Origin of the sequence: Acidovorax sp. (assembly GCF_046294525.1) — a bacterium.
In the GTDB taxonomy this organism is placed as follows: Bacteria; Pseudomonadota; Gammaproteobacteria; order Burkholderiales; family Burkholderiaceae_C; genus Acidovorax.
This window is the reverse complement of the sequence record NZ_JBKBKQ010000008.1, coordinates 1-55856: the sequence shown is the minus strand read 5'-3', so window position 1 is coordinate 55856 and position 55856 is coordinate 1. Positions and strand designations below refer to the sequence as shown.

At 64.4% G+C, this 55856-nt stretch carries 48 protein-coding genes, 3 tRNA genes and 3 pseudogenes (1 of these 54 running past the window's edge); 32 read left to right on the top strand and 22 right to left on the bottom strand.

All coding sequences use genetic code 11. From position 1 onward, the window contains the following. From ACK4HJ_RS10065 to ACK4HJ_RS10025, 9 genes are all read left to right on the top strand, one after another. Positions 1 to 960: the 3' portion of a Bug family tripartite tricarboxylate transporter substrate binding protein gene (locus ACK4HJ_RS10065; RefSeq protein WP_409830656.1), read on the top strand. It extends 21 nt beyond the left edge of the window; the window shows 960 of its 981 coding nt (coding positions 22–981); its start codon lies off the left edge, out of view; its stop codon occupies positions 958 to 960. 97 nt (positions 961 to 1057) lie between these two features. Next, positions 1058 to 3061 carry an excinuclease ABC subunit UvrC gene (gene uvrC / locus ACK4HJ_RS10060; protein ID WP_409830653.1) on the top strand — a complete coding sequence of 668 codons (2004 nt, stop codon included), beginning with the start codon at positions 1058 to 1060 and terminating at the stop codon, positions 3059 to 3061. A gap of 54 nt (positions 3062 to 3115) precedes the next feature. Beyond that, positions 3116 to 3682, top strand: coding sequence for a CDP-diacylglycerol--glycerol-3-phosphate 3-phosphatidyltransferase (pgsA, locus tag ACK4HJ_RS10055; protein WP_409830651.1), 567 nt, complete (start codon positions 3116 to 3118; stop codon positions 3680 to 3682). A 74-nt stretch (positions 3683 to 3756) separates the two neighbouring features. Then, positions 3757 to 4842, top strand: coding sequence for a tartrate dehydrogenase (locus ACK4HJ_RS10050; RefSeq protein WP_409830648.1), 1086 nt, complete (start codon positions 3757 to 3759; stop codon positions 4840 to 4842). 326 nt (positions 4843 to 5168) lie between these two features. Further along, complete coding sequence (locus ACK4HJ_RS10045; protein ID WP_007858657.1) at positions 5169 to 5441, top strand: HU family DNA-binding protein; 273 nt, start codon at positions 5169 to 5171, stop codon at positions 5439 to 5441. A 15-nt stretch (positions 5442 to 5456) separates the two neighbouring features. Continuing rightward, positions 5457 to 5532 (top strand) — tRNA-Val (locus ACK4HJ_RS10040). A gap of 60 nt (positions 5533 to 5592) precedes the next feature. Then, a complete protein-coding gene (locus ACK4HJ_RS10035) occupies positions 5593 to 7521 on the top strand; it encodes a SurA N-terminal domain-containing protein (RefSeq protein WP_409830643.1) in 1929 nt (642 codons plus the stop codon). 48 nt (positions 7522 to 7569) lie between these two features. After that, positions 7570 to 7645, top strand: a tRNA-His gene (locus ACK4HJ_RS10030). A gap of 118 nt (positions 7646 to 7763) precedes the next feature. Then, positions 7764 to 7967, top strand: coding sequence for a hypothetical protein (locus ACK4HJ_RS10025; RefSeq protein ID WP_409830640.1), 204 nt, complete (start codon positions 7764 to 7766; stop codon positions 7965 to 7967). A gap of 102 nt (positions 7968 to 8069) precedes the next feature. On the opposite strand, the gene ACK4HJ_RS10020 is transcribed toward ACK4HJ_RS10025, so the two are convergent. Next, positions 8070 to 8146, bottom strand: a tRNA-Arg gene (locus ACK4HJ_RS10020). A 191-nt stretch (positions 8147 to 8337) separates the two neighbouring features. On the opposite strand from ACK4HJ_RS10020, the gene ACK4HJ_RS10015 reads away from it, so the two are divergent. Further along, positions 8338 to 10071 (top strand): cation:proton antiporter, encoded by a 1734-nt coding sequence (locus tag ACK4HJ_RS10015; RefSeq protein ID WP_409830637.1) that lies wholly within the window; start codon positions 8338 to 8340, stop codon positions 10069 to 10071. Positions 10072 to 10231: 160 nt separating this feature from the next. Here the strand turns inward: ACK4HJ_RS10015 and ACK4HJ_RS10010 are convergent, their stop codons facing one another. The 3 genes from ACK4HJ_RS10010 to ACK4HJ_RS10000 all read right to left on the bottom strand — a co-directional run bounded on the left by ACK4HJ_RS10010 (position 10232) and on the right by ACK4HJ_RS10000 (position 14666). Continuing rightward, complete coding sequence (locus tag ACK4HJ_RS10010) at positions 10232 to 12103, bottom strand: M14 family metallocarboxypeptidase (protein WP_409830852.1); 1872 nt, start codon at positions 12101 to 12103, stop codon at positions 10232 to 10234. A gap of 162 nt (positions 12104 to 12265) precedes the next feature. Further along, on the bottom strand, positions 12266 to 12829 hold the full coding sequence (locus ACK4HJ_RS10005) for a nucleoside-diphosphate sugar epimerase (protein WP_409830634.1): 564 nt from the start codon (positions 12827 to 12829) through the stop codon (positions 12266 to 12268). Positions 12830 to 12878: 49 nt separating this feature from the next. Continuing rightward, positions 12879 to 14666 carry a DEAD/DEAH box helicase gene (locus ACK4HJ_RS10000; protein WP_409830631.1) on the bottom strand — a complete coding sequence of 596 codons (1788 nt, stop codon included), beginning with the start codon at positions 14664 to 14666 and terminating at the stop codon, positions 12879 to 12881. 246 nt (positions 14667 to 14912) lie between these two features. Here ACK4HJ_RS10000 and ettA point away from each other — a divergent pair, with 246 nt between their 5' ends. Then, positions 14913 to 16574: an energy-dependent translational throttle protein EttA gene (gene ettA, locus ACK4HJ_RS09995; protein WP_409830628.1), complete on the top strand. Its 1662-nt coding sequence runs from the start codon at positions 14913 to 14915 to the stop codon at positions 16572 to 16574. Positions 16575 to 16628: 54 nt separating this feature from the next. Continuing rightward, complete coding sequence (locus tag ACK4HJ_RS09990; RefSeq protein WP_409830625.1) at positions 16629 to 19238, top strand: DUF1631 family protein; 2610 nt, start codon at positions 16629 to 16631, stop codon at positions 19236 to 19238. Between the two features lie 26 nt (positions 19239 to 19264). Here ACK4HJ_RS09990 and ACK4HJ_RS09985 read toward each other — a convergent pair whose 3' ends face one another. From ACK4HJ_RS09985 to ACK4HJ_RS09945, 9 genes are all read right to left on the bottom strand, one after another. Further along, positions 19265 to 20614 carry a TAXI family TRAP transporter solute-binding subunit gene (locus ACK4HJ_RS09985; protein WP_409830622.1) on the bottom strand — a complete coding sequence of 450 codons (1350 nt, stop codon included), beginning with the start codon at positions 20612 to 20614 and terminating at the stop codon, positions 19265 to 19267. A 123-nt stretch (positions 20615 to 20737) separates the two neighbouring features. Then, complete coding sequence (locus ACK4HJ_RS09980) at positions 20738 to 21745, bottom strand: P1 family peptidase (RefSeq protein ID WP_409830619.1); 1008 nt, start codon at positions 21743 to 21745, stop codon at positions 20738 to 20740. Positions 21746 to 21822: 77 nt separating this feature from the next. After that, positions 21823 to 22194, bottom strand: a complete 372-nt coding sequence (locus tag ACK4HJ_RS09975; protein ID WP_409830616.1) for a copper-binding protein — start codon at positions 22192 to 22194, stop codon at positions 21823 to 21825. Beyond that, positions 22191 to 22724, bottom strand: coding sequence for a DUF411 domain-containing protein (locus tag ACK4HJ_RS09970; RefSeq protein WP_409830614.1), 534 nt, complete (start codon positions 22722 to 22724; stop codon positions 22191 to 22193). The genes ACK4HJ_RS09975 and ACK4HJ_RS09970 overlap by 4 nt, the downstream gene beginning before the upstream one ends. Before the next feature lie 29 nt (positions 22725 to 22753). Next, positions 22754 to 23251 carry a plastocyanin/azurin family copper-binding protein gene (locus tag ACK4HJ_RS09965; protein ID WP_252658306.1) on the bottom strand — a complete coding sequence of 166 codons (498 nt, stop codon included), beginning with the start codon at positions 23249 to 23251 and terminating at the stop codon, positions 22754 to 22756. A gap of 13 nt (positions 23252 to 23264) precedes the next feature. Further along, complete coding sequence (locus tag ACK4HJ_RS09960) at positions 23265 to 24647, bottom strand: multicopper oxidase family protein (RefSeq protein ID WP_409830610.1); 1383 nt, start codon at positions 24645 to 24647, stop codon at positions 23265 to 23267. 1 nt (position 24648) lies between these two features. Beyond that, complete coding sequence (locus tag ACK4HJ_RS09955) at positions 24649 to 26073, bottom strand: TolC family protein (protein ID WP_409830608.1); 1425 nt, start codon at positions 26071 to 26073, stop codon at positions 24649 to 24651. Next, positions 26070 to 26435 (bottom strand): hypothetical protein, encoded by a 366-nt coding sequence (locus ACK4HJ_RS09950; protein WP_409830605.1) that lies wholly within the window; start codon positions 26433 to 26435, stop codon positions 26070 to 26072. Before ACK4HJ_RS09950 ends, ACK4HJ_RS09955 begins: the two co-directional genes overlap by 4 nt. 181 nt (positions 26436 to 26616) lie before the next feature. Next, positions 26617 to 26739 carry a hypothetical protein gene (locus ACK4HJ_RS09945; protein WP_409830602.1) on the bottom strand — a complete coding sequence of 41 codons (123 nt, stop codon included), beginning with the start codon at positions 26737 to 26739 and terminating at the stop codon, positions 26617 to 26619. Between the two features lie 93 nt (positions 26740 to 26832). Here ACK4HJ_RS09945 and ACK4HJ_RS09940 point away from each other — a divergent pair, with 93 nt between their 5' ends. From ACK4HJ_RS09940 to ACK4HJ_RS09930, 3 genes are all read left to right on the top strand, one after another. Next, complete coding sequence (locus ACK4HJ_RS09940) at positions 26833 to 27051, top strand: hypothetical protein (RefSeq protein WP_409830599.1); 219 nt, start codon at positions 26833 to 26835, stop codon at positions 27049 to 27051. 234 nt (positions 27052 to 27285) lie between these two features. Then, positions 27286 to 27855: a hypothetical protein gene (locus ACK4HJ_RS09935; protein WP_409830596.1), complete on the top strand. Its 570-nt coding sequence runs from the start codon at positions 27286 to 27288 to the stop codon at positions 27853 to 27855. Continuing rightward, a complete protein-coding gene (locus ACK4HJ_RS09930) occupies positions 27804 to 30869 on the top strand; it encodes an EAL domain-containing protein (protein ID WP_409830593.1) in 3066 nt (1021 codons plus the stop codon). The genes ACK4HJ_RS09935 and ACK4HJ_RS09930 overlap by 52 nt, the downstream gene beginning before the upstream one ends. 12 nt (positions 30870 to 30881) lie before the next feature. On the opposite strand, the gene ACK4HJ_RS09925 is transcribed toward ACK4HJ_RS09930, so the two are convergent. Next, entirely contained in the window at positions 30882 to 31535 is a 654-nt protein-coding gene (locus ACK4HJ_RS09925) for a YitT family protein (RefSeq protein WP_409830591.1), read from the bottom strand. Between the two features lie 307 nt (positions 31536 to 31842). Between ACK4HJ_RS09925 and ACK4HJ_RS09920 the strand changes: the two genes are divergently transcribed. Genes ACK4HJ_RS09920 through ACK4HJ_RS09905 form a run of 4 tightly spaced genes read left to right on the top strand, consistent with a single transcriptional unit; the run spans position 31843 to position 36368 of the window. Next, entirely contained in the window at positions 31843 to 32706 is an 864-nt protein-coding gene (locus ACK4HJ_RS09920) for a DUF3348 family protein (protein ID WP_409830588.1), read from the top strand. Beyond that, the gene (locus ACK4HJ_RS09915) at positions 32703 to 35126 is read left to right on the top strand and encodes a DUF802 domain-containing protein (protein WP_409830586.1); all 2424 of its coding nucleotides are present in this window, start codon (positions 32703 to 32705) and stop codon (positions 35124 to 35126) included. Before ACK4HJ_RS09920 ends, ACK4HJ_RS09915 begins: the two co-directional genes overlap by 4 nt. Continuing rightward, positions 35123 to 35782 carry an OmpA family protein gene (locus ACK4HJ_RS09910; protein ID WP_409830583.1) on the top strand — a complete coding sequence of 220 codons (660 nt, stop codon included), beginning with the start codon at positions 35123 to 35125 and terminating at the stop codon, positions 35780 to 35782. The genes ACK4HJ_RS09915 and ACK4HJ_RS09910 overlap by 4 nt, the downstream gene beginning before the upstream one ends. Next, positions 35775 to 36368 (top strand): DUF2894 domain-containing protein, encoded by a 594-nt coding sequence (locus ACK4HJ_RS09905; protein WP_409830581.1) that lies wholly within the window; start codon positions 35775 to 35777, stop codon positions 36366 to 36368. The genes ACK4HJ_RS09910 and ACK4HJ_RS09905 overlap by 8 nt, the downstream gene beginning before the upstream one ends. Positions 36369 to 36408: 40 nt before the next feature. Here the strand turns inward: ACK4HJ_RS09905 and ACK4HJ_RS09900 are convergent, their stop codons facing one another. Continuing rightward, positions 36409 to 37260: a DUF3703 domain-containing protein gene (locus ACK4HJ_RS09900; RefSeq protein ID WP_409830579.1), complete on the bottom strand. Its 852-nt coding sequence runs from the start codon at positions 37258 to 37260 to the stop codon at positions 36409 to 36411. Between the two features lie 27 nt (positions 37261 to 37287). Beyond that, positions 37288 to 37947, bottom strand: a complete 660-nt coding sequence (locus ACK4HJ_RS09895) for a cation transporter (protein ID WP_409830576.1) — start codon at positions 37945 to 37947, stop codon at positions 37288 to 37290. A gap of 81 nt (positions 37948 to 38028) precedes the next feature. Here ACK4HJ_RS09895 and ACK4HJ_RS09890 point away from each other — a divergent pair, with 81 nt between their 5' ends. From ACK4HJ_RS09890 to ACK4HJ_RS09875, 4 genes are all read left to right on the top strand, one after another. Continuing rightward, the gene (locus ACK4HJ_RS09890) at positions 38029 to 38496 is read left to right on the top strand and encodes a Cd(II)/Pb(II)-responsive transcriptional regulator (RefSeq protein ID WP_409830574.1); all 468 of its coding nucleotides are present in this window, start codon (positions 38029 to 38031) and stop codon (positions 38494 to 38496) included. A 176-nt stretch (positions 38497 to 38672) separates the two neighbouring features. Beyond that, positions 38673 to 39473 (top strand): MlaE family ABC transporter permease, encoded by an 801-nt coding sequence (locus ACK4HJ_RS09885; protein ID WP_409830571.1) that lies wholly within the window; start codon positions 38673 to 38675, stop codon positions 39471 to 39473. 33 nt (positions 39474 to 39506) lie between these two features. After that, entirely contained in the window at positions 39507 to 40544 is a 1038-nt protein-coding gene (locus ACK4HJ_RS09880) for an MlaD family protein (RefSeq protein WP_409830569.1), read from the top strand. A 122-nt stretch (positions 40545 to 40666) separates the two neighbouring features. After that, on the top strand, positions 40667 to 41242 hold the full coding sequence (locus ACK4HJ_RS09875; protein ID WP_409830849.1) for a hypothetical protein: 576 nt from the start codon (positions 40667 to 40669) through the stop codon (positions 41240 to 41242). A gap of 35 nt (positions 41243 to 41277) precedes the next feature. On the opposite strand, the gene ACK4HJ_RS09870 is transcribed toward ACK4HJ_RS09875, so the two are convergent. Further along, positions 41278 to 41661 carry a hypothetical protein gene (locus ACK4HJ_RS09870; RefSeq protein ID WP_409830567.1) on the bottom strand — a complete coding sequence of 128 codons (384 nt, stop codon included), beginning with the start codon at positions 41659 to 41661 and terminating at the stop codon, positions 41278 to 41280. A 147-nt stretch (positions 41662 to 41808) separates the two neighbouring features. Then, a complete protein-coding gene (locus ACK4HJ_RS09865) occupies positions 41809 to 41991 on the bottom strand; it encodes a hypothetical protein (protein WP_409830565.1) in 183 nt (60 codons plus the stop codon). Positions 41992 to 42449: 458 nt separating this feature from the next. On the opposite strand from ACK4HJ_RS09865, the gene ACK4HJ_RS09860 reads away from it, so the two are divergent. From ACK4HJ_RS09860 to ACK4HJ_RS09845, 4 genes and pseudogenes are all read left to right on the top strand, one after another. After that, complete coding sequence (locus ACK4HJ_RS09860) at positions 42450 to 43640, top strand: tyrosine-type recombinase/integrase (RefSeq protein ID WP_409830562.1); 1191 nt, start codon at positions 42450 to 42452, stop codon at positions 43638 to 43640. Positions 43641 to 43719: 79 nt separating this feature from the next. Beyond that, positions 43720 to 44086, top strand: a pseudogene (locus ACK4HJ_RS09855) (type II toxin-antitoxin system RelE/ParE family toxin). Next, the gene (locus ACK4HJ_RS09850; RefSeq protein WP_409830560.1) at positions 44079 to 44417 is read left to right on the top strand and encodes an XRE family transcriptional regulator; all 339 of its coding nucleotides are present in this window, start codon (positions 44079 to 44081) and stop codon (positions 44415 to 44417) included. The pseudogene ACK4HJ_RS09855 and the gene ACK4HJ_RS09850 overlap by 8 nt, the downstream one beginning before the upstream one ends. Positions 44418 to 44431: 14 nt before the next feature. After that, positions 44432 to 44623, top strand: a complete 192-nt coding sequence (locus tag ACK4HJ_RS09845; RefSeq protein ID WP_409830558.1) for a hypothetical protein — start codon at positions 44432 to 44434, stop codon at positions 44621 to 44623. Between the two features lie 435 nt (positions 44624 to 45058). On the opposite strand, the gene ACK4HJ_RS09840 is transcribed toward ACK4HJ_RS09845, so the two are convergent. From ACK4HJ_RS09840 to ACK4HJ_RS09830, 3 genes are all read right to left on the bottom strand, one after another. After that, positions 45059 to 49639 carry an NACHT domain-containing protein gene (locus ACK4HJ_RS09840; protein ID WP_409830556.1) on the bottom strand — a complete coding sequence of 1527 codons (4581 nt, stop codon included), beginning with the start codon at positions 49637 to 49639 and terminating at the stop codon, positions 45059 to 45061. Between the two features lie 333 nt (positions 49640 to 49972). Next, complete coding sequence (locus tag ACK4HJ_RS09835; RefSeq protein ID WP_409830555.1) at positions 49973 to 51271, bottom strand: Y-family DNA polymerase; 1299 nt, start codon at positions 51269 to 51271, stop codon at positions 49973 to 49975. A 20-nt stretch (positions 51272 to 51291) separates the two neighbouring features. Next, complete coding sequence (locus ACK4HJ_RS09830) at positions 51292 to 51738, bottom strand: LexA family protein (protein ID WP_409830553.1); 447 nt, start codon at positions 51736 to 51738, stop codon at positions 51292 to 51294. A 36-nt stretch (positions 51739 to 51774) separates the two neighbouring features. On the opposite strand from ACK4HJ_RS09830, the gene ACK4HJ_RS09825 reads away from it, so the two are divergent. The 5 genes and pseudogenes from ACK4HJ_RS09825 to ACK4HJ_RS09805 all read left to right on the top strand — a co-directional run bounded on the left by ACK4HJ_RS09825 (position 51775) and on the right by ACK4HJ_RS09805 (position 54470). Next, on the top strand, positions 51775 to 52473 hold the full coding sequence (locus ACK4HJ_RS09825) for an SOS response-associated peptidase (protein WP_409830551.1): 699 nt from the start codon (positions 51775 to 51777) through the stop codon (positions 52471 to 52473). Between the two features lie 263 nt (positions 52474 to 52736). Further along, a pseudogene (locus ACK4HJ_RS09820) lies at positions 52737 to 53288 on the top strand (IS3 family transposase); the annotation flags it as partial. A 36-nt stretch (positions 53289 to 53324) separates the two neighbouring features. Beyond that, positions 53325 to 53486: pseudogene (locus ACK4HJ_RS09815) on the top strand (DNA/RNA non-specific endonuclease); the annotation flags it as partial. Between the two features lie 70 nt (positions 53487 to 53556). Continuing rightward, positions 53557 to 53868, top strand: a complete 312-nt coding sequence (locus ACK4HJ_RS09810) for an HU family DNA-binding protein (RefSeq protein ID WP_409830549.1) — start codon at positions 53557 to 53559, stop codon at positions 53866 to 53868. A gap of 149 nt (positions 53869 to 54017) precedes the next feature. Next, positions 54018 to 54470: a helix-turn-helix domain-containing protein gene (locus ACK4HJ_RS09805; protein ID WP_409830547.1), complete on the top strand. Its 453-nt coding sequence runs from the start codon at positions 54018 to 54020 to the stop codon at positions 54468 to 54470. A 35-nt stretch (positions 54471 to 54505) separates the two neighbouring features. Here ACK4HJ_RS09805 and ACK4HJ_RS09800 read toward each other — a convergent pair whose 3' ends face one another. Continuing rightward, positions 54506 to 55582 (bottom strand): hypothetical protein, encoded by a 1077-nt coding sequence (locus ACK4HJ_RS09800; RefSeq protein ID WP_409830545.1) that lies wholly within the window; start codon positions 55580 to 55582, stop codon positions 54506 to 54508. Positions 55583 to 55856: the final 274 nt, after the last annotated feature.

Genomic DNA, 55856 nt, shown 5'->3' with positions numbered 1-55856 from the left:
TTCAATGCCCTGGCCCTCGCAGCCCTGGCTGCAGGCCTGGTCGGCAATGCCGCCGCCCAAGCCGCCTACCCCAGCAAGACCGTGACCATGGTGGTGCCCACCGCCGCCGGCGGCACCACCGACCTGTCGGCCCGCATGCTCGCGCAGGCCCTGGGGCCGGTCCTGGGCCAGTCGGTGGTGGTGGACAACAAGGGCGGCGGCAACGGCAACATTGCCGCCAGCATCGTCAAGCGCGCCGAGGCGGACGGCCACACGCTGTTCATGCAGTACTCGGGCTACCACGTCATCTCGCCCCACATCACCAAGCAAAAGCAATGGGAGCAGGCTGACTTCCAGCCCGTGGCCAATGTCATCTCGGCCCCGCAGATCATCGTGGTGCGGGCCGATCTGCCCGTGAAGACGCTGCCAGAGCTGATCGCCTACGCCAAGGCCAACCCCGGCAAGCTCAACTACGCCTCGTCGGGCAACGGCTCGCTGCAGCACGTGACCGGCGCCATGCTGGAACAGCAGGGCGGCATCAAGATGGTGCACGTGCCCTACAAGGGCACCGGCCCCGCGCTGCAGGACCTGTTGGGCGGCCAGGTGGACCTGACCTTCGGCACCGCGCCGCCCTTCATGCCCCACATCGCCAGCGGCAAGCTGCGCGTGCTGGCCGTGACCGGCAAGGAGCGCCTGGCCAGCCTGCCCGACGCGCCCACCACGGCCGAGGCGGGCTACCCCAAGGTCGATGCCACCTCGTGGTTCGCCGTGTTCGCGCCCGCTGGCGTGCCCAAGCCGGTGGTGGACAAGCTCACGGCCGACATCCGCACCGTGGTCCAAAGCGCGGCCTTCAAGCAAAAAGCGCAAGAGCAGGGCGCCACGGCCGACTACCAGACTCCGGCGCAGCTGGGCGACAAGGTGAAGGCGGACTTGGCCAATTGGGCGACGGTGGTCAAGGCCTCGAAGATCGAGGCGGAATAGGCATAAAAATGGCCTCCAGCGCTTGATGGATAAGCGCTGGAAGCTATGGTTTTAGGAGTTTGATGGCGCCGTGGTGCCTCGCGCCACAATACCCGCCATGTCCCATTCCGATGAACTCCTGGCGCAGGTGGCTGCGCTGCCCGCGCTGCCCGGCGTCTACCGCTATTTTGACGCCCAGGGCGCGCTGCTCTACGTGGGCAAGGCGCGGCACCTCAAGCGCCGCGTGTCCAGCTACTTCACCAAGAACCATGGCGGCACGCGCATCGGCCACATGGTCAGCAAGATCGTGCGCATGGAGACCACCGTGGTGCGCTCCGAGGCCGAGGCGCTGCTGCTGGAGAACAACCTCATCAAGACGTTGAACCCCAAGTTCAACATCCTGTTCCGCGACGACAAGAGCTATCCCTACCTCAAGATCACCGGCACGCCGGGCGCCCACACGCGCGGCGAGGTGCTGGGGCAGGTCTTCCCGCGCATGGCCTATTACCGGGGCTCTGTGGACAAGAAGCACCGCTACTTCGGCCCGTACCCCAGCGCCTGGGCCGTGAAGGAATCCATCCAGTTGCTGCAAAAGGTGTTCCGGCTGCGCACGTGCGAAGACACGGTGTTTGCCAACCGCACGCGGCCCTGCCTGCTGTACCAGATCAAGCGCTGCACGGGCCCCTGCGTGGACCTGATCTCGCCGGAGGCCTATGCGGTGGACGTGCAGAACGCCGAAGCCATGCTGCGCGGCGAGACGCAGGAACTGCTCCAGGCACTGGAGCAGCGGATGATGGCGCACTCCGAGAAGCTCGAATTCGAGCAGGCCGCCGACGTGCGCAACCAGATCCAGGCGCTGTCGCGCGTGCTGCACCAGCAGTCCATCGAGACCGCGGACGACAAGGATGTGGACATCCTCGCCGTGCGGGTGCAGGGCGGCCGCGCCTGCGTGAACCTGGCCATGGTGCGCGGCGGGCGGCACCTGGGCGACCGGCCGTACTTTCCGGTGCATGTGGAAGACGCCGCGGCCGTGTTTGAGGAAGAGGGCGACGACGCGCAAGCCGAGAGCGGGAGCAAGCCTGCCCGCCCGGTGGAGGTCCAGGTGCTGGAGGCCTTCATCGCCCAGCACTACATTGGCGTGCCTGTGCCCCCGGTGCTGGTGACCAGCGTGCCGGTGGACAAGGCGCTGATGGAGGCGTTGTCGGACCAGGCCGGCCTGCGCGTGAACGCCATCCACCAGCCGCGCGAGCAGCGCCGCGCGTGGTTGGACATGGCGCAGAAGAACGCCGACCTGCAACTGGCCCGCCTGCTGGCGGAGGAGGGCTCGCAGCAGGCCCGCACCCGCGCCCTGGCCGAGGCGCTGGACCTGCCGCCCGAGGACCTCGACCAGCTCACCATTGAGTGCTTCGACATCTCGCACACGGCGGGCGAATCCACGCAGGCATCCTGCGTCGTGTTCCACCACCACAAGATGCAAAGCAGCGAATACCGCCGCTACAAGATCGAAGGCATCACCGGCGGCGACGACTACGCCGCCATGCGCCAGGTGCTCACGCGCCGCTACAGCAAGGTGGCCGAAGCCGCGCGCGAGGCCGGCGGCATCGACTTTGCCGCGCCCCCGCCGCCCGATACCGAGGCGGCGGCAGGGGCGGTCAAACCCAAGGGCGTGGCGCGCCTGCCCGATCTGGTGCTGATCGACGGCGGCAAGGGCCAGGTCGCCGTGGCGCGCGAGGTGTTCACTGCGCTGGGGCTCGACCTCACGCGCATCGTCGGCGTCGAGAAAGGCGAGGGCCGCAAGGTGGGCCTGGAAGAACTGGTGTTTGCCGATGGCCGCGAAAAGATCTACCTGGGCAAGGACTCGGCCGCGCTGATGCTGGTGGCGCAGATCCGCGACGAGGCGCACCGGTTTGCCATCACCGGCATGCGCGCTGCCCGCGCCAAGGTGCGCGTGGGCGGTGGGCAGCTGGAGGAAATCCCGGGCGTGGGGCCTAAGAAGCGGGCCCGGCTGCTGCAGCGCTTTGGCGGCGTGCGCGGCGTGGCCGCAGCCAGTGTGGAGGACCTGGCCACCGTGGAGGGCATCTCGCACGACCTGGCCGAAGAGATTTACCGGGCCCTGCGCTGAAACGCTTTGATTCCAACCCTGGCTGCGACCGCGCGCCGTGACACAATCGCCGCCATGTTCTGGACAATCCCCACCCTGATGACCTGGACGCGCATCGTCGCGATACCTTTGATCGTGGGGGTGTTCTATGCGCCGCTGGATCCCGCCACGCGCAATCTCATCGCCACGGTGATGTTCATCGTGTTCGCCGCCACCGACTGGCTGGACGGCTACCTGGCCCGCAAGCTCAACCAGACCTCGTCCTTCGGCGCCTTCCTGGACCCGGTGGCCGACAAGTTCCTGGTGTGCGCATCGCTGCTGGTGCTGGTGCACCTGCAGCGCGCCGACGTGTTCGTGGCGCTCATCATCATTGGCCGCGAGATCGCGATCTCGGCCCTGCGCGAATGGATGGCGCAGATCGGCGCGAGCAAGAGCGTGGCCGTGCACATGATCGGCAAGGTCAAGACCACGGTGCAGATGGTGGCCGTCCCGTTCTTGCTGTTTGACGGCCGCCTGTTCGGCGTCATCGATACGGGCGTGTGGGGCACCTGGCTCATTTGGGTATCAGCGGTGCTCACGGTGTGGTCGATGGTGTACTACCTGCAAAAGGCGTTGCCCGAAATCCGGGCCCGCGTCAAATAGACAGTTTCAAGCATTTTGTGCCGCTGGCGCTTGCTGTATAAGCGCTGGTAGCTATATTTTCAGGAGCAATTGAAATGGCAAAACACCGCATCGCCGTGGTGGCTGGCGACGGCATTGGCAAGGAAGTCATGCCCGAAGGCCTGCGGGTGATGGATGCCGCTGCGCGCCGGTTCGGCATCGACCTGCAGTTCGACCACTTCGATTTCTCAAGCTGGGACTATTACGAAAAGCACGGCAAGATGCTGCCCGACAACTGGAAGGACCAGATCGGCGGCCACGAAGCCATCTACTTTGGCGCCGTCGGCTGGCCCGAGAAGATCGCCGACCATGTTTCGCTGTGGGGCTCGCTGCTGCTGTTCCGCCGGGAGTTTGACCAGTACATCAACCTGCGCCCCGCACGCCTCATGCCCGGCGTGATTGCGCCGGTGGTGCGCCGCGACGGCAGTCCGCGCCAGCCCGGCGAAATCGACATGATGATCGTGCGCGAGAACACCGAGGGCGAATACTCCAGCATCGGCGGCCGCATGTTCGAAGGCACGCCGCGCGAGATCGTGATGCAGGAGACCGTGATGTCCCGCCACGGCGTGGACCGCGTGCTGAAATTCGCATTCGAACTCGCCCAGTCGCGGCCCAAGAAGCACCTTACCAGCGCCACCAAGTCCAACGGCATCGCCATCACCATGCCGTACTGGGACGAGCGCGTGGCCGAGATGGCCAAGGCCTATCCCGATGTGAAGGTGGACAAGTTCCACATCGACATCCTCACCGCGCACTTCGTCCAGCGGCCCGACTTCTTTGACGTGGTGGTAGCCAGCAACCTGTTTGGCGACATCCTGTCGGACTTGGGCCCAGCCTGCACTGGCACCATCGGCATCGCGCCCAGCGCCAACCTCAATCCAACGCGCACCATGCCTTCGCTGTTCGAGCCGGTGCACGGCTCGGCACCCGACATCGCAGGGCAGGGCATCGCCAACCCCATAGGCCAGATTTGGTGCGGCGCGATGATGCTCGACTTTTTGGGCTACCGGTCCGCGCACGACGCGGTGCTGCAGGCCATCGAAGCCGTGCTCGACCCCGCCGCAGCCGGCCCGCGCACCCCCGACCTGGGCGGCCGCGCAACCACCCAGGACATGGGCCGAGCCATTGCAAGCGTGCTGTAAGAATGCCGTAAACGGGCCGCGCGCCCGCGCCAATTGCGGAGTGTCAATACGGAATGCTGCCCATACGGCGTGTTTGAGACAAAAACGCCTTGCAAGCCCGGCGGCTGTGGGAAATGCGAATAGAATTCATCGCAACGCTGCCGCAAAACAGCGTGTTGTATTGACACCCGGAAACTCGATGGCTTTAATCTGATGCAGCAGCACCTGCTGTGTATGCCAGTCATTCCCCCGTCCGAACCCCACCAGCCCAGCGGGCTGCGCTTTTTGACGTGTGAAGGCCAGATATCCGCGAGACATTCCATCAACTCTTTTCCGAGAGGCTTCTTGTGAACAAAACCGAACTGATTGAGCACATCGCTAACAACGCCGACATCTCCAAGGCCGCTGCTGCGCGTGCCCTGGAATCCACGATCGAGGCAGTCAAGAAGACCCTGAAGAAGGGCGGCACCGTATCGCTCGTCGGTTTCGGCACCTTTGCAGTAGGCAAGCGCGCAGCCCGTACCGGCCGCAATCCCCGCACCGGCGATACGATTAAAATCAAAGCTGCTAAAGTTCCGAAGTTTCGTCCTGGCAAGGCGTTGAAAGACGCCTTGAACTGAGGATCAGTTTAGGTGGGGTCCTTAGCTCAGTTGGTAGAGCGGCTCCTTTACACGGAGTAGGTCGGCGGTTCGAGACCGTCAGGACCCACCACCACCGAACAAAGGCGAACGCAAGTTCGCCTTTTGTTTTTTGTCTTCTGAAAGATCGACCATGTTTGAATCCATCCGCAAGCACTCCAAGATCGTGATGATCTTCTTGTTCTTGCTGATCATTCCTTCGTTTGTGCTGGTGGGCATCGACAGCAACTACTTCTCTGAAAAGAGCCCTGTGGTGGCGCGTGTGGATGGCAACAACATCAACCAGACAGACTGGGACAACGCCCACCGCGTTGAGACCGACCGCATGCGCGCACAGTCTCCCACGGTCGATCCCAAGCTGCTCGATTCCCCGCAGGCGCGCTACGCCACGCTAGAGCGTTTGGTGCGCGACCGCGTGCTCGCCGCTGCCGCACGCGACATGCACTTGGTGACCACCGATGCGCGGCTGGCCCGCAGCTTGCAGGAGATCCCAGCCATCGCAGGCCTCAAGCGCGCCGACGGCACGCTCGACGCCGAGGCCTACCGTGCCCTGGTGGGTGCCCAGGGCCTGACGCCCGAAGGGTTTGAAGCCAACGTACGGCGCGATCTGTCGGTCAACCAGGTCATGGGCGGCGTGATGGGCTCGGTGTTTGGCACCGACGCGCAGATCAAAGTCGCTCTGGATCCGCTGTATCAGCGCCGTGAAATCCAGGTTGCGCGTTTCAATCAGGCTGATTTCGCAGCCAAGGTGACGCCGACCGACGCCGACCTGGAGGCCTATTACCAGGCACATCCCGCGCAGTTCCAGCAGACCGAACAGGCGGCGGTGGAGTATGTAGTGCTTGATGTCGATAGCGTGAAGGGCGGCATCACCCTTAACGAAGGCGACCTGCGCACCTACTACACCGAGAACTTGGCCCGTTTGGCCGGCAAGGAAGAGCGCCGTGCAAGCCACATCCTCATCAATGCCTCCAAGGACACCTCGGCCGCAGACCGCGAGAAGGCCAAGGCCCGCGCAACGGCCTTGCTGGAGCAGGTGCGCAAGGCGCCAGGCACTTTTGCCGAAGTCGCCAAGAAATCATCGGAAGACACCGGCTCTGCCGGCCAGGGTGGCGACCTGAACTTCTTTGGCCGCGGCGCCATGGTTAAGCCGTTTGAAGACGCGGCCTTCGCCCTGAAGAAAGGCGAAATCAGCGACGTGGTCGAGACCGACTTCGGCTACCACATCATCCAGCTCACGGACATCAAGACGCCCCGCCAGCCCACTTTTGAAGAGCTGCGTCCATCTCTCGAAGCGGAGCTGAAGCAGCAGCAGGCGCAACGCAAGTTTGCCGAAGTGGCGGAAACATTTACCAACGGCGTGTATGAGCAGTCCGACAGCCTGCAGCCCGTCGCCGACAAGCTCAAGCTCAAGATCCAGACCGCCACCGGTGTGACCCGCACGCCTGCTCCTGGCGCAACGGGCCCTCTGGCCAACGCTAAGCTGCTGGAAGCACTGTTTGCATCGGACTCGCTGCAAAACAAGCGCAACACCGAAGCCGTCGAGATCGGCCCCAGCCAGCTTGCCGCAGCGCGCGTCACCACATACACGCCAGCCCGCACGCTGCCGTTGGAAGAAGTGCGCGCCCGTGTGCGCACCTTGTACATCGCCGAAAAGGCCGCGCAGCTTGCCCGTGCTGAGGGAGAGGCGAAGCTGGCCGCATGGAAGGCCGCGCCCGCTTCCGCCACGGGCCTGACGGCCGCGACCGAAGTGTCTCGCGAACAGCCGCAAAACCTCCCCCGCACCATCATCGACGCAGCCCTGCGCGCCCCGGCAGACGCCTTGCCCGCCTGGATTGGGGTGGATCTGGGCCCCGAAGGATATGCGGTGCTCAAGGTTAATCGCATCATCGCTCGTGAAGCGCCAGATGCCCAACGTGCAGCCCAGGAGCGGCAGCAGTACCTGCAGTGGTGGACCACGGCAGAAGGCTTGGCGTACTATGAATTGCTCAAGCAGCGCTTCAAGGTGCAGATCAAGGCGCCTCGTCCCGGTGCGATTGCGCAGGCAGGCGTAGAAAATTGACGAATTTGGGTTCGGGATGAAAATCCCGGGCTATAATACAAAGCTACGGTGGCTGTAGCTCAGTTGGTAGAGTCCAGGATTGTGATTCCTGTTGTCGTGGGTTCGAGCCCCATCAGCCACCCCAAATACAAAAGCCTTGCAACGTTTTGCGTCGCAAGGCTTTTTGCTTTGGCGACGTCAACGGTGGCTCTGACGCGATGGCACCCCGCATACTGCGTGCTCTAACTTTCAGGAGCTTTTTGATGAGCCTTGTGATTCGCGATGCGTCGCCAAGTGAGAAACGTGGCAATGCCATGTCCGCAGCCCTTGCCAAGGAGCAACTGGAGTACGCAATCCAGATCGTGCGAGAAGTGCTTCCCAAAAGTGCTGAGGATGGAGCTTTGATTGGGGCTGTGGTGCAAGCAATTGCAATGAACTACGCAGCCGTTCCCCAGCCCAACAGATAGCCGCCCGTAGCGCTACGCACACCCTTCACGCACTGGCTATCTGGGTGGGGCGCTTGCGAAAATCGGACCGTGTTGGAAGAAGACCACGCAACGAGCCGTGCATGGCCTGCCCGGAGGGACTCGAACCCCCGACCTATAGCTTAGAAGGCTATTGCTCTATCCAGTTGAGCTACGGGCAGATGGGTGTTGGGCAGGGGGTGCCTACTTACCTCGCGAATTTCTCCGCGTCTGCATGAAACACAGAGGTTGGATCATACCCGGGCTGTGGGACGGGCGAGCGCTGTGTCCATGTGTTTTCGCGACAGGGCGGGTGTTGTGAGGGTATAACGGGAGCGCGCTCAGCGATTCCCTCCCTCATCTGATTGTCCTCATGGCACACAGCGTCGCACTGATCCACACCATCGCAGCCGCGCTGGGACTAGCGCTTGCGCTCGGTTTTTTTGCAACCTGGCTGCGGCTTCCGGCTCTGGTGGGATATTTGCTGGCAGGCGTGGTGTTGGGGCCCTTCACGCCGGGTTTTGTGGCTGACGCAGGCCTGGCCAGCCAATTGGCCGAGATAGGGGTGATGCTTCTGATGTTTGGTGTAGGCCTGCACTTCTCGTTGGGAGATCTGCTCGCTGTGCGGAAGATTGCAGTGCCCGGAGCCGTGGTGCAGATGATGGTCGCCACCGCATTGGGAATGTCGCTGGCCATCTGGTGGGGCTGGGGGCTAGGGGGAGCATTGGTTTTTGGCCTGGCACTGTCGGTGGCAAGCACGGTGGTGCTGTTGCGCGCACTCGAGACACTGGGGATTTTGGACACCCACACGGGCCGTATTGCCGTGGGTTGGCTGGTGGTGGAAGACCTCGCCATGGTGTTGGTACTGGTGTTGCTGCCGCCCTTGGCGGGCTGGCTGGGTGGGACGACCCAGGACGTGGATGGTGCCAACCTGTGGAAGACGCTGGGCTGGACTCTGCTGCAGGTGGGTGGGTTTGTGGCGCTCATGCTGCTCGTGGGACGTCGCCTGTTCCCCTGGGTTTTGTGGCAGGTGGCCCGCACCGGGTCGCGCGAACTGTTCACTCTGTGTGTGGTGGCGGCGGCGGTGGGTATCGCCTTCGGATCTGCGGCGCTGTTTGGGGTCTCGTTCGCATTGGGCGCTTTTTTTGCAGGCATGGTGATGCGCGAGTCGGAGTTCAGTCACCGTGCGGCGCACGAGTCGCTGCCGCTGCGTGATGCGTTTGCCGTGTTGTTCTTCGTCTCCGTCGGCATGTTGTTCAACCCAGCTGTTCTCTGGGACCGTCCACTGCAGGTGCTGGCCGTGGTGGGGATCATCATGGTAGGCAAGACGCTGGCGGCCGCAGGCCTCGTACTGGCTTTCCGCTATCCGCTCAATACAGCGCTGACGGTGTCGGCGAGCCTGGCGCAGATTGGCGAGTTCTCGTTCATTCTGGTGGCGCTGGGTGCTTCGCTGGGGTTGTTGCCCCCGGAAGCCGCTAGCTTGGTGCTGGCGGGGGCGCTGATTTCCATGGCTTTGAACCCGCTGCTGTTCCACACCATTGCGCCGCTGCAGGCGTGGCTGCTGGCGCGATCGGCCCTGGCGCGCAGGCTTGAGCAGCGCGATGACCCGTTGGCCGAGCTGCCCATGAGCACCGATTCGCGCTATCTGGCCCGGCAGGTGGTGCTGGTGGGGTACGGCCGCATTGGGCGCCGCGTGGCCAGTGCACTGATAGCAAGCGACATCCCATTTGTGGTGGCTGAGCAAAACCGGGAACTGGTGGAGGCGCTGCGTGCGGACGGCGTAGCCGCGGTGTTTGGCGATGCCACCGATCCTGCCGTATTGATCCAGGCGCATATTGCGCGCGCTGCCATGGTGGTGATCGCAACACCGGGCACGCTTGACGTGCGACAGATCATCGACACGGCCAAGACGCTCAACCCCGCCATCGAAACGGTAGTGCGCAGTCACAGCGATGAAGATGCGCGCCGTTTGCGGCAGGAGTGGGGCAGCACGGTCTTTGTGGCCAACGATGCACTGGCTGTGGCCATCTCACAACACGTGCTGGAACGCACGCAGTCCCGGCGGTCGCGGCCTACCGCGCCGGCGCCTTTGCATGAGCGAGGCTGATGAAAGCAGGGTAAAAAAGTGGCTCTAGCGCTTTCTGGATAAGCGCTAGTAGCTATGATTTTTGAAGTGGTTGTCTGAATGCTGCGGGTTTGCGCTTGATGTGCGCGGCGGCTTGACGCATCTGGATGCGCTAGGCAAATGCCGGTCGCCCCAGGGGCCCTCAGTTTTCCTCGAACACCAGCGAAGGAACCGCCATGACGCGCGCAGCTTGGCCCAGTTCTTCGATCACGCGGTTGGCAAAGTAGCTATTCTGCGTATCAGGTTCCAGCGCGGCCACGGCCAGATTGGCGCGGGGCTGGTTCAGGGGCACGTAGTAACTGCCGGCAGGCACGTCGATGGCGCTGCGCATGGGCGAGACCTGCACTCGCACGATGCCGGTGTCGCCTGCAATGGTGCCGATCACGTCCCGGCGCTCACTCGTTTCGCGGGCAGTTTCCCGGTAAGTGTCGGCGAGGACCGAGCCTGGCTCGGCAATGCGCAGCACCTGCAAGCCCAGCAATTTGAGGCGCTCGACCGCAGCAGTAGAGTCCGCAGCCAGCCAGTAACCACAAGGCCGGGCTCGGGTCTTGGTGGGCTTGAGGGTCAGCGACGAATTCCAGTCCACACGGATGACCTTGTCCGCCCCGGTCTCGGGGTCCAGGAAGTCGAGGTCGCGCTGCGTGGGGGTGGCCGCTGCCTCCACCACGACTTGGTCGCGGCATGCCTGTGCGCTGATGTCGCGGACCACGAACGACCGCACCTGCTCCAGGTTGGCTGCACGGTCGGCCGTGCTGCGCAGCGCGCTCGTGATGGCAGTGACCTGGGCGTGCACGCGGCGCTGGATGTGCATGCGGCCGATGCCGACGCCCCGCGTCTCGATGAGCAGGCTGACCGTGTTCTTGAGGCCGTTCACGTTGCGGCCGGTGTCGGGCTGCGTGCCGCCCATCGAGATGCTTTTGTCGTCCGCGCGGGTCGATGTGGTGTAGTACCAGTCGCTCGCCAGCCCTTGCGCCTTGAGCGCTGCCATCATGGGCTGGTGGTACCACTCGTGCGAAGCCTTGGTCAGAAACTCGGGGTAGTTCGCTGTGGTGGTGTACTGCAGCAGAGCGTCATAGCGCTGGATGGCATTGAACTTCTGCAGGTATCGGCCGACCACCGTGTACTCGTGGGCGTCCACGACCAGGACGGGGCGGTAGTCATTCACCACGCGGGCCAGCGCGCGCGCTTCCGGCGTATTGAGCAGTAGATGGTCACGGTTCATGTCCACGCCGTTGGCCGTGACGCGTGTGCTGGCCGTCGCGCCGTCCGGGTTGGCCCTGGGAATGATGACCACATTGATTTTGTCAAGCAGCGGTTCCAGCAGGCCTTGGGTCAGCTCGCGGCTGATGACGAGCAATGCCTCCGCACCGGCGGGCTCGTCGCCGTGCTGCTGCCCGACCAGCACTACCGTAGGACGGCCGCTGGTGTCGAGCGTGGCTGGGTCTGTGCCCGCTGCGCGGGTCGCCAGCAGGCCAAGGATGGGCTCGCCGCGCTGCGACATCCCCAGGTCCAGCAGGCGCGTGCGGGTGCCGTCGCTTTGGGGTGCCTCGGCCAGCGACCTCAGCCATTGGCCCAGTTCTGCATTCGTGGTGAAGGCGCGACGGTCCTGGCCGAGGCCAGGCGTGCTGTATGTGACGGAAGGATCCGGAAAACGGGCGGCGACCGCTGGTCCGTAAGGCGGTGCCATGGGGCCCTCGTTCTGCACCACCAAAGGCACTGGTGGAGGCAGGGGACTGGCAATGGCGGCGGTTTGGGGGGGGTGCGGGGTTTGATCCGCCTGACCGAGCGGAGCAGGAACCACAACGCCCTGCTGAGTACGGGGCAAGGGCGCCGGAGCAGGCGCTACGGGCCGCTGGGCGGTGGGCGTACTGGGCCAGGGCGGTAGTGGTGTGCTGGAGCACGCAGCCAGCAGAACAGCGGCCAGCAAGGCTGATGCTCTCCATGCCTGTCGCGGGGACGTAGAAAGCACAGAAGTCGACAGCGGGGTCTGTGGTCGGCGTTGGAGGTGGAGCATGGTCATGGTGTGAGTCTGCCGGGGGCGGGCCCGGGCCCTTGTGTTACGGCGATGTTACCTGTGCGTTACCCGCCGGCTGTGTCAGCGTACATCCCGTTGCAAAGCCGCGGTTGACAGCAGGAGCCGGGTTGGCATTGCAACCGCAGCAGTGTCAGGGGTGTCTCAGCGCTGCGGACCGAGTGCCCTGCCGCAGAGCACGTGTACCCCCGGCGGCGCAGTCTGTACGGCGCGAACCAGCGCCTGCCCCACATCGCTGGCAGGGCGTGCGCGGTAGTTGTGGGGCACCAGCGGATTGAGCCACCGGAACAGGCCCATGGACAAAGATTCGGCAGGGCGGTGCGCCTGTTGCAGCGCCTGCCGGTCGCCCATGAGCAGCGCGGGTCGCGCGATGACCAGCACCTCAAACCCCAGGTTGCGCAGGTCGCGCTCGACCTCGCCTTTTACCCGGTTGTAGAAGATGCGGGATGCAGGATCCGCCCCCATGGCGCTGACCACGCCGCAGCGCGTGGCGCCGGCTGCACGTGCCGCCTGAGCGGTGGCCAGGACGGCGCCATGGTCCACTGCACGAAAGACCTGCTGGCTGCCGGCGGCTGCGATCGTGGTGCCCAACGCGATGTACACGTCGTCCACTGGCGGCAGCGCCGGGAGGGCTGCAAAATCGACCGCGTGCAGTTGCAGGCGGGGGTTGCTGGCAGCGGGCCCCCGCCGCCCCGCACCATAAAGCACGTGGACTGCAGGCGCTGCTGCAGCGCTGCCGGGATGTTGATCAGTGCGATCAGCGGTTAAAAGAGCCGCGAGGACCGCCCGACCCACGAGGCCCGTTGCCCCGGCCACCACCGCCACCCGATCCGCCATAGCCGCCACCTCCAGAGTTTCCGCCACGGTAACCACCACCGCCGCCGCGGCGACCGCGCTCAGTCATGCTGTCCACGCTGGTGCGCATTGGGTCCGGCTGGCCTCCGCCGTGGGTCGAACTGCGGTGGCCTGGGTTGCTGTGGCCAGTATGGGTGCCCAGGTGTGCATTGGCACGTGGGGGCTGGGCATCGTCATAGCGGTGGTGCCCACCGCCGCCACCTTCCTGGCGTGGGCCCCGGCCGCGGCCGGGTGCTGGCTGCTGCTGTGCGTTGCCGCCGCGCGCCGCGCCGCCCCCCTGGCCGCCACGGCCACCACCGGCCGCGCCCTGCGGGCCGCGCCCGCCTGAGCGTCCGCCACCACCACTGTTGCTACCACCATTGGCCTGGCGGGGGCCGCGATCGCCCTGGCCACCGCCTTGCGCCGCCTTGTTGGTGCGGATGCGCTCCATCATCTCGCTGCGGGCGGCCTTGGCGGCAGCCTGCATCACTTCGCGGCTCGGCGGCTTGCCAGCGCCGCCCCAGATGGTCTGGCGGCCCATGGCGATGGGCTCGGCCTTCTCTCCGGGCTCGGGGCCGAAGCCTTCGATGACCTGCACGGGGATCTGCTGCTTGGTGAAGCGCTCGATCTCCATCATGAAGCCTTCTTCGTCCATGCAGACCAGGCTCACGGCTTCACCGGTCGCGCCGGCGCGGCCAGTGCGGCCGATGCGGTGCACATAGTCTTCCGAGACGTTGGGGATTTCGTAGTTCACGACATGGGGCAGGTCGTCGATGTCGATGCCGCGTGCTGCGATGTCGGTCGCCACCAGGGCGCGGATGTCACCGCTCTTGAAGCCTGCCAGGGCCTGCGTGCGGGCGCTCTGGCTTTTGTTGCCGTGCAGGGCCATGGCCGAGACGCCGTTCTTGGTCAGGAACTCGGCCACGTTGTTGGCGCCGAACTTGGTGCGGGTGAACACCAGCACCTGGCTCCAGTTGTGCTGCTGGATGATGTGCAGCAGTACCTGCTTCTTCTTGCCACGGCCCACGGGGTGGATCACCTGGGTGATGCGCTGCACCGTGGTGTTGCGGGGGGTGACCTGGATGCTTTGCGGGTTCTTGAGCAGGGTGTTGGCCAGATCGCGGATCTCGTCGCTGAAGGTGGCGGAGAACAGCAGGCTCTGCTTGTCCTTGGGCACCAGGGCCAGCACCTTCTTCACGTCGTGGATGAAGCCCATGTCCAGCATGCGGTCGGCTTCATCGAGCACCAGTACTTCCACGGTGGAAAGGTCCAGGAAGCCCTGCTGCTGCAGGTCCAGCAGGCGGCCCGGGGTCGCCACCAGGATGTCCACACCGCGCTTGATGCGGTCGATCTGCGGGTTCATGCCCACCCCGCCGAAGACGACGGTGGAGTTGATGTCCAAGTATTTCCCGTACTCGCGTACGGATTCTTCCACCTGGGCGGCCAACTCGCGAGTGGGAGTCAGCACCAGAGCGCGGATACCCTTGCCGCCGAACTTGTTCTTTGGGGCTATGCCTTGCGAGAGGCGGTGCAGCATGGGCAGGGTGAACGCTGCGGTCTTGCCGGTACCCGTCTGCGCGCCAGCCAGAAGGTCGTGGCCTTCCAGAACGGCGGGGATGGCCTGGGCCTGGATGGGGGTGGGCGTCTCATAGCCCGTTTCATGCACGGCCTTCAGGATGGCAGGGGCCAGGTTCAGTTCGTCAAATGTCATGTCGTCGGATACGCCCGTCCGGGGCGCTGGGTATCGGCCTGTCGTACAACCGGGGGTTGCCGAGCCAGTCTCAGGCTGATGAGGTTCAGGGGTGGGAGCCGGGAAGCAGGGTGCTTCTTTTGTCCCCAGCAGTGTGCTGATGCAACGGGCAACTGGAGCCCATCACGGGGCGTATTGTCGCATGGCCCGATAATCTCGGTTTGCACGCAGAATTTCTGCTCACTTCCCCGCAGGTTAGAGACTCCAATGGCCCAATACGTTTATTCGATGAATCGCGTCTCCAAGACCGTGCCGCCCAAGCGGCAGATCTTGAAGGACATCTCCCTCAGCTTTTTCCCCGGCGCCAAGATTGGTGTGCTGGGCCTGAACGGCTCGGGCAAATCCACCCTGCTCAAGATCATGGCCGGCGTGGACAAGGAAATCGAAGGCGAAGCCATCCCCATGCCCGGGATCAAGATTGGCTACCTGCCGCAGGAGCCACAACTCAACAACGAGCACACCGTGCGCGAGAGCGTGGAAGAGGCCATGGGCGAGGTCTTCGCCGCCAAGGCCAAGCTTGAAGAGGTGTATGCCGCCTATGCCGAGCCCGATGCCGACTTCGACGCCTTGGCCGCAGAGCAGGCCCGCCTGGAGGCCATCATCGCCACGGCCGGTACCGACTCCGAGCACCAGCTCGAAATCGCGGCCGACGCGCTGCGCCTGCCTCCCTGGGACGCCAAGATTGGCCTGCTGTCCGGCGGTGAAAAGCGCCGCATCGCCCTGTGCCGCCTGCTGCTGTCCAAGCCCGACATGCTGTTGCTCGACGAGCCCACCAACCACTTGGACGCTGAGTCCGTGGACTGGCTGGAGCAGTTCCTGCACCGCTTCCCAGGCACCGTGGTGGCAATCACCCACGACCGCTACTTCCTCGACAACGCGGCAGAATGGATTCTGGAACTGGACCGGGGCCACGGCATTCCCTACAAGGGTAACTACAGCACCTGGCTGGACCAGAAGCAGGCCCGCCTGGAGTCCGAGCAAAAGGGCGAGGAAGCCCGCGCCAAGGCCCTGAAAAAGGAACTGGAGTGGGTGCGCCAGAACGCCAAGGGCCGCCAGGCCAAGAGCAAGGCGCGCATTGCCCGCTTCGAGGAACTCTCCGACTACGAATACCAAAAGCGCAACGAAACGCAGGAAATCTTCATTCCTGTGGCGGACCGCCTGGGCACGCAGGTCATCGAGTTCAAGAACGTCACCAAATCTTTCGGCGACCGCGTGCTCATCGACAACCTGTCCATGAACATCCCGGCCGGCGCTATCGTCGGCATCATCGGCCCGAACGGTGCCGGCAAATCGACGCTGTTCAAGCTGATTGCTGGCCGTGAGAAACCGGATAGCGGAGAGGTGATCATCGGCTCCACCGTGAAAATGGCATTTGTGGACCAGCACCGCGATGCCCTTTCGGACGAAAAGACCGTTTGGGAAGACATCTCCGGGGGCCTGGACATGATCAACATTGGCAAGTTCACCATGGCCAGCCGGGCCTATGCCGGCCGCTTCAACTTCAACGGTGGCGACCAGCAGAAGAAGGTGGGCATGCTCTCCGGTGGCGAGCGCGGCCGGCTTCACCTTGCCAAAACGCTGATCGCTGGTGGCAATGTGCTGCTGCTGGACGAACCCTCCAACGACCTGGACGTTGAAACCTTGCGTGCCCTGGAAGACGCGCTGCTGGAATACGCTGGCACCGTGTTGGTAATCAGCCACGACCGCTGGTTCCTGGACCGGATCGCCACCCACATCCTGGCGGCCGAAGGTGACAGCCAGTGGACCTTCTTTGACGGCAATTACCAGGAGTACGAAGCCGACAAGAAGAAGCGTCTGGGCGAGGAGGGCGCCAAGCCCAAACGCATGCGCTACAAGGCGCTCAAATAAGGCGCCAGGTCAAGTAGCATTGCAACTGGAAGTTTTTTCGTTTCCATCCCCACCATGTCCCAGACAGCGCTTCGATCGAGAACCGTTTTCCGCGCCTGCGTTGTCAATGCCGTTCGAGGCGGCGAGGCGCTGATGGGGCAGCTCGTCAAAGTCACCCAGGCGGCCTTGACGGAGGAGGAGTCGAGCAACCGCAACATCCAGCAGCGCAACCTGATCAGCGACAGCCTGCGCCTGCTCAACCAGCACGAGGCGGCGCTGGTCAAGGGCTATTCGATGGCCTTGCTGGAAATCTTTGCCGAAGGGCCGTCCATCGCCAAGGGACGGGCTGCCGAAGACACCGGTATGGATTTTGGCGAACTCTCGCTCATGGACGAGAGCGAAATGCAGGCCCAGGTGGAGCTGTCCAAAGCCCAGCAGTCTGCATTGCATGCCACCGATGCCGTGCTGGCTGAACTCAACACACTGGTGAGCGCCGCCCAGGGCCTGCGCAGCGTGCAGCCCGAACGCAACCCCCTGCGACCCGAAAGCTACATTCGCGCCTTGCAGCAAGTGGTGGGCGAAACCGGCGTCTCCCCCGAGGTGCGCCAATTGTGGATGCAGCACATGCGCGACCTGCTGGGCAAGCTGCTGGTGGACGAGTACAAGAAAACCGCCGCGAGCCTGCGCGAACACGGGGTACAGCCGGTGGGCTATGCCGTGCTGGGCACGCCCGGCGGTGGTGGCGGCGGGCGCGGTGGCGCAGCTGGCACGGGCTACGGTGGCACGGGGTATGGGGGAGGCTACGGCGGCTCTGGCGGCCCGGGCACGGGCTACGGCAGCGGGTACTCTGGGTACGGTCACTCAGTGAACGGGCCCATGGGCGACTATGGCAACACGGGTTACGGGCGCAGCAGCATGGGCCCGGGCACGGGCTGGAATGGCGATTCTCAGCAGGGCATGATGGCGCCGGCTGCCGAAGAGGCGTTGCTGACGGTAGGCATTCTGCGCCAGATGCTTGCTGGCGGGGATCCGTTCGACCCCCGCTCCTACGCCGGCGTGCCGGCTGGCGGTGCACCCGTGCAACAGGTGCCTGTGGGCGCCACACCCATGGCCGGCCAGCCCGGGTGGGTAGATCCGCGCGGGGCTGGCGGCGGGTATTTTCCTGGCGGCGCTGCGGCGGCCGAGGCTATTGAAGACATGGCCCAGCTCGAACGGCTGGTGGGCCGGCTAGCGGGCGGTGCGTCCTCCAGCCAGCCGGGGTCTTTGCCTGGCCCGTTGTCTGCCTGGCGCGGGCCGGGCGTGGCGCCCGTGGTCTACGCCACCATGCCCATGGAAGGCGCGACCCAGTCCACTGCTGTCGCTATGGAGGTGGTGGGCCGCATGATGTTCAACATCGCCCAGGACACGCGTCTGTTGCCCCAGGTGCAGAAGGCGGTGGCCAGCCTGGAGCCTCCGCTCAAGCAACTGGTACAGCACGATGGGCGGTTTTTTACCGATGGCGCGCACCCGGCCCGTCGCTTGCTGGACGAGCTGACTCAGCGCAGCCTGGCCTTTACTGCGGAAACCGCCCCCGGCTTCAGCAGCTTCATGCGCCTGGTGACCGGGGCGGTGGAGCATCTCAAAGCCAGCGACATCAAGGACGCCGGGCCTTTTGACACGGTGCTCAAGGCCCTGCAGTCGGCGTGGGACACCCAGGAACAAAAGATCAAGGCCCACCAGGAGGCGCAGCAAAAAGCGCTTTTGCAGGCAGAGCAGCGCGAACTGCTGGCCGAGAAGGTGGCTGCCGACATTCGCAAGCTGCCCGACGTGGGCAAGGTGCCGGCCGACATTCTGGACTTTGCTGCGGGCCCCTGGGCCGATGTGGTCGCCCTGGCCCAGGTGATGAAGCCAGCGGATTCGAAAGACGAAGACCCCGGAGGTTTTCTTGCATTGGTCCCTGTGCTCCTGTGGAGCGCTCAGCCGGATCTGACCCGGCACGAGCCTGACCGTCTCAACGACTCTATTCCCAGCCTGCTGGCCAAGCTGCGCAAGGGCCTCAAGACCATCAACTACCCGCCGGCCCAGACCAGCGCCCTGTTGCAGCGGCTGGTGGGTTTGCACCAGGCAGCTTTTGAGAAGCCGGCTCCGGCGCCCAAGCCCGCCAAGGTGCCAGAACCCGAGCCTGCAGCAGAGACCGCGGCAGCTCCCGTCCCAGAACCTGCGGCTGCAGCGCCTGTCGTGGATGAGCCCGCCGCGCCGGTGGTGGCTGACGTGCCGCAGAGTCTGCCCGTAGCGGCGCCAGAACCCGAGCCGGCACCTGATCCTTATGCGGATTTCAAGATTGGCGCCTGGGTGGAGCTGGTCACCAACGGCCGCGTGGTGCGCACCCAGCTGACGTGGGCCAGCCCGCATGGCACGCTGTTCCTTTTTACAGCGCCCGACGCGAGCACGCAGTCCATGACGCGGCGCATGCGCGACAAGCTGGCTAACGAAGGGTCTTTGCGCGTGGTGCCCCCTGCCAAGCCCGCCACGGCCCGTGCGCTGAATGACGTGGCCACGGCGGCGACCCGCAGCAGCAATTCGGGAGACGCCAAGCCGTCCGGCGCCCGCGCCTCGTCGTCCAAGATGGCGCCATTGTCCAAAGCGGCACCCTGGTCGTCGTCTTCGTCGTCCTCTGCAGGTTCCAAGGCCATCAAGAACCGTTGAAAGCTGGGGTGGCGACGGTGCCTCGCTCAGGCCCGCAGCAGTTTTTTGCGAACCAGATGGATGTGGTTTCGCAGTGCGTACAGCTCGTCCGCATACGACAAGGGCACGCTGACTTTTTCCGCCTGCGATTCAAGCGCATCCAATGCCTTGAGTAGCTCACCGGGCTCGGCCTTGCCGGATTCCATGTCGTCCTCAATCTCCCGCAGCCGCCCGTACCAGCGGAAGACGCGCGAGCGCACGCGGAACTGGTACAGCGGTGGCACGATGCGCGACAGCGGCAGCATGACTGCGAGCAGGATGCCCAGCACCAGCCACATGCGCTCCACCAGATTCGCAATCCAGAACGGCAGATAGCGCTGCAGCAGCGGTACGGACTCGTTGATGGCGCGTTCGCCCTCTTTGGCAATCGGCACTTCGCTGTGGCGCGTGCTGGGAAACTCCCGGGCGCGATTGAACCAACCCGCCCCGCTGTGCAGCCGCTGGGCGTTCTGGGCAAACAAAGTGAGCAGGGCCGGGTGTGTGCCCTCGCGCGCCAGCAGCGACGTGGTGGACGCCACCAAGCGCACGTCCCGTTCAGGAACGTTGGCCGCCAGATCCACCACCCCGCGAGGCAGCGTCACGGGGGTCAGGAAGGGAAACCGGCGCGCATAGGCCTCATGCTGCGCAAAGTCCATCAGCTGCACACCGGGTGTCTGCAGCAGCATCTGCACCATCAGGGACTCGGGGGCTGACGCAAACACCAGGGCGTCCAGCCGGCCTGCCAGAAACTCCACGGTGGCTGGGGTCTGCTCCAGCCTCGACACGCTCACCTGGTCGGGCTCCACGCGGTTGGCTTCCAGCAGGCGGTCCATCAGCGTAGGAACGCCACTGCCTGCAGTGCCCACGTTCACCCGCAAGCCCTTCAGCTGCGGAATACCCTCCAGCCGGGCTTGGCCTCGTTGGGGCATGGATGGGCTCGCTGGCGCTTGCCGCAACGCGGCGTCGCTGCGGTAGAAAAGCCATATCGGCTCCACAAACAGGCTGCCCAGCGACACCAGCTCCTCCCCGTCTTCGGGGCGCAACTCCGCCGTGCCGCCCTGCACAAAAGCCACATCGACCTTGCCTTGACGCAACAGCTCCAGGTTGTGGGACGAGCCTTCGCTGGGCAGCAGCACCACCTCGATGCCATCTGCCGCCAGGGCGGCCTTGTAGCGCCGGCCAAACTCCTCGTAGGCACTTTGGGCCGGCCCCGTGGCCAGGACGACGGTCTTGGGCGGATTGGGATTGAGCCACCAGTAAGCCAGCACCAGCAGTCCCACCGCCAGAAAGGCCAGGGGGCCTGCCGACACGATGAGGTCACGCAGGGAAAGCAGGGTGTTGCGAAAGGCCTGGGGCATGGGGCAAGGATGGATTCAAATGCGCGGGCGAATTATCCCCGTGCACTGCGTGCTACCTGGCACCACTGCGCAATCGCATGCTGGCCTTTTGGTGCAGCCGCGCTCTTGTTGTTGCACTGGTGGTCAAACAAGATCTGATGCACAGGGCAGGTGTAGCCCCTCTGCCGTGGTGATGGTGCGGGCCGCGCGTGCAGCACGGGCGGTGGCGATGGCAGTGGCCTCGGCCGCCATGGTGGCCAGCACCATCATGCCCAGGCTCTTGCCGCTGCGGCCCGTGCCCAGGCTGAAGAGGGTGTCGCCGTCGGACATGGTGTGCACCGGGTTGATGCTGCGCGCCAGGCCATCGTGTGCGGCCACGGCCAGGCGGTGGGCCTGCACCTTGGTGATGACGGCATCGGTGGCCACCACGCCAATGGTGGTGTTGGTGCCCGCCAGCAGCGGCTGGGGCGGGTCGCCGCGCAGCAGGGCGCGGCGCGTGTCGCGCAGGCGCAGGCCGTCGTCGGTGCGGGCCCCGGCGATGACTTGCGCGGTATCAGGGTCGATCACATCGCCCAGTGCATTGCAGGCGATGAGGGCGCCCACCGTGACGCCGTCCACGGTGACGGACGCCGTGCCAATGCCGCCCTTCATGGCGCGCTGGATGCCGAAAATCTTGCCCAGGGCCGCGCCGGTGCCCGCGCCCACGTTGCCTTCGGCGGGGTCAGCGGAGGAGGCGGCCTCGCACGCCGCATAGCCTGCTGCCGCATCGGGGCGCACGCGCATGTCGCCTACCAGCAGGTCGAATAGCACGGCGGCGGGCACGATGGGCAGGCGGCCCACGGCCACGTCAAAGCCCACGCCGCGCTCTTCGAGCCAGCGCACGGCGCCTGTGGCGGCGTCCAGCCCCCAGGCGCTGCCTCCGGCCAGCATGATGGCGTGCACCTGGTCCACCAGGTTGGAGGGGTGCAGCAGGTCCGTCTCGCGTGTGCCGGGGGCGGCGCCGCGCACATCCACGCCGGCCACGGCGCCTTCGCGGGTGATGATGACGGTGCAGCCCGTGGGGCGGCGGGTTTCGGTGAAGTGGCCGACCTCGATGCCGGCCACGCGGGTGATGCTGCCAGCGTCGCCAGCCAGTGCGTTGGAGGAACTCATGGCCGTTGATTATGGTGCCCGGGCGCAGTGCCCTGCTTGCGCAGCATCAGTGGCCTGATGCTGCGTTTGGAACCGCATCAGGGCGCTTTCTCAATCTGTTGGACGTGGTAGGCGCCGTTGACCTGCTCGGCCCGGAAACGCACCTTGTCACCCGGTTTCAGATCGCCCACCACGCTGGCGTCCGCCACGCGGAACACCATGGTCATGGGCGGCATCTCCAGGTTCTTGATCTCGCCGTGCTTCAGCGTGAGGCGCAGGGTGCGCGGGTCCCAGCGGGTGATTTCGCCTTCGCTCAGCTCTGCTTGTGGTGCGGGTGCTGCGGTGGCTGCAGGGTGGTGGCTGCTGTGGCTGTCCGATGCGTTTGCGGCCGGGGCTTGCGCCAGCGCGGGCCCTGCGGCCAGCAGAACCAGGCTGGCCGCCAGCGGGATGGAGAGAAGTGCCTTCTTCATGTCGATGCCTTCTTGTTATAGCTGTTGAACACGCGCGTGCTGCCGTCGTGGGCCACCAGCAGCACGTCGTACGGGTCGCGCCGGTCGCCATACACGGCGCCGTCCATGCCCGGGGATCCCACGGGCATGCCCGGCACCGCCAGGCCCAGTGCCTTGGGTTTCTGCTGCAGCAGCTTGCGCACGTCGCTGGCGGGCACATGGCCTTCGACCACATAGCCGCCGACCAGCGCGGTGTGGCATGAACCCAGTTTTTGCGGCAGGCCCAGGCGGGCGCGCACCGCGTTGTTGCCGGTGGCGTGCACCTTCACGGCAAAGCCGTTGGCCTGCATGTGGTCCACCCAGTCCTGGCAGCAGCCGCAGTTCGGATCTTTCCAGACCTCGACGGGCGTGGTGGCCGGCGTGCCTTGGGCGGCGCGGGCGGTGGCGGGCAGCAGGGCGATGGCCAGGCCCGCGCCCGCCACGGGCAGGGCGGCGGCCAGCCATTGGCGTCGGGTGGGCTGGGCAGGCGTGGTGCGTGGTGAGGGTGTCATGGTGTTGCTCCTGCGTGGATGGGTGCGGGTCATGGTTTGCGCGGGCGAACGGTGATGGTGCCCGTCATGCCCGCCTGGTAGTGGCCCGCGATCAGGCAGGCAAAGTCGAACTGGCCCGCGCGGTTGAACTGCCACACGATGTCGCCCTTCTTGCCCGCGCCCACATGGGCCATGTAGGGCTCGTCGTGTTCCATGCCGGGGTGCTTGACCATCATCTCGGCGTGCGCGTCCAGCTCGGCCTTGGTGCCGATCACGATCTCGTGCAGCACCTGGCCCTTGTTCTCCGCGCGCAGCCGCACGGTCTCGCCCTCACGCACTTCGATGTGGCGGGGCGTGAAGCGCATGTCGTCCGTCATGCGGATGGTGATGGTGCGGGCCACGGCCTGGGTGTCGCCTGCTATGCCCCAAGGCTTTTGTTCCTTCACCACCGGGGCATTGCGGTTGTGATGGGGCATGTTTTCATGACCAAAAGAGGCGTTTCCGCCCGCTAGTAAAGCGCAAATAGCTATCAATTTAATAGTATTCATGGTGTGTCCTGTCTCAGTGCTGGTGGCCGCTGGCGGCGGGTTTGCGGGCGCTGGCCGCGCCGGGGGCGGTGCCTGGCGTGGTGGTGCGCGCGGGGCGGGGTGTGCTGGCCGGTGCGCCCTGCCATTCGTAGGCCTGCGTGCCCGGTGGCTGGGTGTAGTCGCCGGGGTCGCGGTAGTCGCCTGCCGCCAGCCCCGCACGCACCTTGAAGGTGGTGAACATGCCGCCCATCTCCAGCGGGCCATAGGGGCCGGTGCCGGTCATCATGGGGAAGGTGTTGTCGGGCAGGGGCATCTCCATGGCACCCATGTCGGCCATGCCGCGCTCGCCCATCACCATGTAGTCGGGCACGATCTTCTGGATCTTGCCGACCAGGCCCCGGTGATCCACGCCGATCATGGTGGGCACATCGTGCCCCATGGCGCCCATGGTGTGGTGGCTCTTGTGGCAGTGCAGGGCCCAGTCGCCGGGCTCGTCGGCCATCAGCTCGATCTGCCGCATCTGGCCCACGGCCACATCGGTGGTCACCTCCGGCCAGCGCGCGCTTTTGGGCACGGGGCCGCCGTCGGTGCCGGTCACCTCGAACTCATGGCCGTGGATGTGGATGGGGTGGTTGGTCATGGTGAGGTTGCCCACGCGGATGCGCACGCGCTCGCCCTGGCGCGCCACCAGCGGGCTGATGGCTGGGAACACGCGGCTGTTCCAGCACCAGATGTTGTGGTCCAGCATGGTGTTGACCTTGGGGGTCATGCTGCCGGGCTCCACATCGAAGGCGTTGAGCAAAAACGCGTAGTCGCGCTGCACGGTGGCAATCTGCGGGTGGCTGGCCTTGGGGTGGGTGATCCACAGGCCCATCATGCCCATGGCCATCTGCACCATCTCGTCGGCATGCGGGTGGTACATGAAGGTGCCGGGGCGGCGCGCCACGAACTCGTACACAAAGGTCTTGCCCGGTGGAATCGCCGGCTGGTTGAGCCCGCCCACGCCGTCCATGCCGTTGGGCAGGCGCTGGCCATGCCAGTGGATGGTCGTGTGCTCGGGCAGGCGGTTGGTGACGAAGATGCGCACGCGGTCGCCCTCAACCACCTCGATCGTGGGGCCAGGGCTCTGGCCGTTGTAGCCCCACATGTTGACCAGGAAGCCGGGCGCCACCTCGCGCACCACGGGCTCGGCCACCAGGTGGAATTCCTTGACGCCTGCATTCATGCGCCAGGGCGCGGTCCAGCCGTTCAACGTGACCACGGGGTTGTAGGGGCGGCCCGTGGGCGGGTGCAGCGGCGGCGCGGTGTCGGCGCTGGACTGCATCGCAGGCTCGGGCAGTGCGGCCAGGGCCACGCGGCTGACGGAGGCGGCAGCCACGGCCGTGGCGGCGCCGGAGAAGAAATTGCGGCGGTTCATGTCAGTGGCCTTGTGGGGTGGTGGAGGCGGCGGCGCCGGAGGTGAGGCCCTGCAGTGCGCCGGGAGAGGTTCCCGTTAGCGCAAGTTGCAGGTCGGTCTCCGCCAGCCAGAAGTCGCGTTGCGCTTCGATGGCGTTGGCCACGGCCTGGGTGCTGGTGCGCGCTTCAGCCAGCATGTCCCACACGCTGGCCAGCATGCCGTTGTAGCGCAGCGTGGTTTCCTGGGCGATGAACTGGCGCAGGGGCACGACCTCGCTCTGCTGCTGGCGCGCCAGGTCGAGTGCGGTGCGGTAGGTGAGCCAGGCGGCGCGCACCTCGCTGCGGGCGCGCACGGCGGTGTCCTGCAGCTGGGCGGCGCTTTGTTCCACCTCGGCCTGCGCGCGGGTGCGTGCGGCGCCGCCCCAGTCGAACAGGGGCAGGGGCAGCTCAAGCTCCCAGCCCCGGGTGATTTCGCGGTGGCCGCTGTCACGCTCGGTGGCGGTGTTGCGGCTGTACGCCAGGCCGATGTCGCCAAACACCGCGCCCGCGCGGCTCCAGCCCTGGCGCACGGCCTGGGTGTCGAGCTGGCGGCGAGCGGCTTGCACGTCCAGCCGCTCGCGCAGGGCGGTGGCTTCAATGCCGTCTACGGGCAGCGCGCTGGCGGGCAGCGGCGGCAGCTGGGCGGCCAACTGGTACTGCGTTTGCACGCCCCACAGGCCGAGGCGGCGGTGGAGCTCCTCGCGCGCGGTGGCGGCAGCCAGGCGGGCGCGGGCGTGTTGGCTGCGGGCGTCGTGCAGCGTGGCCTGTTCGCGGGCCTGCCGCAGGCGGCTCCAGTTGCCCACCTGCACCATGCGGCGGGCCAGCTCGGCACCGGCCTCGGCGGCTTCCACCATGCGCCCATGCGTGGCGGCCACCTGTTCGGCCGCCACGGCACGCAGCCAGGCGCGGCGCGTGTCGGCGGCCAGCAGCACCACGTCCTGCGCGGCTTGCAGCGTGGCGATCTGCAGGCGCTCGGACTGGCGTTCGGCACGCCAGGGCAGGGTGATGAGGTCCAGCAGGCCAAAGGCCAGGGTGCGTTCGATCTCCCGCTCGTGGCTGTTGGCAAAGCGTCCCAGGCTCAGGTGCGGGTTGGGCAGGGTGATGGCCTGCACCCGTTCGGCATCGGCCACGCCCAGCGCGGCCAGGCGGGCCTGCAGGCCGGGGCTGTTCAGCAGCGCAATGCGCACGGCTGCATCTTGCGAGAGGGGCTGGGCCAGCCAGTCTTCGATGGATTGCTGCGCTGTGGCGCGGGCAGTGGGGTCGGTGGCGGGCAGGGCTGCCTGCACGCCACCGGTGCGGCCCTGGGTGAGCGCGGCCACGTCACTGCGCAGGCCGTCGGGCGACACGCTGGCGCAGCCGGCGAGAACCAATGCCGTAGCCAATGCGGAAAGACGTTGCACGCGCTTCATGGCTTGCTCCCGTGCATGCGCATGTGCTGGTGGTCTCCGTTGTGGCTGCCTGCACCGTGCGGACGCTGATGGCTGTTGTGGTCCTGAGATTGCGAATGCATGGGCTGGGCCGCAGTGGCGGCAGTGCCCTCATGCGCACGCTGCTGCTTTTCCCACGCCACGATGTCGGCGTGGCCACGCGGGAACTGACCCACGCCGTCGTTTGCACCTCGCCAGGCCTGCCCTGTGGGCAGTTCGGCCAGCGCATGGGGCGCCGTTGGCGCCGGATGCACCAGCGGAACTGTGGCTGCGGCAGGCTCGGCGGCGTCGATAGCCCATTGGGCTTGTAGGGGACTTTGGGCCAGGGTAGAGGGTGGCGCCACAAGGTTTGTGAGAAGGGCAAGACAGGCCAGCCCGCGGCGCGTGAGCAGCAGGCGTGAAGCCGGGGAAAAACAAGGGAAGCGCATGGCGATCTCCAGACAGGAATAACTCGGGCGATGCGCTGCAGCTGGCGCACCCGGTGGGGGCGCGCCAGGACTGCAGACGCACTTCGGGCGTCGGAGATCAGGCGATGGGGGGTTTGATGGCCAGTGCCGCCAGTGCACTGTGAAACAGCGCGGAGGTCAGCGCGCGCAGGGGTCCGGGCGGCTGCAGGGGCGGGGTCCACACACTGAGTACGTCCAGCATGGCCGAATGGCAGATTTCGCATGCTGAGCAAGTCTCTGCATGGTGCCCGGGCGAGCCGCAATCGCCGCCGCTGCTGTTGTCGCAGGCTGTGGCATGCATGGGCGTGACAGCTGCGTGTTGGCCGTGCCCAACGTGCCCGTGATGTTCGTGTTTCTCCTGCTGCGCATGGCTGCCGTCCGCCGCGGCGGTCTGGGCGTGGAGATGGCTGCTGTGCGTGCCGCCGGCCTGTGGCAGCGCCGGGGGCATTACCCCGGCCGCCATGGCGGTACCCATCAGTCCGCGCAGGACCAGCACCACCATCAGAAGCATTGAAAGCGCACGACGCATCCCGCAATGATACGGGGCAGCTGCGCCGAGTTCCAGGCTCTTCGGTATTTGGTGGTTTCAGGAACGTCCGCCCGCGTCCTATGGCAAACCCTGCGCCCAACAGCCGGCACGCCCCTTTGCCAGCGCAGTAGGCGGCGCTACCATGGGCGGCGCAGCGGTGCGGCCCATCACCGTTGTTCCTTCGTCAGTCCCCGCACCCTTTCGGAAAGGTCGGTCGGTATGCCGTCATGGCTTGCAGGCACCTGGAGCACCTTGTCCGCCCGCATCCGGTGGCTGATTCTGTTTGCGTCGTTGCCTGCCGTGGTATTGGTGGTGTACCAGTCGCGCGCGCACCGCGAGGATGCGATTGCTGCGGCGCAAGATCGCGCCAGGCACACCCTGCAGTCGGTGGCCGGCAACCAGCAGAGGCTGATTCAGGACACCCGCCAATTTCTCCAGAGGCTGGCAGCCATGCCGGCGGTGCATGACCCGGCCAGCCAGGCTTGCGGCCGCTACCTTGCCCAGGTGTTGCTGCTCAACACCACGTACGTGAACATCGGTGTGCCCCGGGCCGATGGCGAGTTGCTGTGCAACGCCCGGCCCCTGGCTGCGCCGGTCAACGTAGCCAATCGGCCGTACTTTCAACAGGCCATCTCTGGCCGCGATTTTTCAGTGGGCAGCTTCCAGATCGACCGCGCGGCGCAGGTGGCCAGCGTCAACTTTGCGTACCCTGTGGTGCCCCCGGCCAGAACGAAGTCGTGGGTGCGGCCGTCGCCGTGGTGTCGCTGGAATGGTGGAGCCTGCGCCTGACCGACCTGGGCTTGCCGCCGGGCGCCGTTGCCCGCGTCTCCGACCCCGACGGCCGCGTGATAGCGCTTTTCCCACCCGATGCGCAGGAGCTGGGAGCCCCGTTTGCCGATGGGGAATTTCGCGCCCTGTTGTTGCAAACCCCCAAGGGGCTGCGCCAGCGCAGCCAGGCCGACGGCACACGTGAACTGGTGGTGTTCGAGCCCCTGATCGAGGCCGGTGGGCGGCCTGTGGCCACCATGAGCCTGAGCGTACCGCTGGAAGACCTGTATGCCGAGGCCAACCGCCGTCTGTGGAGCGAGATGGGCTTTTTCCTGGCGGGCATTTTGTTGTCGCTCTTTCTCGCGCAGCAGGGAGTGCGGCGGGGCGTGGTGCATCCGCTGCGCCGCTTGCTGCAGGCCACGGACGAATTGGCGCAGGGGCGCTACGTATCGGCAGAGCCCGCACGCGGACCGCTGGAGCTGACCGAGTTGGGCCGCCGCTTCGACCAGATGGCGCGCACGCGCCAGGCCGCAGAGGCGCAGTTGCGACACAGCGAAGAGAACCTGTCCATCACCCTCCACTCCATAGGCGACGGCGTGATGGCCACCGATGCGCAGGGCTGTGTGACCCGCATGAACGCCGTGGCAGAGCGCATGACCGGCTGGCACTTGCATCAGGCGCGGGGTCGCCCGCTGGCGGAGGTGTTCCGCATCGTTAACGCCAGCACGCGCGAACCCATGGTCGACCCGGTGCAGATGGTGATGGCCAAGGGCCGCGTCGTGGGCCTGAGCAACCACACCACGCTGCTTGCCCGCGATGGCGCCGAGTACCAGATTGCCGACAGCGCCGCACGCATCCGCAACCCCCAGGGCCAAATCATGGGTGTGGTGCTGGTGTTCAGCGACGTGACCGAGGCGTACCGGGTGCGCAAGCAACTGGAGTTCAACGAGGCCCGGTTTCGCACGCTCACTGCGCTGTCGTCCGACTGGTATTGGGAGCAGGACGCGCAGTTCCGCCTGGCCCACATCGAAGGGCGAGATGGCGACCGCCTGGTGGAGGAAATGGCATTGCACAAGGGCATGCCCCGCTGGGAGCTGCCCGCGCCGGACGTGAGCGAAGCACGCTGGGACTCACACCGTGCCCAGTTGCAAAGCCACCAGGAGTTCCGCGATTTCGAGTTCCAGCGGGTGGACCGTGCCGGCCGGCCGTACTGGATCTCGATCAGCGGCACGCCGGTGTTCGACGAGCAGGGCGTGTTCTGCGGCTACCGCGGCGTGGGCAAGGACATCACGGCGCGCAAGCTGGACGAAGAAGAGCTGCGCATTGCTGCCATCGCCTTCGAGTCGCAGGAGGGGATGATGGTGACCGATCAGAACACCGTCATCCTGCGCACCAATCGCGCGTTCACGCGCATCACCGGCTACAGCGCGGAGGAGGCGCGCGGCCATCGCGCCAGCCTGCTGGCGTCGGGCCACCACGACAAGGCGTTCTTTGACGCCATGTGGCACAGCCTGAACACCACAGGCGAGTGGAAGGGCGAGATCTGGAACCGCTGCCACAACGCCGAGGTGAGCCTGCATTTCGTGGTGATCACGGCCGTCACCAGTGCACTAGGCACACGTACCCACTATGTGGCCACGCTCAGCGACATCACCCAGCGCGCCCAGGCCGCGCGGGAGATCGAGCACCTGGCTTTCTACGACCCGCTCACCCACTTGCCCAACCGCCGCCTGATGATGGACCGTCTGCAGCAGGCGGTTGCCACCAGTGCACGCACCGGCCGCCAAGGGGCGCTGTTGTGCCTGGACCTGGACCACTTCAAGACCCTGAACGACACCCTGGGCCATGACATGGGTGACCTGCTGCTGCAGCAGGTGGCGCAGCGCCTCGCGGCACGCCTGCGCGAGGGCGATACCGTGGCGCGCCTTGGAGGCGATGAGTTTCTGGTGCTCCTGGAGGACTTGGATGTGCTGGCCACGGACGCCGCCGAGCAGGCACAGGACGTGGGCGAGGCCATCCTCGCCGCTCTCAACCAGCCCTACCAGCTCGCGTCGCACCATGTGCACAGCACCACCAGCGTGGGGGCCGTGTTGTTCCGCGGGCAAAGCGAAAAGGTGGAAGACCTGGTCAAGCACGCCGACCTCGCCATGTACGCCGCCAAGACTGCCGGGCGCAACAGCATCCGCTTTTTCGATCCCATGATGCAGGCAGCTGTCACCATGCGAGCCGCACTCGAAAACGACCTGCGCACGGCCGTTGCCGAGCGGCAGTTCCTGCTGCACTACCAACTTCAGATCGGGGCGTCGGGCGATGGTGCACCCGGCCTGCGGATCGTCGGCGCCGAGGCTCTGATCCGCTGGCAGCACCCGGCGCGCGGCCTGGTGTCGCCGTTCGAATTCATCCCGCTGGCCGAAGAGACCGGGCTCATCGAGCCCATGGGCCTGTGGGTGCTGCAGACCGCCTGTGCCCAGCTGCGCCGTTGGCAGGACGACAGCGCCACCGCCCACCTGCACCTGGCCGTGAACGTGAGCGCGCGCCAGTTCCGTGAACGCGATTTTGTGAACCATGTGCGGCAAGTGTTGCGCGAAAGCGGTGCAAGGCCCAGCCAGCTCAAGCTGGAGCTGACCGAAAGCCTTGCGCTGGACAACGTGGACGACACCATCGCCAAGATGCAGGCGCTGCGAACGCTGGGGCTGCGCTTTTCGATGGATGACTTCGGCACCGGCCAGTCAGCATTGGCTTACCTCACACAGCTGCCGCTGGACCAGCTCAAGATCGACCAGAGCTTTGTGCGCAACATCGGCATCCAAAAGACGGACGCCCTCATCGTGCAGACCATCATCGGCATGGCGCAGAGCCTGGGGCTGGACGTGCTGGCCGAAGGCGTAGAGACCGAAGCGCAGCGCGCCTTCCTGGAGCACCACGGCTGCACGCTGTGGCAGGGCTACCTGTTCGGGCGGCCCGCACCCATCGAGGCACTGGAGCTTGTGCTGCGCCAGGGCTGGGTCGCCACAGCGCGCGCCGTGGTGGCGTAGCCGGGCGCGCGGTCAGACGGCCATGTACCGTCCAGGCCGGTGGTTCATGGCCAGTACCAGGTTCAGCGCCACAGCGCCCACAACCGACCAGGCCACGCGCAAGGGCTCCACCGTCCATAGCGCCAGCAGCACGATGCAGCAGTCCACGGCCATCTGCACCTTGCCAGCGCGCCAGCCGTAGCGGTCCTGCAGGTACAGCGCGGCAATGCCCACGCCGCCCAGGCTGCAGCGGTGGCGAAACAGCACAAGAAAGCCCGTACCCGTCACCAGCCCGCCCGCCACAGCCGCGTACAGCGGCTGCAGCTGGGCAAACTGCAGCCACTGGCCCTGCACCTCCGTGATCAGCGACAGCAGCAGCACGGCGGCAAAGGTCTTCACGGTGAAGGCGCGGCCCAGCTTGCGCAGCGCAAGCCAGTAAAAAGGCAGGTTAAGCACGAAGAAAATCTTGCCGAAGCCAATGCCCGTGGCGTAGTGGAGCAAAAACGCCAGCCCCGCCGTGCCGCCCGTCAGCAGCCCCGCCGCGCTGAAGAACGCCACGCCCATCGAGATGAGCAAGACGCCAGTGAAGATCGCAACCGCGTCTTCCGTGAGCGTGTGGGGAACTCCCACGGATGTGTCAACGGTGGCGGCAGCGGGCAGGGCGGCGGAAGCGGGTGGCGATGTCATGGCGGGAGTCAACCGGGGGATTCGGAAACGGGGCGATTGCAACACGCAAGCCCCGTGCCCGGCTTGTCCGCGGTCAAGGTCCGGGTGAAAAATCGCACCGTCGCACCGTCGCACCGTCGCACAGGTAGCGAGCGCTTTCAGATGTAACACCTGCGATGCGGCCTGACGGCAAAGGCGCCCGCCGATCCTGCGAAAATAGTCGGTTTTGCCCGTTCAGGCCTCAGTCCCTTGGACGCACGCTCGCAGGCTGTTGCGGGCCTCTTCATGACCGATGTACCAGCACCACCAACTCCACCGCTCAAGACTCGTGCTTTTGCTCCAGCAATGGGCGGCGCAGGCGCCAGCTGGCGGCGCGTATGTGGCACACCCGGCGCACCCTGCGCCAGCGGGGCAGGGTGTGGCGGAGCAACTCAGCCTGTGGCTCAGTACGGTAGACGCCGTTCAGCTGAGCCGCGCCCTGCATGCGCTCGAATCCCCCGCAGTGCTGGATGGCCCGCCGCCCGCGCCCGTGGATGTACGCGCGCTGCAAACCACCCTGGATGCGGCGCAGGCCGAACTCGCGGCACTGGCTCAAGCGCGGCCGCTGGTGCCCACGCCCGCACGCGAGCGGGCCGACAACACGCCGGTGGAGCAGCCGGATCCCGAGGCGGCAGCCGAGTTTGCGCTTTATGCCGCACGCTACCTCGCCGTGCAAAAGCAGGTGGAAAACCGGGTGGCCGGCTTGCGCGCGCAGCTGCGTCAACGGCTCGCGGCGGGGCCAGACAGCCTGCGCCGCCTGGCTGCGCTGGATGCCGTCATGGAACACATGCTCGGTACGCGGGAGCAGCGGCTCTGGGCGTCCCTGCCAGGGTATTTGGAGCGGCGGATGGTGCAGCGCCGAGCCGCGCACCAGCAGCAACTGCAGGACGAAGGCCGCGCCGACGAGCCGCACTGCTGGGCCCTGCCTGGCGGCTGGCTCCATGCGTTTGAGCAGGACATGCGGGCCCTGCAGCGGGCAGAGCTGCAGGCGCGGCTGCAACCACTTTCGGGGCTGCTGGAGGCAGCGCGGCATCACGCAGCGGCCGGAACATCCTCCGTGAGGCGCCGCGTATTCGCCAGCAGGCCGGCACCCGAGACGACAGACAACGTCAAGACGAAAGATATGGTAGCGATGACAGGAACGAACGAATGAACAAGAGCGTGATGGCAGCCCTGGCCGCTGCGGGGCTGGCCGTGGTGGGCTGGGTGGCGTGGGGGTTTGTGGGGTCCAGCCCACTGGCTCTGGTCATGACAGTGGCCATAGCCGCCGTGTACGGTTTGGGGGTATGGGAGCTGTGGCGGTTTCGCGCCGCTACGGCTTCGCTGACTGCAGCCCTTGCAGGGCTGGCACAGCCGCTGCCCGAAGTGGCCCCCTGGCTGAGCGGGCTGCATCCCACGCTGCGCCACCCCGTGCGCCAGCGCATCGAAGGCGAACGTGTGCCCTTGCCTGGGCCTGCTCTGGTGCCGTATCTGGTGGGGCTGCTTGTCATGCTGGGCATGCTGGGCACGTTCCTCGGCATGGTTGTTACGTTCAAGGGCGCCGTGTTTGCGCTGGAGGCGTCTTCCAGCCTGGAGTCCATACGCGCCGCGCTGGCGGCGCCGATCAAGGGGCTGGGCCTGTCGTTCGGCACATCGGTAGCGGGCGTGGCAGCGTCGGCCGTGCTGGGACTGATGCTGGCTCTGTGCCGGCGTGAACGGCTGGCGGCCCTGCGCGTGCTGGAGACAAGTATTGGGACCACGCTGCGGCCTTTTTCGGCCGCGCAGCGGCGCGAGCAGATGTTTGACGCGCTGCAGGCCCAGGCCCAGGCCATGCCCCTGGTGGCGGAGCGCCTGCAGGGATTGATCGACGGGCTGGAGCGACGCCATGAGCAGCTCGGCAGCCAGCTGCAGGACGAGCAGCGTCAGTTCCACCGCGAGGCGACCGCTGCTTACACCCAACTGGCCGGCGCTGTGGGCGCGTCCCTGCATGACAGCCTGGGCGCCAGCGCCCGTGTGGCGGGCGACGTCCTCCGCCCCGTGGTGGAGCAGGCCATGGGCGTGCTGGCCCAGGAGGCGGCGCAATCGCACCAGCGGCTGCGCGAGGCTATGGACGCGCAGATGCAGGCCCTCACCGCCCAGTGGCAGGGTACTGCGCGCGACGTGGCCCACACCTGGGCTGACGCGTTGCAGCAGCAGGCCGCGGCCCAATCACGGCAAGCGGAGCAGTTGGAGGGTGCACTGCGATCCATCACCAGTGCGGTGGACGAGCGCACCACCGCACTGCTGACCGGCTGGCGGGACACTGCGGCGCACACGCAGGCGGCCCAGGCGCAGGCCGATCAGCAGCGTCTGGCCCTGTGGAGCGACTCGCTGGAGCGCACATCCAGCACCCTGGCTGCGCGGTGGGAACAGGCGGGCGCACAAGCTGCGCAGCAGCAGCACGGAATCAGCCAGGCACTTGCGGGTGCCACGGCGCAACTGGAGCAATCGCTGGGCGCCGCGTCCCGCGCGCTGGAGCAGCGCACGGTGGCCCTGCTGGCTTCCCTGCAGCGGTCCGCAGAGCAAACCCACGCCGCGCAGGCGGCGGCCGATGAGCAACGCGCCGAGCGCTTCGACACGGCGATGGAAGACATGGCCACCCGTCTGGCGCAGCAGTGGCAGAACGCAGCAGAGCAGGCGGTCCGGCAACAGCAAGGCGTCAGCCAGGCGCTGGAGGCGGCCGCCGCCCAGATCACCGGGCAGCTGACTGAGCAGGTCCAGCAGGCTGTGGGCAGCGCAGCGCGCTTGATGGAGCAGTCCGACGCACTGCTGAGCAGTCGCATCGACGCCGAGGCGCGCTGGGCCGATGCGCAAGGCCAGCGCATGCAGGCGCTGGCCGGCGTGGTGCAGGCAGAACTTGTGGCGCTGCGCGACGCAGAGGCCGCACGCGGCCAGGCCGCCGTGGAGCGGCTGGATGCGTTGCAAGGCGCCGTGGCGCAGCATCTGGCCACGCTGGGCACTGCGTTGGAGGCACCGCTCACGCGCTTGCTGCAGACCGCGTCGGACGTACCCCAGGCCGCCGCAGGTGTCATCACCCAGTTGCGCGCGGAGATGGCGCATCTGAGCGAGCGCGACAACGCTGCGCTGGCCGAGCGCACGGCCATGATGGAGCAGCTGGGCGTGTTGCTGCAGTCGGTGAACGAGGCCACAGGCCAGCAACGCGCGGCCATCGAGTCGCTGGTGGGCTCCGCCGCCGGGGTGCTCGAAGCTGCGGGCGCGCAGTTTGCAGATGCCCTGGGCGCGCAGGCTGGCAAGGTGGATGAAGTCTCGGCCCACGTGGCGGCCAGCGCTGTAGAGCTGTCGAGCTTGGGCGAATCCTTCGGCCATGGCGTGGGGCTGTTCGCGGCCAGCAGCGACAAGCTGCTGGAGAGCCTGCAACGCATCGAAGGCGCCATTGGCCAGTCGCTAGCGCGCAGCGACGAACAACTGGCCTACTACGTGGCGCAGGCCCGCGAGGTGATCGACCTGAGCATCAGCGCGCAGCAGGGCATTGTGGAAGACCTGCGCCGCCTGAACGGCCAGATGACCGCTGCGGTGAATGAGGTGGCGGCGTGACCGGCCTGGACGACACGCTGGACGACAGCACCGAGCAGACCGCGCCCGTGTGGGCCGTGTTTGGCGACCTGATGGCCGGCTTGCTGGGCGCGTTTGTGCTGATCCTGGTGGGCGTGCTGGTGGTGCAGATCGACTTGGTGGCCAGCCTCAAGCAAGAAGTGGAAAAGCGCCAGCAGGAAGAAAACCGCCGCATGGCACTGGAGCAGGCGCTGGCCGGCCCGCTGGCGAGCGGCCGGGTGACCGTGGTCGAAGGGCGCATCGGCATCAGCGGCAGCGTACTGTTTGCCGCCGGCTCGGCCGAGCTGCGCCCCGAGGGGCAACAGCTGCTCCAGACCCTGGTGCAGCCCCTGCAGCTGTACCTGCGCGAGAGGGACGAAATGCTGATGGTGAGCGGCTTTACCGACAACACCAGCTTGCTCCAAGGCCGCCACCAGCGGTTTGCCGACAACCTGGAACTGTCCGCCCAGCGCGCGTTGACGGTGACCCGCGCGCTCATTGAAGAGGGCATGCCCTCTTCCCAGGTGTTTGCCGCCGCCTTTGGCGCAGAGCAGCCTGTGGCCGACAACGCCGACGAAAAAGGGCGGGCGCAGAACCGACGCGTGGAGATGGCACCCGTACCCCGGGCCGCCCAAGCCAAGCCTGCCCGCAATGAGTGAGCCCACCCTGGAGTCCCTGCGGTCTGCCGGCGCGCAGCACCACGACCCCGTGCGTTTTCGCTATCTGGAGGTGCTGGCCGAACGGCTGCCTGCCCAGCCGCGGGCCGTGCAGCAGGTGCTGGCCGCCAGGCTGCAAGCCGCGGTGGCGGACTACGCCGTTCGCGCCCGGGCCACGTCCCCCCCGCCACCGTCGGCTGTGGAAGCGGTTGTGCCGCCGTCTCCACTGGCCCAGCTCAATCGGGAGCTGAGCGCCCGCGCGCAGGCTGAAGCAGACGCCGGGCTGGGGGGCAGCGGAGCCGCTGTGCCGGACATGAAGAGCGTGCGCCGCTTCAGCGAAGTCTGGGCCAAGATTTCGGCGGAGCAACAGGTGGCCCAGGCCATCACCCGTGGACCGGAGAACGCGGGACCGTTGAACCCGCACCGGCTCATGCTGCGCACCCTGGCCCTGATGCAGTCCTTGTCGCCCGACTACCTGCGTCATTTTTTGTCGCAGGTGGACAGCCTGCTCTGGCTGGAGCAGGCTTCTGCAAAGCCTGCGCGGGGGCCTCTCAGGCCAGGTCGCGCAGCCCGCTCATCCAAATCGTGAGCGTACAGGCTGCAACCGGGCACCTCCCGGTGCAAAGCCATCAGTTGGCGTGGTGGCCTGGTCGTACGGGTCGCATCGCCGTGTCCTTTAGCGCCCGGTCTATCAGCTCCACCAGTTCGGCCCCAGGCGCCATGGGCCGAAAAGCACTGACGTGGGATCGCCCGGTGTTGCCTTGGGGCAAACGTGCCAGCAAGTGTCCCAGGGGCACCAGGGCAAGCCGTGCGATCTGGCCTGTGGCCTCCCGCGCATCTCCCAGCGCCAGGGCGTAGCGCAGCATGGCGGTGTGTGATCGCCAATGCAGCGGTAGTGCGTTTTGCCCCAGCACATGGGCAGCCTCCAGCCAGCGCCAGCGCTCGCTGGGCGGCGCGTCGGGCTGACTGGCAAAGCGGGCCAGGAGGTGGTCGAACGCGGCCTGCCGGTTTGGCGGGCTGGGCGCTGCGGGGCCTGCGGCGTGCTGGTCGGCCAGCTGGCGCCAGCGCCGCTGGCGGTGCCGGTAGAACACGTGGGCAAACAGGGTGCTCAGCGGTGTCATCAGCCAAGGCAGATGGCGCGCGGTTACCTCGATCTCATCGGTGTACAGCGTGCTGCCGTCGGGCAAGGCCCGCAGGAAGATGCGGTGGTCCCAGCGGCGCATGAGCAGGCCCTCTCCGTTGTCGCGCAGTGTGGGCCAGCCGCTGGGGTCTTCCGGGGGTTCCAGGGAGACACGCACGGTTTGCGAGCCCATGGGCAGCACGCCGAGCAGGCGCATGCGCAGTGGCAGCTCGCCGGGGCCCCAGTGCGAGGGCCATGCCCGGCCTTGTGCTGGGCGAAAGTACACCATCGGTGCAGTGATATGGCGGAACACAGCGGTGCTTTGGAGTTGCGCAGCCACCCAGTCAGGCGGTGCGCTCAAGCGAGTGGACAGTTGTACACGCATCGTTCAGTGGCCGTGAGGCTGTGATTGCTGGGATGGTCGTGCGCCGGTGCTTGCCAGCTCTTGCCTTGCGTGGTGGATCACGCTCCAGCCACCGCTGATGGCCAGGCCCGCCATGATGGCCGCCACCACCAGGTCCGGCCAGACGGTGCCGGTGCCCAGCACGCCCAGCGCGGCGCCCATCACGGCCAGGTTGCCCAGTGCGTCGTTGCGCGTGCACAGCCACACGCCGCGCATGTTGGCGTCGCCTTCGCGCCAGGCGTAGAGCAGGACGGCCACGCCCAGGTTGGCCGCCAGCGCCAGCAGGCCCACAGCGCCCATGGTGTAGGGCTCGGGCGGTTGGCCTTGCCATGCGCCCCACGCCACGCGCCCGACAACGAACAGCCCGAATGCCAGCATGCTGGCCCCCTTGACCCAGGCCGCCCGCGCGCGCCAGGTCAGCGCCATGCCCAGCACCCACAGCGACAGACCGTAGTTGGCCGCGTCACCCAGAAAATCGATGGCGTCCGCCAACAGCGAAGCCGACCCCGAGCTGGCGCCCGCCCCGATTTCGACCACGAACATGGCGGCGTTGATTAACAGCGCAATCCACAGGATTCGCCGGTAGCGCGGGTCGGCGCTGGCGGACGCGCCCTTGTCGTGGTGTTGGTGGCATTGGGCAGACATTGTGTTTTTCCTCCCGGCAAGGTTGATAAATCAGTGCGATGGCATGATTGGAAACCTTGAAGTCACTTGAAGGTCAAGCCCATGGACAACCACGCTGCGCAATACCGGATCGGCGAGGCCTCGCAACAGTCCGGCGTCACAACGGCCAACATCCGTTACTACGAGAAGGAAGGCCTGCTGGCCCCCGGCGTGCGCGAGGGCAACAGCTACCGCCTTTACAGCGCTGCAGACGTGCACCAGCTGCGCTTTATCCGACTGTGCCGCGCTATGGACATGTCGCTGGACGAGGTGCGCACGCTGCTGGCGCTGGACCTGGGCCGCAAGGAAGACTGCGAAGCGGCCCGCAACGCGCTGGACGATCACCTGCAGCACGTGCGTGACCGCCGGGCCGAGTTGCAGGCGCTGGAGGCAGACTTGCAGGCATTGCGCAACCGCTGTGATGGTTCGGACACGCATTGCCACATCATTGAGGCCCTGCACGCCCGCGCCGATGCGCAGTCGCTCACTGCGCTGCCTGTGGCCTCCGGTCCCGGCAAGCGCCATGTCTGACAGGCGCAGCAGCGATGCCGGTGCACCATGTGAGGACATGTATCGCCCTCACATCATTACTCCATTTTTGATAGCTGCTAGCGCTTGTCCAATAAGCGCTAGAGGCCAAAAAGAACCAATATTTTCAACAGCAGCGGTTGTTAAATCGGTCCGGCAGCCGCCGCTATGATCCGCCCATGATTTCGCGCCTGCCCGGTCTCTCCCTGCCAGAACGTGTGCTCAACACGGCCCGGCGCTGGGCGGTGGCGTGGTGGCGCATCCTGTATTTGGGCGCTGTGGTGCTGGTGCTGGTGCTGTCACCGTCCAGCTATGGCAAGGGCACACGCAAGGCGCTGGCCCGCCATCTGTATCTGGACACGGCGCCCGTACTGCTGGGCTTTACCGTGCTGGCGGCGCTCATCAGCCTGGTGCTGACGCGCATCGTGGTGGTGACGGCGCTGAGCTACGGCCTTTCGCGCTACGCGCTCGAGATGGTCATCCGGGTGCTGGTGCTGGAGCTGATTCCCCTGACCGCCGCGCTGTTTGTGGCCATGCGCTGCACCATCCCCAACGGTACGCAGATCGCGCGCCTGCGGCGGTCCGGACGGTTCGAGGCGCTGCGCCGCCACGGGTCCGACCCTGTGCGGGTCGAATTGTTGCCGCGTGTGATTGCCGGCGTTTTTGCCAGCATCACCCTGGCGGCCCTCAGCTGCGTGGTGGCGTTGGTGCTGGCGTACCTGGGTGTGTATGGCTTTAACCTTGCGGGCCTGCCCAGCTACACGCGCATGTTTGGCCAGGTGTTTTCGCCCAGCGTCACCATGGTGTTCGCGTTGAAAACGCTTTTCTTCAGCCTGGCGGTGGCGCTGATTCCCATGGCCGCGGGCCTGCACGATTCGGGCGAACGCGCACAGCCCGATTCAGAGCTGGGCGGCCTGGCCCGCATGTTTGCCGTGCTGCTGCTGATCGAGGTGGCCTCGCTGATGGGCAACTACTACTAAACGACAACGACAAGTGCGACCTCCAACCCCGCCATGACCGACAAGCACCCTTCATCCGGCCCGCCTGCGCCTGGCTCAGACCCCCGCCCCGCAGCCGATCTGGCGCCATCCGAAGTCCTGCGCCCTGTGGCCAACCTGGAGCTGAAAGCGGCAGCGCTGCTGCTGTTTTCGCTGCTGCTCATCGTGGGCTCGGGGCTGTACCTGCTGTATGCGCGCGGTGCCTTCGAGCCCACGCAGACGCTCATCCTTACGGCCGACGATTCCGAAGGCGTGGTGGTGGGCATGGACATGACGTTCTCGGGCTTCCCCATCGGCCGCGTGCGCCGTATCGAGCTGGCCGACGAGGGCAATGCCCGCATCATCGTCGACGTGCCCCGCAAGGACGCGCACTGGCTGCGGGAGTCCAGCGTCTTCACGCTGGTGCGCGGCATTGTGGGCGGCACCAACATCCGCGCCTATACCGGCATGCTGACCGACACGCCCCTGCAGGACGGCGCGGTGCGGCCTGTGCTGCGCGGCGATGCCACGGCCGAGATTCCGCAACTCATGGCGTCGGCCCGCGAGCTGCTGACCAACCTCAACGCCATTACCGCGCAAGACGCTGCCTTGGGCGGTAGCCTGGCCAACGTGCAGGCGCTGACTGCACGTCTGAACGGCCCCGGCGGCGTGCTGAGCGTGCTGATGGGCAACGATGCCGACGCGCGCAAGATCGTGGCCACGCTGGAGCGCACCAACGCCCTGCTGGCGCGCCTGGACGGCATGGTGGCCAAGGCCGATCGGCAGGTTTTCGGGGGCGACGGCCCTGCTGCCAAAGACGCGCTGGTGCCCGAGGTGCGCGCCACCGTGGCCCAGCTCAATGGCCTGCTGGCCGACACTCGCAGCAGCCTGCAAAAAGTGGATGCCGTGCTGGTGGAAGCCCAGGCCATCGGCGCCAACGCCCGCGAAGCCACCACCGACCTGGGTGCGCTGCGCGCCGAGGTCGAAAGCAACCTGCGCAAGGTGGAAAGCCTGGTCAACGAGATCAACCGCAAATGGCCATTTGCGCGTGACACGGAGCTGAAGCTGCCATGAATATCTCTGCTGATCCCGTCACCTTTTCTGACCGGCTACGCTGTGCGTTCGGCACGGCCAGTGTCGCGGTGGCCTTGCTGCTGGGGGGCTGCTCCAGCAAGCCGCATGTGCCGGATTGGCAGATGAACGCCCACGCCTTGTCGCAAAAGGCCGTGGAAGCTTACCTGTCAGGCAACACCCGCGTGGAGGCACTTGAGTGGGACCGCGCCCGTGCCGAAGTGGCCCGCACCGGCCGCCCCGACTTGCTGGCTCGCCTCGAACTGCTGCGCTGCGCCGCCCAGGTGGCCAGCCTGGACGCACAGCCGTGTGAACGTTTCGAGGCCCTGCGCGTCGATGCCGCCCCGGCCGAACGGGCGTACGCGGATTACCTTGCGGGGCGCGTGCAGCCGGCGCAGATCCCGCTGCTGCCCGAAGCGCAGCGCAAGGTGGCCGCAGCGGGCGATGCAGCAACGCTGGCAGGCACGGACGACCCCTTGTCGCGCCTGGTGGCCGCAGGTGTCTTGTTTCAGGCCGGGCGTATCAACCCGCCCGTCATCGCGCAGGCCGTGGAAACTGCTTCGGCTGAAGGCTGGCGTCGCCCGCTGTTGGCATGGCTCACGCTGCAGGTCCAGCGGGCAGAAGCGTCGGGCGATGCCGGCGCCGCAGCAACATTGCGTCGCCGCATAGCGGTGGTGGAGCAGGGCGCTCCGAGCCGCTGAACGGAAGTTTGAGTCTGGGCTGCGGCTGCAGGGGCTCAGCGCAGACGTGCTTCGAGTTGGGCTTCAATGTGCTCGCGCTCCAGCGCAAACTGCCGCGCGTCCATCTCCTGCGCTTCGTACTTGCGCGCGGTCGACAGCAGCAGCACCGTGTTTTCCAGGCGTGTGTCCTGTTGGATGGAGGGGGGCAGCGCCGTGAGCCGGTCAAAACTCTGCTTGTAAAGCTCGCTCCATGCCAGCATGCCGGCCTGCGCTTGCGCACGCGCAGAGTCGTGCCAACGGGTGAACTCATCCAGCGCTACATCGCGCGGGCTGGAGCAGCCGAGCAACGCCACGGCCCCCAAGGCAACCGCTGCGGGGCGAAATAGATCAAGGTCAACGGTATGAATGCGCGCCAAAGAGATGCGAAAACGTGGTGTCACGATCGTCCTCCGTTCTTGAAGCAGCCGGAAAGCCCGGTGCACCGCGCCGAATGGTACTCCGATGCTATGGTTTTTGCCAGACTCGTCATTCCTTGCGCCAAGACGGCGGTCTGCTGCTGCTCACCACAGCTCCAGGCACTCCGTCCGTCACTCAAACAAGCTCGTAGGAAGCAATTCGTCCAGCCCCGAAGGCAAGGCCGTTAACGAATCCACTGCCGGCACCGCCACATCCGGTGTCGTGAGAGCTGCCGACGCCAGCACGGCCAATACCACGGTGCCCACAAACGTCATCAAGGCGCGTGCTCCAGAGGAGAGGGGTTGGCGGTTCATGCGGCATTCCTTCCATGAATAGGGAGCGGGGGTCGCAATGACCACCCAGACAGCCTCAATGGCTGCTGGCTAGGATTTCAGCAAATCAGCCTGTGGCCGTCTGTAAGACAACTGCGATACCAAACCATTTGCGTGCGCTGTTGCAACTGGTTGCGAATGGGTTACGCAGAGTACAAAACAAAAAACCCGCGCTTGCCGAGAAGCGCGGGTTTTTGAGCTGTGGCTGAGGGTGATCCACAGCAGGTCAATTTTGGCGGAGAGGGCGGCAGTCGAACCCGGGTTTCACTTTGCGTCAGAAAATCTCAATAAATCAGAAAATAACCCAATATAAACAATGACTTATGATTTTTGTTGTTTCACGGCGTTTCGGATGACATCTCTCAATCTTGTGTTTTTTCCGTATACTTTTCCGTATAACGAGACCAAAATTCGGGTCTCCTCTCCGTCGAACTCCACCCATGGTCAAAGCCAACAAACTCACTCAATTGCAAGCCACCAGACTCAAGGAGCCGGGCCTGCATGGCGACGGTGCCGGCCTGTGGCTGAAAGTCACCGAAGGGGGCTCCAAGTCCTGGATTTTGCGCTACGCCTTCAACGGTCGTGAGCGCTGGACGGGACTGGGGCCATACCCCGAAGTCTCCCTGGCCGATGCCCGCGACAAAGCCATGGCCTGGCGTCGTCAGGTGCGCCAAGGCATCGACCCCATGCAAGTCAAGCACCAAGCCGCTGCCGTGGCGCGTGCCGAGCAAGCCAAAACCATCACGTTCGACAGTTGCGCCGAGCGCTACATCGAATCGCACCGCTCTGGCTGGAAGAATGCCAAGCACGCCGACCAGTGGACCAACACGCTGCAAACCTACGCAGCCCCCGTCATCGGCAAGATGGATGTCGCGCTGATTGAAACCGCGCACATCATGCGTGTGCTTGAACCGGTGTGGCACACCAAAGCAGAAACCGCCTCGCGCCTGCGGGGCCGTTTGGAAGCTGTGCTCGATTGGGCCACCGTGCACCGGTACCGCACGGGAGACAACCCCGCCCGCTGGAAAGGCCACCTCGACGCACTGCTGCCCGCACGCTCCAAAGTCTCCAAATCAAAGCACTTCGCTGCACTGCCGTGGCGCGACATGAAACCCTTCATGGCCGAGCTGCGCCAGCAAAGTGGCATTGGTGCGCTGGCTCTGCAGTTCACCATCCTCACCGCCGCCCGCTCAGGCGAAGTGCGCGGTATGGCCTGGTACGAGGTGGACTTCGAGCACAAACTGTGGACCGTCCCTGGCGAACGCATGAAAGCCGGTAAAGAGCACCGCGTACCGCTATCGGATGCTGCTATGCAACTGCTGGAGTCTTTGAAGGACACCAAGCTGGCAGATACCGACATCGTGTTCCCCAGCACGCGTGACCACAAACCCCTCTCCGACATGACACTCACCGCCGTGCTGCGGCGCATGAAGCGCGACGACATCACCGTGCACGGTTTCCGGTCCTCGTTCCGGGACTGGGCAGCTGAAGCCACCGACTACCCCCAGGAAATGGCGGAAATGGCGCTGGCGCACATTGTGGGCAACAAGGTGGAGGCAGCTTATCGGCGCGGGGACATGCTGGAGAAGCGGCGCGCGATGATGCAGGCTTGGGCCGAGCACTCGCTGTGAACGCTAGGCTGTAGCTGTTGGATCAACTAACCAGAATTCATTCCCTTGACGGAATATTCCTTGGAGGCTATATTTAACTATGTCTTGGGACGTTGAGTACACCGATGAGTTTGAAGCGTGGTGGGAAGGCCTGTCTGAGCAGGAGCAAGTGTCCTTGGCCGCTTCGGTAGCGTTGCTGGAAGAGCGTGGCCCCTCACTCGGTCACCCCCATAGCAGTGGTATCAACGGTTCTCGCCACGGGCACATGCGTGAATTGCGCACGCAGCACGGAGGTCGGCCGTTTCGCACGCTGTATGCCTTTGACCCTCGCCGAATGGCAATTTTTATTGATCGGCGGTGATAAGACGGGTGATGACCGCTGGTACGAAGTGCATGTGCCAATCGCTGATCGGTTGTATGACGAGCATCTGGTCCAGCTTCGCCGTGAAGGAGAAATAGATGGCTAAGAAGTTTTCTGAATTGCGGGCTGCAATGAGCCCTCAAGCGCGCGCTCAAGCAGCTGAACTCGCGCAAACCATGCTGGATGAAATGCCACTGCACGAGCTGCGCCAAGCTCGGGGGCTGTCGCAAAAGATGCTGGCGGATGTGCTACATGTGCAGCAACCCTCTATCGCCAAGATGGAGAAGCGCACAGACATGTACCTTTCAACGCTACGCAGCCACATCCAAGCGATGGGGGGTGAGCTGGAAGTCATTGCACGGTTTCCAGATGGGGCGGTGAAGATCAGCAACTTTGCGGAACTGGGTGCTCCGACACAGGCTGCAATGCCCTCGTGAGTGGTTCCCGTCCAATGGAAGCTGCACTGCCTGCGGAAGCAAAAAAGGCTGCCAGCCCGCTGCTGGCCGCACTGCATGACATTGCTACCGACATGCACAAAGCGGGCTTCATGGATCTGAAGACCCTGCGTAAATACGATGCGCTGTGTCTAGCTGACGAGGTGTGCGAGGCAGAAGACATCGTCACGCGACGATCTCAACTGTAGATCGGTCAAGGACAGCTTTCAGCGTCTGCGAACGCATTCACGTTATCGGTATCGTAGTAGGAAGCTAGCAACGGCGCTCTGGTTGACCCGCTCAGGTGCCAGGGGCGGTAAGCATTTGCTTGAGGTTCGTTACCGAGTTGAGGGGGCTTGTGTGCGGAAGGTGTCGACCCAATCAGTTGCTCGAAATTATCGAATAACTGCTAGCGACCACGACATGGCGCGTAGATATGCTGAGCATTTCCAATAGGCATAACGTAGCTGAGATTCAACGGCCAAGCGAACCAGTCATCCGTGCTCGGTGAACACGGCGCGCCCCATTAGCCTTGATAGGCGGGGGGCTAGGCTTGGCCTTCGGCGTCCTGGAAGGACGACCGCTCCAGGCTGGTTGCTGTCTTACATACTTGGCGAGCCAATGACCGCTGTCAACGCGACCTGTCATTCGACAGACTTTATGGAGCCACTCACGTTAGCTTCCGACGCGTTGACCCCAATTCGTCGCACCGTCTTGCGCGCCTTGGCGCGCGTCCTGCGCCGAACTGGCGCACGCGAGCTACTACCCAATGGCGTCCGTTTGTCCAGATCCAGCGTCATCTCCCTGGCCTGTGGCATGTTGAATTCCAACATCCGCTCGAAGAGAGCCGATCCGGCAGCACGCTCGGCGGCACCCATGTCTTGAAGTTGCAATGCAATGTCCAATAACCATTCAGTGCTCAAGTACCAAGAGGTCGCGATATTGCCCATCTGATCGCCCGCTACATTCAAAAGTGCATGGACTACCCGACAGACTCGATCAGGCTCAGGCGCCACAAGGGGGACCAACATTTCAGGAAGACGCTCAGATCGTCCGTTCTTCAACACGTGAGGACAGTCCACCAGGGTATCCAAAAGCTCTCGCGTCTCGGTATCAGCAGCGAACCCATCGTTCAGAAAGATCGCGGACAATGCAGTCAAAACGCCCTCGTCGGTGCTATGCAAGAGCTTTATCAAGATGGGGTGGACCACGTGCCTAGTCATTGGTTCGTGCCATAAATTGGCTACGCCGTGCGCTACACCCAACGCCCCCTTTGAAGCGGTGTCGTTACTAAACATCTCAACCAACTCGCCAGACCAGTCTTCTGCAGGGAACAGCGCATGTCGCAGGCAGGCCAGTTCGCCAGCTCCCTGCAGTCCGCGTCCACCCTGTTTGACCGTGCCCGTCAGCCATCGTCGTGCCGACGAATCTGATGTCCAGTGAAACGCGTGCGCGAGGAAGAGCGCCCAACCAGATCCCTCAAGAACCGAAGGCTCCCGCGCAATCACCTTATCGACAAGTGCTTCCACCCTTGAACGGTTGGCCATCCTTAGGTATTTGAACTCGCGCTGAATCAGCGCCTCCCATACATGAGCGGATTCAGGGCGCTCGCAGTGTCGCTCAAGGATGGAAAGCCAGCGATCAAGTCTAGGCGGCTCAGCAGTAAGGCAGGCGGACGTCAGAGCGGCCAACGCCGGGTAGTTCCCGTTCGGAAGTATACGAAGCGACCCTGGCCCCCAGAGGACGGCTGCAGAACTATTCTTTGTGTCGGAAGCGATCTCTGTGTCGCTTTCTGTCGCGTCAGAGGATAACCATCGCTCCATTCGATCTATCAAATCGTCTGGGATAAGGGTTTCGTTGCTAGCTGCATTGGCGATTGCGTTAGCTGCGTCACGTCTAAAGCCCGCGCCGACGAATCCCTTGTCTTCCAATTCAGCGATCAACGAAAAGAGTGCCGAGGCTGTGAGACCGGCTGGAACGAGAGCTTGTAGGGTGCAGGAAACAGGGATCTCATTGTGCACAGGATCGAGCGAGCGAATGATCCGCAGAACCTTGGGTAGATTGGTCTTCGCCAGCTCAGCGAGTTCACGCCCAGCCTGAATGGCCCCCCCTTTCATCCAATGTCTAGGATGATCCCAAGCTGAGTCATCGGTAAGCTCATCGAACAGCTTCAAGACGTCTGCGTCCGTAGCTCGATCCATCTGCTCGGCGCTTACCGGACTGCCGATCCACTGAGCACCGGAGAAGTGAACGTCCTTACAAGCAAGGCCCGGAAATGCACGCTCCTCTTCATCCACAAGCCGTTGGAGAGCTGGGCTGCGTCGATTTGCTGGCAATCCCCTTAGCAGACGCAGTCGATGCTGGCGAGCCCATTGGAGCCTCTTCTGGCGAGTTTCTGCATCGTCCTGGTGCACCGTTTCGTTGTAGTAGCGCCAATTGCAGAGATACTCCTCCATCGCTGCATAGCTAGTGGCGTCTAGCAGCGAGCAGACGGCCTCAATCAGCGCAGCACTTTCCTTGTGTACGTCGGAGTAGGGCCCGAGCACAAGCCGCCGCGGATCATCGCGCAAGTAGTCGAATACACGTTGTGGTGAATGCGCGGCGCAGCGCACGAGACCTACTGCTAGAAGTCTATGCACCAAGAGTAACTCGCACTGTGCATTTGTAGCCACGAACTCCAGAAAGCTGTCTGGGTCGGAAGCAGCCCACCCCTGGATTCCCATTTGAACTGACCGAATCAACGGGTGTTCGATGCGAGTCTCCTCATCATCTAAGTCTTCGAACAGCAGCCCACTGTTACGGCGATAGCCGATCGCTGCGCTTGGGGTCTCTGAGGCAACAAGCTGCAATCCTTCCAGAAAACTTGGCCACAAAGCCTCTACAAATGCTCTCGGGGCAGCCTCTGCGATTGCTTCCATGTCGTGAAACTGACGCGCCTCGAGAGTTGACTGGAGCTTCCTAGAAACAACTGTATGAGTGGTTTCATCCCCATCGAGAACGGTCGTCGTGGGTACCGCAGCGGCGTCAATCTGGCGCTTGAGCCACGCGGCGACCAGCTTCGGGGCAGCCTCAGGTTGTGCAGCACTCACGACACCAGCCATATGAGCTATAGCCCAATCGGCAATGGGACTGCGCCCGGCAATAAGTACGAGGCTATCTAACCAATGACCGACCTGCGGTGCAACGTCACCGCCACCCAGCGCCTGCCAACTCAGTACATCCCTCTCCTTGTCGTTCAACCAATGCCGACACACAAGATTGACAACCTCGTCCTCGCTGAAATGCAACGCCTGCCGAAGCATTGGCAACAGCGCTTGAGCCTGTTCCACTGGCAACGCCATCAATCCAGGAAGATGGGTCGAAGACAAAAAGGCAAACCAGCCCTGGCTCCCAACGGCAGCCCCAACGAAACGGGGAAGGAACCACTGATCCGCAATTGCCTGTTCTACGAGCCTCCGTTCGGCAAGCATCGGCGCGGTTTGCAACCCCAAGAACTCGATCAACAACATCTTCAAGTGAGGGCGCAGATTGGCAGTCCACAGCCTACCGATTTCGATGCCGTACTCCTCGGGGCTTGCACTTCTGAAGTATCCAAGTGCATGCCACAACTGGGGGCGAATTCGTAGACTGGCTTGCTGCGCTCGAACTGACTCGGTGAGACTTCCGCTCTCCTCCAAGAAACTGCGTGCGCGTACGAACTCGTAGAGAGTCTGATGGCGAAACTCGACTCGACCAGGCCCCAGGTCTACACGGAGCAGTCCTGCAGCGGCTAACGCCTGAATTTCCGCAAAATGGTCTTCAACTTGGACAAGAGGAAGCCCCAACACTTCACGCTCCGCCATCAGGCTAGCCAGATGACGCAGGGTTGTGCGACGCCTTCCGGTGTTGTCGCTCAGCACTTGGGTTTGCCATTGCCTCTCCAATAGCCCTTGAAAACTCCTCAAAACTTCAGGCTCAGAGCCGCCGTCAAGAAGAGAGAGAAAGACGTCCAAGGCATGTGGAGACCGCAGAACCTGCTGAATGTCATGGTTCCATAGCTCAGCTTGAAGACCCCGTGACTTCAGGATTGGCAGCACTGCCGACCATTCCGGAATCTCCAGCCGGATGGCAATCGCATCCAGATTTCGAAGGGCTGGGTCATGCTTATGCTCAAAAGTGCGACACGAAATGACGGTGTGAACCATCTCTACGCCAGACAGTTCTCGAACCAAATCCAGCAGTACGCGCAGTCGTGCTGAGTGCTGGACAACCAAGTCTGCCAAGGCATCGACTTGATCAATTAGGACAAGTACCGGCACGTCTTTCGCAAGCTCTTGCAAAACGGTGCCAACATCCGCGTCAAGACTCAAATGCTTTGCGAGCGCCTCGCGGTCTAACAAATCTGGTGGAAGTCGGTCAGCCTTGATCGCAAGTACACACCATCCAGCTGCCTGTCTTTCATGTGCAAGCCGCACCAACAACGAAGACTTCCCGCATCCTGGGTCTCCCAACAAGAAATGGGTGCTCGACGTCTCGGCTGCAAGGCTCTCGATAAGCGAGTCCAGCTCTGGGCGATGGAGCCAGGTTCCATCCGCGAGTGTGCTCGGCCAGCTCAGCAGCGGTGCCGAAGCGTTCTGCAATGCTGTTGGGAGGTCAATGAGTCTGAGGCTCTTGATAAGCCTAGGCTGCTCCGCCAGAGCGGTCATACTCGCATCGACCTTGCCAATCTTGTGACTCAGATCGGAGCCGATTGCCTGGAGTATTGCAGCCATCCCTGGATCGCGCGTCAGTCCTTGCACGCTGGCCCTTAGGAATGCGATCGCGATCCGAATGGGGTGATCGGCAAAGCGCCGATCTTCGCCTGTCGCCTCGGCATACTCGTCGGCTAGCAGATCAAAAATCTGCTGAGATACCTCGCTCCGTGCTATCGAAGCTTCCGCTGCTGACTTGAGCCCAGATCGCACCTGCGGTTTACTCAGCCAATCGCGCACGCTAGGCATCTTGAACAGTTCTGGCCGAACGAGCGTGGCTTCCAGTCCCACGATACAGACCTTCCAAAGAGGATCATCCGGTTGCAGGGCTCCGAGTCGGACCAGCGCCGCGTCTAGTACATCATCGGCGATGGAAAGCGGCACTTCTGTTGGAGACTTGCCTGCAGATCGCTCGGCGTACCGCTGCCTGAACACGGGCAGCAACGCGCTGATGGTTGAACTGACAAATCGCATTACTGTTGCGCCGAACTCCATACTTATTCCCCGGTGTTTTTCTAATGCGGTCGTCTATTCTCGATGATCGACCTCAATCCACACCCGAGCTTGGTTCGGGGCGACCAGCGATGACGGTGCGATTCGAGGAGCGTATGTCGTGTCCGTCACTGTGCCGATAGACAACGATTTCACTGGCCTCCTCGGTGCATCTAAGCGCTGGCGCGCTTGCTTGACTTTCCCTCTAGCGCTTCAATGCGACAAACTCTCGATAGCCAACGTCACCTGCCTGGCAACAACCTGCCATTGATGTCGCAGTAACGTGCGGCAGCAATCGCTGCAGAGCCGACCTCGAGCGTGGGAGCTCCCTCACGCTTAGGCCCTTGCCACCGGAACATCCTCCCACCGTGTTGTGTACTGCGGCGTGCGCCTCTCCTGCTTCATCCCCCAGTCCTTGCCCCTGTTGGTGCCCCCTGTGGCACCTGAATGCACGGTGCCCTTGCCATAGCGCTGGTTGAGCGCATCCAGTGCCACCATCAGCTGGGTGCGGTCCCGGTGGTCTTCGTCCTCCAGATCCAGCTCGCCCTGCAGCACATTGCCCGGCACCAGGTCCAGCAGCATCACCCCGGCCTTGGCCATCTTGTACCCAGGCTCGTACATGCGGCGCATACCGGCTGCCGCCGCCCACACCAGCTTGCCGGTGTCGGCCGTAGGTCGACGCAGGGGTACCACCACTGACTTGTTGAAGCGCGGGCCGGGCCGGAACGGCGAGGTGTGGCAGAACACCAGCAGCTGGCTGGCCAAGCTGCCTTGCTTGCGCAGCTTCTCGGCCGCACGGCTGGCGAACTCGCTCACTGCCTCCAACAGCGGTGGCAGCTCGGTCACTGCATGGCCGAATGACCGGGTGCAGGCAATCTCTCTCTTGGGCTCGGGCGCGTCATCGAGCTCGATGCACTGCATGCCCTGCAGCTCACGTACCGTGCGTTCCAGCACCACACTCCAGCGCCTGCGCACCATGGCCGGATCCAGCCGGGCCAGGTCCAGGACTGTATGCACCCCGCACTGATGCAGCTGCGCGCCGATCTTGCGGCCTACGCCCCAGACTTCTTCCACCAGCGTGGCGGCTAGAACTTCGTCCAAGTCCTGAGCGGGAAGGACGGTCAGGTTGCACACCTGGGCCAACTCGGCCGGATAGCTTCCTGGTTTGCGCTCGGCCGTCTTGGCAATGTGGTTGGCCAGCTTCGCCAGCGTCTTGGTGTGACCGATGCCAATACCGCAGGGGATGCCCACCCACTGGTGGATGCGGGCGCGGATGGCGTGGCTGCGTGTGATCAGGTCGCCCCGCAGGCCCTGCAGGCCGACGAACGATTCATCGATGCTGTATATCTCCTGCGAGGGGCCCAGGCCCGCAGCCAGGCTCATCATCCGATTGCTCATGTCGCCGTACAGCGTGAAGTTGGCACTCAAAGCCACCAGGCCGTGGGTCTCTTCCATGTGCCGAATCTGAAACCACGGCGCCCCCATCTTGATGCCCAGGGCCTTGGCCTCATTGCTGCGAGCAATCGCGCAGCCGTCGTTGTTACTCAATACGACCACCGGGCGACCGTTCAGGCTGGGGCGGAACACCCGCTCGCAGCTCACGTAAAAATTGTTGCCATCCACCAGCGCATACATGCTGGCCTCCGTCCATCAGATCAGGTGAGAAACAGCTTCACGCACCCACTCACCACACCCCACACCTCAATGGTCTGGCTGTCGCGGGGAATGATGTCGGGATAGGTGGGATTGGCCGCGCGCAGCTTGATGCGGCCTGCGCGCTGGTGCAGATACTTCACCGTGCATTCGCCGTCCACAATGGCCACAACGATGCTGTTGTGCTTGGGCTTGATCGCCCGGTCCACCGCGATGATGCTGCCGTCCTCAATGCCTGCGTCCCGCATCGAGTCGCCTCGCACGCGCCAGAAGTAGGTGGCCTGGGGGTGCTTCACCAGCAGCTGCATGATGTCCAGCCGCTCCACCACGAAGTCGTCAGCGGGCGATGGAAACCCCGCGCGCACGCTCACCCCGCACAGGGGCAAAGCCAGCGACTGCGCCGCCGCGTCGTACGGCACAGGGAGCGGGGAATTCCAAAGACTGTACATATTTACAGTATAGCTCCCTGCTGCCAGAATGTTGCCATGTGTACCTACTACGAGGTCCCCGGCCGCGAGCAGCTGGTGCTGCACTTTGGCGACGTACCCGAAGAGGAATGGCGCGACAAGATGAGTCCGCTGTACCGAGGGCCGTTCCTGCGGGCAAAGGGGGCGGTAGGGCGCGAGCTGGTGGTGGGCCAGTGGGGCATGATCCCGCCGCACTCCAAAACACACATCCCCACCGGCAAGGACGGCAAGCGCCTGAGCACCGTCAACGCCCGGCGCGAAGGCATGGCCAAGTCATGGACTTACGGCGGCCCCTGGCGCAAGGGTCAGCGCTGCATCATCCCTGCGCAGCTGTACGTTGAGCCCTACTGGGGCACTGGCAAGCATATCCCCTGGCAGCTCGAGCGCGCCGACGGCGAGCCCTGGGGCCTGGCGGGCCTGTGGAGTGAGTGGACCGACCCGGCCACAGGTGAGATGGTGCTCAGCTACACCATGATCACGCAGAACTGTGACGACGTGCCTGTTCTCAATCTGATGCACAGGCCTGACCCCAAGCGCGCGCCGGACATGCAGGACAAACGTACGGTGGTTCCGCTGGAAAAGGGGGACTGGGACACTTGGCTGCACGGCACCATCGAACGGGCAGAGTCGCTGATCAAGGTGCCACCGGTGGAGCTGTTTGTGCACAGGGCGAAGGATCCGGCGCAGCAAGTCGAGTTACCTGTTGAGTCAGCATGACGCATGCGTGCAACAGCCGGTACTTGCGCCGACTGGACGCAGCGATATAAATTATTGGTTGTCCGGGCTAACGCGAACCCGGCCGCGTCCGGGTTACCTGGCGCATAGCCGAGTGGTGCGATGCCCCGGCGCCCGACCTGTCCGGCTATCGGCAACGGGAGTAGCTTCAACACTACCCCTGGTGCCAGATGAACAAGATAGCCAAACTCCGTATCCAGTCCGCGCTCATCCAACAATGCCGTTGTTTCTACTGCGGTTTGGCAATGCCGGTGGCGCCCGACTTGGTACAGCGGCGCTTCAACCCCGAGGCGCCCAACCAGCTCTGGAGTGGCGACATCACCTACATCCAAACCGACGAGGGCTGGCTGTACCTGGCTGCGGTGATCGACCTGTTCAACCGCCAGGTGGTGGGTTGGAGCCTGCAGCCGCACATGCAGGCCGGCCTGGTCAAGGACGCGCTGGCCATGGCGTGGTGGCGCCGCAGGCCGCCTCCTGGGGTGATATTCCACAGCGACCGGGGCAGCCAGTATTGCAGCCATGAGTTCCAGGATGCCTTGAAGGACTGGGGCATGCGTTCATCGATGAGCCGGAAAGGCAACTGCTGGGACAACGCACCGACCGAGAGCTTCTGGGGGCGGCTGCAAACAGCCAGCGTACATGGGTGCAAGTTTGCTACCCGTGAGCAGGCCAGGCAGGCGGTGATGGACTGGATGGCCTTCTACAATCACCGAAGGCTGCATTCGTCGCTGGGCTACCTCAGCCCGATGCAGTACGAGCAGCGCTGGTACGAGGCACAGCGTAAAAAGGCCGCGTGAACCGTGGGTTAAGAGCTACACGATACAGGGGCAAGGTCATATCTCTACAAGCTGGTCTATGACGCCACGACCCAACGGGCTTGGGCGCATTGGCAAGAGAACCGCGAGGGGGAGATGGTGGGGCGGCCGATCAGCTACCAGGAGTTGGTGAAACGCACGGGCGTGGAGTTTTTGCCAAGAAGTGCACTGCAGCATTGAGTGGTAGCAAGCGTGGTGTCAGCGGTGGCGTTATAAATCGGGCCTTTCCAACCTCTACTCGTGAGCATCCATGAACCGCGCAGAACTCGTTGAAATCCTGGCTTCCAAGAATGACCTGTCCAAGGCCGCAGCCAATGCGGTGCTGGAAACGCTGATCGACACCATCCAGACCGCCGTCAAGAAGGGCGATGCCGTGCAGCTGGTGGGTTTTGGGACCTTCAAGTCCGCCAAGCGTGCAGCACGCACAGGCAAGAACCCATCAACCGGTGAAGCACTGAAGATCCCTGCAAGCACGGTGCCGAAGTTTGTGGCGGGTGCGAAGTTCAAGGCGGTGGTGGATCCCAAGGCCGCGAAGCGCAAGGCGGACAAGGCTGGGAAGTAAGTACCGCTCGTTCGATCTCCGCCGAAACAAACCGCCATGGGCTCAGGCCTTTGGCGGTTTTGTTTTTGGGGGGACGAAGAAGGAGCTCGGCACCGGCTTTGCACCAGCCCCTAAGCGCGCGATAAGGCGTCAAAGTTACCATTGGACCTATGAATACGTTTTCCAATGCCTTTCGCGCTGAAGTTGTTCGCATGGCGCGCAAGGAGCTCAAACCTGAACTTCAGGGCATGCGCAAAGCGATTACCGGCCATCGCTCTGAGATCGCGGCACTGAAGCGTGAGGTCAAGGCGCTGACCTCCCAGCTCAAGGCCACTCAACGGCAGGTCAAAACAACAGATGCGCCCAAAGCCAAGGCCGTGGCAGAAGACGTCACTCCCAAGAAGTCAAAGCAGATCCCGTTCGATGCTCAGGTGTTGATCGAGAAACGCGCGGCGCTCGGCATCACGCAGAAGCAGATGGCCCAGTTGCTGGGTGCTTCTTCGATATCCGTCTACAAGTGGGAGACGGGCCATGTTCATCCCCGGGCCGCGCAGTTGGAGCGCATTGCTGAAGTGCTCAAACTGGGCAAGCGCAAGGCGCTGGCATTGCTCCATCCGCAGTGACGATGAATGGTGGGCCGGATTGCCCCACCATGGACTTAGCGGCGTCGGTACTGCTCTCCTGGTGACGAGTCATTGCGCTCGTCCGCCAGTTCGAACAGACACTGCATGTAGGGCTGGACTTCGCTCCATTGGGCGCGGACTTCATAGAAGCGCGATAGATTGCGCGAGGCCTCTACCGCATCTGGCCAACGGTCCGCAGCGCTTACGCGCGTCATAGCTTCTCGGCTGTCCTGTTCGTCATGCAGGCTTCCGTCTTGAGCGCCATAGGTGTGGAATTCCACGATCCGCCTGGGCTGCGTAAGGTCAGTGCCCTGACACATGCCACTTGGCTGTGAGTTCTCTCGCGAAGCATGGGCTCCGGCGAACGAGTCCTGGACCGTGTGGAGCACCGAGCCGAATGCCACGTGGTGCAAGTAAGGAAGCAGCTTGTCTTGCCGCCCGAGGATGTAGAGGTCCGAGACCCGCCACTGTGTGCATCCAAAGTGCTCTCTTAAGGTGGCGTTGTCGATGTCTCGAAGAAAGGTGTCGGGCTTGATTTCGCGCGATGACACCTTCCAGGCGAACTCCAGCCAGTCCAGCACTTTGGCGCGGGTTGCGCCGGGGTGTACTCCTTCTTCACTGGCCATGGCGTGCAGGAACTGCAAATCGCCGAAGTGCGAGCGGGTCATCACATTGCCGTGAAGACTACCCTTGGTCTTGCTGCACCCAACGATCGGCTGGGTCTGTGCCTTCTTCTCAGCATCCTTGAAGAGGCAGTACCAACAAAGCGGCTGCGTGGAGAACCGTATGGTCTGGGAAACGTTGCAGGACTTGCCCAGGTAGGTGCAGTTGCCCTCATCGGGTGAAAGCTTGAACGGGGGTAGATCGTTCCAACGCACACCGTAGATGACATATGGCGTGGCAAAGGGCAGATCCCGGGAGCTGCAGCTGACGTCTTGCGCAAGGGTCCCGGACTCTATCGGGCAGCCCATCCCAATCTGGGTGATCTCTTCATGGACGCGGCCTTTGATCAGAACGCCCAGTCTGCCAGCCACCGTCGCTAGAGAGTTTTCTGTTTCGTTGGTCAGTTTGGACTCAAAAGCTGAGCCCATGGGGGCGATCTGGAAAGCCATAGCGGTGTTGGAGAGTGTCAGAACACCTGTGGCGACCGCAACCAAACGTGCAATGGAGTGCACTAAAGACGAAGACCTGTGGTGATGAATTGCGATCTCTGGACATGCGGCGGACATAGGCCCCTCCTACGCCGAACTCTAGATGGAACCTAGCTCTAGGGACCCTCTTCACGAATCCCCTGCGTCATGTGCCGACGAATGCTTGAAGCCGAGACAATAGGCACATGAAGCAAAGCAGCCTGGGCCTGAGCAACACCACCAAGCGCACGCGCAA

Excerpts from the sequence above, each read along its gene's own strand:
- ACK4HJ_RS09905 (WP_409830581.1), top strand. The coding sequence starts at position 35,775 with ATGAGTGAGCCCACCCTGGAGTCCCTGCGGTCTGCCGGCGCGCAGCAC.
- ACK4HJ_RS10050 (WP_409830648.1), top strand. The coding sequence starts at position 3,757 with ATGGCAAAACACCGCATCGCCGTGGTGGCTGGCGACGGCATTGGCAAG.
- ACK4HJ_RS09885 (WP_409830571.1), top strand. The coding sequence starts at position 38,673 with ATGATTTCGCGCCTGCCCGGTCTCTCCCTGCCAGAACGTGTGCTCAAC.
- ACK4HJ_RS09845 (WP_409830558.1), top strand. The coding sequence starts at position 44,432 with ATGGAAGCTGCACTGCCTGCGGAAGCAAAAAAGGCTGCCAGCCCGCTG.
- ACK4HJ_RS09860 (WP_409830562.1), top strand. The coding sequence starts at position 42,450 with ATGGTCAAAGCCAACAAACTCACTCAATTGCAAGCCACCAGACTCAAG.
- ACK4HJ_RS09990 (WP_409830625.1), top strand. The coding sequence starts at position 16,629 with ATGTCCCAGACAGCGCTTCGATCGAGAACCGTTTTCCGCGCCTGCGTT.
- ACK4HJ_RS09970 (WP_409830614.1), bottom strand. The coding sequence starts at position 22,724 with ATGACACCCTCACCACGCACCACGCCTGCCCAGCCCACCCGACGCCAA.
- ACK4HJ_RS09835 (WP_409830555.1), bottom strand. The coding sequence starts at position 51,271 with ATGTATGCGCTGGTGGATGGCAACAATTTTTACGTGAGCTGCGAGCGG.
- ACK4HJ_RS09975 (WP_409830616.1), bottom strand. The coding sequence starts at position 22,194 with ATGAAGAAGGCACTTCTCTCCATCCCGCTGGCGGCCAGCCTGGTTCTG.
- ACK4HJ_RS09825 (WP_409830551.1), top strand. The coding sequence starts at position 51,775 with ATGTGTACCTACTACGAGGTCCCCGGCCGCGAGCAGCTGGTGCTGCAC.
- ACK4HJ_RS09935 (WP_409830596.1), top strand. The coding sequence starts at position 27,286 with ATGCCGTCATGGCTTGCAGGCACCTGGAGCACCTTGTCCGCCCGCATC.
- ACK4HJ_RS09805 (WP_409830547.1), top strand. The coding sequence starts at position 54,018 with ATGAATACGTTTTCCAATGCCTTTCGCGCTGAAGTTGTTCGCATGGCG.
- uvrC (WP_409830653.1), top strand. The coding sequence starts at position 1,058 with ATGTCCCATTCCGATGAACTCCTGGCGCAGGTGGCTGCGCTGCCCGCG.
- ACK4HJ_RS09880 (WP_409830569.1), top strand. The coding sequence starts at position 39,507 with ATGACCGACAAGCACCCTTCATCCGGCCCGCCTGCGCCTGGCTCAGAC.
- ACK4HJ_RS10025 (WP_409830640.1), top strand. The coding sequence starts at position 7,764 with ATGAGCCTTGTGATTCGCGATGCGTCGCCAAGTGAGAAACGTGGCAAT.
- ACK4HJ_RS09890 (WP_409830574.1), top strand. The coding sequence starts at position 38,029 with ATGGACAACCACGCTGCGCAATACCGGATCGGCGAGGCCTCGCAACAG.
- ACK4HJ_RS09800 (WP_409830545.1), bottom strand. The coding sequence starts at position 55,582 with ATGGCTTTCCAGATCGCCCCCATGGGCTCAGCTTTTGAGTCCAAACTG.
- ACK4HJ_RS09955 (WP_409830608.1), bottom strand. The coding sequence starts at position 26,073 with ATGAAGCGCGTGCAACGTCTTTCCGCATTGGCTACGGCATTGGTTCTC.
- ACK4HJ_RS10000 (WP_409830631.1), bottom strand. The coding sequence starts at position 14,666 with ATGACATTTGACGAACTGAACCTGGCCCCTGCCATCCTGAAGGCCGTG.
- ACK4HJ_RS10035 (WP_409830643.1), top strand. The coding sequence starts at position 5,593 with ATGTTTGAATCCATCCGCAAGCACTCCAAGATCGTGATGATCTTCTTG.
- ACK4HJ_RS09940 (WP_409830599.1), top strand. The coding sequence starts at position 26,833 with ATGCATGGGCGTGACAGCTGCGTGTTGGCCGTGCCCAACGTGCCCGTG.
- ACK4HJ_RS09960 (WP_409830610.1), bottom strand. The coding sequence starts at position 24,647 with ATGAACCGCCGCAATTTCTTCTCCGGCGCCGCCACGGCCGTGGCTGCC.
- ACK4HJ_RS09985 (WP_409830622.1), bottom strand. The coding sequence starts at position 20,614 with ATGCCCCAGGCCTTTCGCAACACCCTGCTTTCCCTGCGTGACCTCATC.
- ACK4HJ_RS09865 (WP_409830565.1), bottom strand. The coding sequence starts at position 41,991 with ATGAACCGCCAACCCCTCTCCTCTGGAGCACGCGCCTTGATGACGTTT.
- ACK4HJ_RS10015 (WP_409830637.1), top strand. The coding sequence starts at position 8,338 with ATGGCACACAGCGTCGCACTGATCCACACCATCGCAGCCGCGCTGGGA.
- ACK4HJ_RS10010 (WP_409830852.1), bottom strand. The coding sequence starts at position 12,103 with ATGCTCCACCTCCAACGCCGACCACAGACCCCGCTGTCGACTTCTGTG.
- ACK4HJ_RS09915 (WP_409830586.1), top strand. The coding sequence starts at position 32,703 with ATGAACAAGAGCGTGATGGCAGCCCTGGCCGCTGCGGGGCTGGCCGTG.
- ACK4HJ_RS09840 (WP_409830556.1), bottom strand. The coding sequence starts at position 49,639 with ATGGAGTTCGGCGCAACAGTAATGCGATTTGTCAGTTCAACCATCAGC.
- ACK4HJ_RS09895 (WP_409830576.1), bottom strand. The coding sequence starts at position 37,947 with ATGTCTGCCCAATGCCACCAACACCACGACAAGGGCGCGTCCGCCAGC.
- ACK4HJ_RS09830 (WP_409830553.1), bottom strand. The coding sequence starts at position 51,738 with ATGTACAGTCTTTGGAATTCCCCGCTCCCTGTGCCGTACGACGCGGCG.
- ACK4HJ_RS09945 (WP_409830602.1), bottom strand. The coding sequence starts at position 26,739 with ATGCTGGACGTACTCAGTGTGTGGACCCCGCCCCTGCAGCCGCCCGGA.
- ACK4HJ_RS09810 (WP_409830549.1), top strand. The coding sequence starts at position 53,557 with ATGAACCGCGCAGAACTCGTTGAAATCCTGGCTTCCAAGAATGACCTG.
- ACK4HJ_RS09850 (WP_409830560.1), top strand. The coding sequence starts at position 44,079 with ATGGCTAAGAAGTTTTCTGAATTGCGGGCTGCAATGAGCCCTCAAGCG.
- ACK4HJ_RS09980 (WP_409830619.1), bottom strand. The coding sequence starts at position 21,745 with ATGAGTTCCTCCAACGCACTGGCTGGCGACGCTGGCAGCATCACCCGC.
- ACK4HJ_RS09965 (WP_252658306.1), bottom strand. The coding sequence starts at position 23,251 with ATGAATACTATTAAATTGATAGCTATTTGCGCTTTACTAGCGGGCGGA.
- pgsA (WP_409830651.1), top strand. The coding sequence starts at position 3,116 with ATGTTCTGGACAATCCCCACCCTGATGACCTGGACGCGCATCGTCGCG.
- ettA (WP_409830628.1), top strand. The coding sequence starts at position 14,913 with ATGGCCCAATACGTTTATTCGATGAATCGCGTCTCCAAGACCGTGCCG.
- ACK4HJ_RS09875 (WP_409830849.1), top strand. The coding sequence starts at position 40,667 with ATGAACGCCCACGCCTTGTCGCAAAAGGCCGTGGAAGCTTACCTGTCA.
- ACK4HJ_RS09925 (WP_409830591.1), bottom strand. The coding sequence starts at position 31,535 with ATGACATCGCCACCCGCTTCCGCCGCCCTGCCCGCTGCCGCCACCGTT.